This is a genomic window from Streptomyces sp. (assembly GCF_031181555.1).
GTDB classification, from domain to species: Bacteria; Actinomycetota; Actinomycetes; order Streptomycetales; family Streptomycetaceae; genus Streptomyces; species Streptomyces fimbriatus.
Genome location: NZ_JAPSKQ010000031.1, coordinates 1 through 50919, shown reverse-complemented (window position 1 = coordinate 50919; position 50919 = coordinate 1). Strand labels below are relative to the sequence as shown.

Annotated in this window: 49 protein-coding genes and 4 pseudogenes; 25 read left to right on the top strand and 28 right to left on the bottom strand. The window is 73.7% G+C overall.

The window, feature by feature from the left end; genetic code table 11:
* Both RIM90_RS09680 and RIM90_RS09675 read right to left on the bottom strand, forming a co-directional pair.
* On the bottom strand, nt 1-783 hold a 783-nt coding region (locus RIM90_RS09680), incomplete at its 3' end, for a lytic polysaccharide monooxygenase (RefSeq protein ID WP_309060191.1).
* 232 nt (nt 784-1015) lie between these two features.
* Nucleotides 1016-1150 (bottom strand): hypothetical protein, encoded by a 135-nt coding sequence (locus RIM90_RS09675; protein ID WP_309060190.1) that lies wholly within the window; start codon nt 1148-1150, stop codon nt 1016-1018.
* 138 nt (nt 1151-1288) lie between these two features.
* Here RIM90_RS09675 and RIM90_RS09670 point away from each other — a divergent pair, with 138 nt between their 5' ends.
* Nucleotides 1289-1906 carry a class I SAM-dependent methyltransferase gene (locus RIM90_RS09670; protein ID WP_309060189.1) on the top strand — a complete coding sequence of 206 codons (618 nt, stop codon included), beginning with the start codon at nt 1289-1291 and terminating at the stop codon, nt 1904-1906.
* 10 nt (nt 1907-1916) lie between these two features.
* Here RIM90_RS09670 and RIM90_RS09665 read toward each other — a convergent pair whose 3' ends face one another.
* Nucleotides 1917-2417 (bottom strand): DUF402 domain-containing protein, encoded by a 501-nt coding sequence (locus RIM90_RS09665; protein WP_309060188.1) that lies wholly within the window; start codon nt 2415-2417, stop codon nt 1917-1919.
* Complete coding sequence (locus RIM90_RS09660) at nt 2398-3327, bottom strand: GNAT family N-acetyltransferase (RefSeq protein ID WP_309060187.1); 930 nt, start codon at nt 3325-3327, stop codon at nt 2398-2400. Before RIM90_RS09660 ends, RIM90_RS09665 begins: the two co-directional genes overlap by 20 nt.
* Before the next feature lie 71 nt (nt 3328-3398).
* On the opposite strand from RIM90_RS09660, the gene RIM90_RS09655 reads away from it, so the two are divergent.
* Nucleotides 3399-3767, top strand: a complete 369-nt coding sequence (locus RIM90_RS09655) for a GntR family transcriptional regulator (RefSeq protein WP_309060186.1) — start codon at nt 3399-3401, stop codon at nt 3765-3767.
* A 20-nt stretch (nt 3768-3787) separates the two neighbouring features.
* Here RIM90_RS09655 and RIM90_RS09650 read toward each other — a convergent pair whose 3' ends face one another.
* The 5 genes from RIM90_RS09650 to RIM90_RS09630 form a co-directional block, all read right to left on the bottom strand.
* Nucleotides 3788-4558 carry a DUF72 domain-containing protein gene (locus tag RIM90_RS09650; protein WP_309060185.1) on the bottom strand — a complete coding sequence of 257 codons (771 nt, stop codon included), beginning with the start codon at nt 4556-4558 and terminating at the stop codon, nt 3788-3790.
* Nucleotides 4559-4634: 76 nt separating this feature from the next.
* Complete coding sequence (locus RIM90_RS09645; protein ID WP_309060184.1) at nt 4635-5729, bottom strand: DUF5925 domain-containing protein; 1095 nt, start codon at nt 5727-5729, stop codon at nt 4635-4637.
* Nucleotides 5730-5820: 91 nt separating this feature from the next.
* Nucleotides 5821-6621: a polysaccharide deacetylase family protein gene (locus RIM90_RS09640; protein WP_309060183.1), complete on the bottom strand. Its 801-nt coding sequence runs from the start codon at nt 6619-6621 to the stop codon at nt 5821-5823.
* Complete coding sequence (locus RIM90_RS09635; RefSeq protein WP_309060182.1) at nt 6614-7639, bottom strand: glycosyltransferase family 2 protein; 1026 nt, start codon at nt 7637-7639, stop codon at nt 6614-6616. Before RIM90_RS09635 ends, RIM90_RS09640 begins: the two co-directional genes overlap by 8 nt.
* Nucleotides 7636-8466, bottom strand: a complete 831-nt coding sequence (locus RIM90_RS09630) for a glycosyltransferase family 2 protein (RefSeq protein WP_309060181.1) — start codon at nt 8464-8466, stop codon at nt 7636-7638. Before RIM90_RS09630 ends, RIM90_RS09635 begins: the two co-directional genes overlap by 4 nt.
* 663 nt (nt 8467-9129) lie before the next feature.
* On the opposite strand from RIM90_RS09630, the gene RIM90_RS09625 reads away from it, so the two are divergent.
* The gene (locus RIM90_RS09625) at nt 9130-9936 is read left to right on the top strand and encodes an SGNH/GDSL hydrolase family protein (protein ID WP_309060180.1); all 807 of its coding nucleotides are present in this window, start codon (nt 9130-9132) and stop codon (nt 9934-9936) included.
* Between the two features lie 4 nt (nt 9937-9940).
* Here RIM90_RS09625 and RIM90_RS09620 read toward each other — a convergent pair whose 3' ends face one another.
* The 3 genes and pseudogenes from RIM90_RS09620 to RIM90_RS09610 form a co-directional block, all read right to left on the bottom strand.
* Complete coding sequence (locus RIM90_RS09620; protein WP_309060179.1) at nt 9941-11611, bottom strand: serine/threonine-protein kinase; 1671 nt, start codon at nt 11609-11611, stop codon at nt 9941-9943.
* 210 nt (nt 11612-11821) lie between these two features.
* A pseudogene (locus RIM90_RS09615) lies at nt 11822-12032 on the bottom strand (nickel transporter); the annotation flags it as partial.
* Nucleotides 12029-12371 (bottom strand): annotated as a pseudogene (locus RIM90_RS09610) (hypothetical protein); the annotation flags it as partial. The pseudogenes RIM90_RS09615 and RIM90_RS09610, both read right to left, overlap by 4 nt.
* Before the next feature lie 356 nt (nt 12372-12727).
* Between RIM90_RS09610 and RIM90_RS09605 the strand changes: the two are divergent.
* From RIM90_RS09605 to RIM90_RS09595, 3 genes are all read left to right on the top strand, one after another.
* On the top strand, nt 12728-13270 hold the full coding sequence (locus tag RIM90_RS09605; protein ID WP_309060178.1) for a sigma-70 family RNA polymerase sigma factor: 543 nt from the start codon (nt 12728-12730) through the stop codon (nt 13268-13270).
* Entirely contained in the window at nt 13267-14085 is an 819-nt protein-coding gene (locus RIM90_RS09600; protein WP_309060177.1) for an anti-sigma factor, read from the top strand. The genes RIM90_RS09605 and RIM90_RS09600 overlap by 4 nt, the downstream gene beginning before the upstream one ends.
* A gap of 126 nt (nt 14086-14211) precedes the next feature.
* A complete protein-coding gene (locus RIM90_RS09595) occupies nt 14212-14487 on the top strand; it encodes a hypothetical protein (RefSeq protein ID WP_016826944.1) in 276 nt (91 codons plus the stop codon).
* Between the two features lie 512 nt (nt 14488-14999).
* Here RIM90_RS09595 and RIM90_RS09590 read toward each other — a convergent pair.
* Genes RIM90_RS09590 through hmgA form a run of 3 tightly spaced genes read right to left on the bottom strand, consistent with a single transcriptional unit; the run spans nt 15000 to nt 18317 of the window.
* On the bottom strand, nt 15000-16184 hold the full coding sequence (locus RIM90_RS09590) for a type ISP restriction/modification enzyme (protein WP_309060176.1): 1185 nt from the start codon (nt 16182-16184) through the stop codon (nt 15000-15002).
* A gap of 40 nt (nt 16185-16224) precedes the next feature.
* Complete coding sequence (locus tag RIM90_RS09585) at nt 16225-16974, bottom strand: GntR family transcriptional regulator (protein WP_309060175.1); 750 nt, start codon at nt 16972-16974, stop codon at nt 16225-16227.
* Between the two features lie 26 nt (nt 16975-17000).
* Nucleotides 17001-18317, bottom strand: coding sequence for a homogentisate 1,2-dioxygenase (gene hmgA, locus RIM90_RS09580; protein WP_309060174.1), 1317 nt, complete (start codon nt 18315-18317; stop codon nt 17001-17003).
* A 211-nt stretch (nt 18318-18528) separates the two neighbouring features.
* Between hmgA and RIM90_RS09575 the strand changes: the two genes are divergently transcribed.
* From RIM90_RS09575 to RIM90_RS09540, 8 genes are all read left to right on the top strand, one after another.
* Nucleotides 18529-19134, top strand: a complete 606-nt coding sequence (locus RIM90_RS09575; protein ID WP_309060173.1) for a hypothetical protein — start codon at nt 18529-18531, stop codon at nt 19132-19134.
* On the top strand, nt 19131-19748 hold the full coding sequence (locus RIM90_RS09570) for a TetR/AcrR family transcriptional regulator (protein WP_309060172.1): 618 nt from the start codon (nt 19131-19133) through the stop codon (nt 19746-19748). Before RIM90_RS09575 ends, RIM90_RS09570 begins: the two co-directional genes overlap by 4 nt.
* Nucleotides 19749-19902: 154 nt before the next feature.
* Nucleotides 19903-22140 (top strand): molybdopterin-dependent oxidoreductase, encoded by a 2238-nt coding sequence (locus RIM90_RS09565; protein WP_309060171.1) that lies wholly within the window; start codon nt 19903-19905, stop codon nt 22138-22140.
* Between the two features lie 139 nt (nt 22141-22279).
* Nucleotides 22280-23680 carry a citrate:proton symporter gene (locus RIM90_RS09560; RefSeq protein ID WP_309060170.1) on the top strand — a complete coding sequence of 467 codons (1401 nt, stop codon included), beginning with the start codon at nt 22280-22282 and terminating at the stop codon, nt 23678-23680.
* A gap of 58 nt (nt 23681-23738) precedes the next feature.
* Nucleotides 23739-25016: an MFS transporter gene (locus tag RIM90_RS09555; protein WP_309060169.1), complete on the top strand. Its 1278-nt coding sequence runs from the start codon at nt 23739-23741 to the stop codon at nt 25014-25016.
* A 172-nt stretch (nt 25017-25188) separates the two neighbouring features.
* Nucleotides 25189-26532: an ABC transporter ATP-binding protein gene (locus RIM90_RS09550; protein WP_309060168.1), complete on the top strand. Its 1344-nt coding sequence runs from the start codon at nt 25189-25191 to the stop codon at nt 26530-26532.
* Between the two features lie 118 nt (nt 26533-26650).
* A complete protein-coding gene (locus RIM90_RS09545; RefSeq protein WP_309060167.1) occupies nt 26651-28039 on the top strand; it encodes an aldehyde dehydrogenase family protein in 1389 nt (462 codons plus the stop codon).
* A 16-nt stretch (nt 28040-28055) separates the two neighbouring features.
* Entirely contained in the window at nt 28056-29141 is a 1086-nt protein-coding gene (locus RIM90_RS09540) for a Zn-dependent alcohol dehydrogenase (protein ID WP_309060166.1), read from the top strand.
* Nucleotides 29142-29187: 46 nt separating this feature from the next.
* Here RIM90_RS09540 and RIM90_RS09535 read toward each other — a convergent pair whose 3' ends face one another.
* From RIM90_RS09535 to RIM90_RS09525, 3 genes are all read right to left on the bottom strand, one after another.
* Complete coding sequence (locus tag RIM90_RS09535; protein ID WP_309060192.1) at nt 29188-30168, bottom strand: DMT family transporter; 981 nt, start codon at nt 30166-30168, stop codon at nt 29188-29190.
* A gap of 146 nt (nt 30169-30314) precedes the next feature.
* Complete coding sequence (locus RIM90_RS09530) at nt 30315-31040, bottom strand: ArsR/SmtB family transcription factor (RefSeq protein ID WP_375165417.1); 726 nt, start codon at nt 31038-31040, stop codon at nt 30315-30317.
* A gap of 64 nt (nt 31041-31104) precedes the next feature.
* Entirely contained in the window at nt 31105-31758 is a 654-nt protein-coding gene (locus RIM90_RS09525; RefSeq protein WP_309060164.1) for a TetR/AcrR family transcriptional regulator, read from the bottom strand.
* A gap of 79 nt (nt 31759-31837) precedes the next feature.
* Here RIM90_RS09525 and RIM90_RS09520 point away from each other — a divergent pair, with 79 nt between their 5' ends.
* The 3 genes from RIM90_RS09520 to RIM90_RS09510 all read left to right on the top strand — a co-directional run bounded on the left by RIM90_RS09520 (nt 31838) and on the right by RIM90_RS09510 (nt 34053).
* Nucleotides 31838-32989 (top strand): acyl-CoA dehydrogenase family protein, encoded by a 1152-nt coding sequence (locus RIM90_RS09520; RefSeq protein WP_309060163.1) that lies wholly within the window; start codon nt 31838-31840, stop codon nt 32987-32989.
* Between the two features lie 60 nt (nt 32990-33049).
* Nucleotides 33050-33337 carry a YiaA/YiaB family inner membrane protein gene (locus RIM90_RS09515; RefSeq protein WP_309060162.1) on the top strand — a complete coding sequence of 96 codons (288 nt, stop codon included), beginning with the start codon at nt 33050-33052 and terminating at the stop codon, nt 33335-33337.
* Between the two features lie 71 nt (nt 33338-33408).
* Nucleotides 33409-34053 (top strand): TetR/AcrR family transcriptional regulator, encoded by a 645-nt coding sequence (locus RIM90_RS09510; RefSeq protein WP_309060161.1) that lies wholly within the window; start codon nt 33409-33411, stop codon nt 34051-34053.
* Here RIM90_RS09510 and RIM90_RS09505 read toward each other — a convergent pair.
* Entirely contained in the window at nt 34044-34505 is a 462-nt protein-coding gene (locus tag RIM90_RS09505) for a MaoC family dehydratase (protein WP_309060160.1), read from the bottom strand. The genes RIM90_RS09510 and RIM90_RS09505 overlap by 10 nt on opposite strands.
* Nucleotides 34506-34636: 131 nt before the next feature.
* Here RIM90_RS09505 and soxR point away from each other — a divergent pair, with 131 nt between their 5' ends.
* Nucleotides 34637-35146 (top strand): redox-sensitive transcriptional activator SoxR, encoded by a 510-nt coding sequence (gene soxR / locus RIM90_RS09500; protein WP_309060159.1) that lies wholly within the window; start codon nt 34637-34639, stop codon nt 35144-35146.
* 226 nt (nt 35147-35372) lie between these two features.
* On the opposite strand, the gene RIM90_RS09495 is transcribed toward soxR, so the two are convergent.
* From RIM90_RS09495 to RIM90_RS09480, 4 genes are all read right to left on the bottom strand, one after another.
* Nucleotides 35373-36440, bottom strand: coding sequence for an RNA ligase (ATP) (locus RIM90_RS09495; protein ID WP_309060158.1), 1068 nt, complete (start codon nt 36438-36440; stop codon nt 35373-35375).
* 77 nt (nt 36441-36517) lie between these two features.
* Complete coding sequence (locus RIM90_RS09490; RefSeq protein WP_309060157.1) at nt 36518-37357, bottom strand: 3-keto-5-aminohexanoate cleavage protein; 840 nt, start codon at nt 37355-37357, stop codon at nt 36518-36520.
* A gap of 122 nt (nt 37358-37479) precedes the next feature.
* A complete protein-coding gene (locus tag RIM90_RS09485; protein ID WP_309060156.1) occupies nt 37480-38082 on the bottom strand; it encodes a hypothetical protein in 603 nt (200 codons plus the stop codon).
* A 582-nt stretch (nt 38083-38664) separates the two neighbouring features.
* Nucleotides 38665-39915 (bottom strand): DUF1343 domain-containing protein, encoded by a 1251-nt coding sequence (locus tag RIM90_RS09480; protein WP_309060155.1) that lies wholly within the window; start codon nt 39913-39915, stop codon nt 38665-38667.
* A 228-nt stretch (nt 39916-40143) separates the two neighbouring features.
* Between RIM90_RS09480 and RIM90_RS09475 the strand changes: the two genes are divergently transcribed.
* The 3 genes and pseudogenes from RIM90_RS09475 (at nt 40144) to RIM90_RS09465 (ending at nt 41744) form a co-directional block, all read left to right on the top strand.
* Nucleotides 40144-40917 (top strand): SDR family oxidoreductase, encoded by a 774-nt coding sequence (locus RIM90_RS09475; protein ID WP_309060154.1) that lies wholly within the window; start codon nt 40144-40146, stop codon nt 40915-40917.
* A gap of 58 nt (nt 40918-40975) precedes the next feature.
* A pseudogene (locus tag RIM90_RS09470) lies at nt 40976-41173 on the top strand (hypothetical protein); the annotation flags it as partial.
* Entirely contained in the window at nt 41151-41744 is a 594-nt protein-coding gene (locus RIM90_RS09465; RefSeq protein WP_016826963.1) for a TetR/AcrR family transcriptional regulator, read from the top strand. The pseudogene RIM90_RS09470 and the gene RIM90_RS09465, both read left to right, overlap by 23 nt.
* Nucleotides 41745-42141: 397 nt before the next feature.
* On the opposite strand, the gene RIM90_RS09460 is transcribed toward RIM90_RS09465, so the two are convergent.
* Together RIM90_RS09460 and RIM90_RS09455 are read right to left on the bottom strand one after the other, a co-directional pair.
* Nucleotides 42142-43356 carry an acyl-CoA dehydrogenase gene (locus RIM90_RS09460; protein WP_309060153.1) on the bottom strand — a complete coding sequence of 405 codons (1215 nt, stop codon included), beginning with the start codon at nt 43354-43356 and terminating at the stop codon, nt 42142-42144.
* 5 nt (nt 43357-43361) lie between these two features.
* Nucleotides 43362-44396 (bottom strand): phosphotransferase family protein, encoded by a 1035-nt coding sequence (locus tag RIM90_RS09455; protein WP_309060152.1) that lies wholly within the window; start codon nt 44394-44396, stop codon nt 43362-43364.
* A gap of 194 nt (nt 44397-44590) precedes the next feature.
* Here RIM90_RS09455 and RIM90_RS09450 point away from each other — a divergent pair, with 194 nt between their 5' ends.
* Nucleotides 44591-45532 (top strand): NADP-dependent oxidoreductase, encoded by a 942-nt coding sequence (locus tag RIM90_RS09450; protein ID WP_309060151.1) that lies wholly within the window; start codon nt 44591-44593, stop codon nt 45530-45532.
* 55 nt (nt 45533-45587) lie between these two features.
* Here the strand turns inward: RIM90_RS09450 and RIM90_RS09445 are convergent, their stop codons facing one another.
* The 3 genes from RIM90_RS09445 to RIM90_RS09435 form a co-directional block, all read right to left on the bottom strand.
* A complete protein-coding gene (locus tag RIM90_RS09445) occupies nt 45588-45911 on the bottom strand; it encodes a DUF202 domain-containing protein (protein WP_309060150.1) in 324 nt (107 codons plus the stop codon).
* Nucleotides 45908-46300 carry a DUF202 domain-containing protein gene (locus RIM90_RS09440; RefSeq protein WP_309060149.1) on the bottom strand — a complete coding sequence of 131 codons (393 nt, stop codon included), beginning with the start codon at nt 46298-46300 and terminating at the stop codon, nt 45908-45910. Before RIM90_RS09440 ends, RIM90_RS09445 begins: the two co-directional genes overlap by 4 nt.
* A gap of 269 nt (nt 46301-46569) precedes the next feature.
* Nucleotides 46570-47106 (bottom strand): NUDIX domain-containing protein, encoded by a 537-nt coding sequence (locus tag RIM90_RS09435; RefSeq protein WP_309060148.1) that lies wholly within the window; start codon nt 47104-47106, stop codon nt 46570-46572.
* A gap of 249 nt (nt 47107-47355) precedes the next feature.
* On the opposite strand from RIM90_RS09435, the gene RIM90_RS09430 reads away from it, so the two are divergent.
* From RIM90_RS09430 to RIM90_RS09420, 3 genes and pseudogenes are all read left to right on the top strand, one after another.
* On the top strand, nt 47356-48306 hold the full coding sequence (locus RIM90_RS09430; protein ID WP_309060147.1) for a hypothetical protein: 951 nt from the start codon (nt 47356-47358) through the stop codon (nt 48304-48306).
* 72 nt (nt 48307-48378) lie between these two features.
* Nucleotides 48379-49920, top strand: a complete 1542-nt coding sequence (locus tag RIM90_RS09425) for an APC family permease (protein WP_309060146.1) — start codon at nt 48379-48381, stop codon at nt 49918-49920.
* A gap of 75 nt (nt 49921-49995) precedes the next feature.
* Nucleotides 49996-50768: pseudogene (locus RIM90_RS09420) on the top strand (molybdopterin-dependent oxidoreductase).
* Nucleotides 50769-50919 lie beyond the last annotated feature (151 nt).

Genomic DNA, 50919 nt, shown 5'->3' with positions numbered 1-50919 from the left:
GTGCCCGTGGTTCTCGATGGTCGACTTCTCGGCAGCGGCCTCGATCTGCTCCTCGGACGGGGCGGAGGCGGTCGGCGCCGGAGCGGCCTCCTCCTCGGCCGTGTCACCACCGCCGGCCGCGCCCCCGGTGCCGACCGCGCCCCCGCCGCTGCCGCCGAACGTGACGTCCGAGCAGGAGTAGAACGCCTCCGGGCTGTCCGAGCGCTGCCAGACCGCGTACAGCAGCTGCTTGCCGGAGCGCTCGGGGAGGGTGCCGGTGAAGGTGTAGAAGCCGCCCGAGGCGGCCGGGTCGGTGGCCGTCGCCACCGGGTTCGCCAGGTCCAGGTCGCCCCAGGCCAGCGGCTCGGCCGGGTCGTAACCGGGCTTGGTGATGTACACCTTGAAGGTGCCCTTGTGCGGGGCGGTCACACGGTACTTGAAGGTGTGCGACCCGCTGCTCACGCTCGTCGCCGGCCAGTCCGCGCGGGCCAGGTCGAGCCCCTTGAACTGCTCGTTGTTCGCGCTGCACAGCTTGCCGTCGGGGATGAGCTCCTGGTGGCGTCCGCCCGCGTCACCGATGCGGATGCCGTTCCAGTCGTAGAGCGCCTGGGTCCCGCCGGCCGCGACCGCCGCCTTGCACGCCGCCGACCTCGGGCTCTCCGGGCCCTCGGCGTAGCACTGGGCGACCCGGCTGACCGGGTCGCCCATCGAACCGTGCGCGGACGCCGGTGCGGCGGACAGCCCGGTGAGGGCGAGCGGAACGAGACCGACGACGGCGACAGCGGCTTTGCGACGTGCGGGCATGGGGCGGCAACTCCTCGGCAACGATCATCCGGACTCGGGTGGATCCCGTGGGGGTGATGCAGAAGCTAGCCCCCGGAAACCGTGAAATCGCCCGGCGGAGGCCGTGGAGGGAGATCCTTATGGTCGCGTTAAGGGAGTGCTCAGGCTGGGATCAGGTACGTGCCGCGCGCGGTGGGACGGCGGCGGGACGCAGGGACCGCGAGACCTCTCGTGCCCGGGGCGGCCGGCCGGCTCAGCCGTCGGGCCACCAGGTGCGGGCGACGTCCCCGCGGACCTCCGGACGTCCCGCGGGGCGCTCGTCGGCCTCGTCACGGACCCGACGGGCGTCCGTCCTCTTCAGGGGCTTCTGCACGGTGACACGGCGCATGGCTGCCTCCTTCGGGGTCCACCGGGTTCCGTGTTCTCACAGAGGCGGACCTTTCGGGGGAGAGTTCCTCATCGGTCCCGGTCTGTCTGTGGCCGCTGTCACGAATCGATTGTCAGTGGTGGGTGCCACTCTTGGTCCATGAGCGACGACGGTGAGCGGGCGAGCACGGACGGTGTCGACTGGGACGCGCGGGCCGCCGCCTTCGACGACGAGCCGGACCACGGACTGCGCGACCCGTCCGTGCGCGCCGCCTGGGCCGGCCGGCTGCGCGCCTGGCTGCCCGGACGGGCGGGCGACGTCCTCGACCTCGGCTGCGGCACCGGCAGCCTGTCGCTCCTCGCCGCCGACCAGGGACACCGGGTCACCGGGATCGACCGCTCCCCGGCCATGGTGGCGCTCGCCCGGGAGAAGCTCGCCGGGCGCGACGCGGTGTTCCTGGTCGGTGACGCGGCAACGCCGCCGGTCGGCGAGCGGCGCTACGACGCCGTCCTGGTACGGCACGTGCTGTGGGCGCTGCCCGGCCCCGGCCGCGTCCTGCGGCACTGGCGCGGGCTGCTGCGCCCGGGAGGCCGGCTGGTGCTGGTCGAGGGGGTGTGGGGGACGGTGAGCCCGGTCGGCATACCGGCGGACCGGCTCACCGCCCTCCTCGCCCCGCTCGCCGGGCGGCTGCGCGTGGAGTCGCTGTCACAGGAGGCGGCGCTGTGGGGCCGGGAGGTCGACGACGAGCGGTACGCGGTGGTCGCGGTGCCGGACTGATCCGGCCGTCTCACGCGAGCAGCGCGCCGAAGCCGTCCCCGCGTGCCAGGGCCTCCAGTTCGTCGAGCGCGGCCACGGCGGCCGCCGCCGCCCGCGGATCCGCAGCCGCCAGCCCGCTCGCCGCGAACTCGTCCTCGTCCAGCCGCCGTACGTCCGTGCCGTCCGCGCAGACCCACAGGTCCAGGTCGAGGTCCTCGACGACCAGCCGGGTGCCGGAGAGCTCGGCCGGGCGGGTGACGTCGCAGTAGTGGCCCTTGAGGGTGCCGTCGGCGGCGCGGACCTCCTTCACGGAGTACCACCGGTCGCGCCAGTAGTGCTCGGTGAAGACGTCACCGGGCTCGAAGCGCACGAAGCCGAAGTCGCGCACGCCGTCACCCGCCCAGGGGGCGCGCACGGTGACGCGGGTGCCGTCGTCGGCGAGCAGCTCGGCGGGGTAACGGATCTTCTCGCGGCCCGCCTTGACGAGGACGACGTCCAGGAGGGCCGGGCGGTCAGCCGAGTTCGCGGACATGGCGCACCTCCGTGGCGCAGACCTCGTAGCCGAACCACTTGTTGATCGCGATCATCGGTCCGTTCCCGGTGTCGTTCCCCGTGAACGCCTCCGTGTACCCGGCGGCGCGTGCGCGGTGCAGGGAGTCGTTCTTGGCGAGCTTGGCCAGGCCCCGGCCGCGGTGGGCGCGGGCGGTGCCGGTCATGACCGTGCCGTACCGGGTGCCGCCGTCCGTGCGGGCCGCGGAGAAGGCGGCGGGACGGCCGTCGACCAGCGCCACCGATGTCAGCTCGGGGCTGAACAGCGGGTGCCGCCAGGTTTCCTCCAGCCAGGCCTCGTAGTCGGTGAACTCCGTGTCCACATCGCTCGGTTCGTCCGCCGTCGTCTCCGCGTCCAGCTCGAACAGCGGGCGCGGGTCCCCGGCGAAGTCCGCACCCGTGCGCAGCTCCACACCGGGCGGCGGGTCCTGGAGCGGGGGGAGGGTGCCGTTCGCCAGGTCCAGGCGGAGGAAGTGGGCGGAGCGGCTCGCCCGGTAGGCGTGCCGCTCGGCGAAGGCGCGGTTGCCCGGCTCGTCCAGCACCCAGGCGAACAGCCTGGTGGCCCCGTGCGCGGCCAGGTGCTCCTCGGCTGCGCGCACGAGCAGCGTCCCGGCGCCCCGGCGCGTGTGCCCGGGATGCACGTACACGTTGACGTTGCCCTGGCCCGGCTCGGGGCTCTCGTGGGTCAGGTGCACCTGCGCCGTGCCGATCACCTCGCCGTCGGCCACGGCGACGAGGGGACGGTAGTGCGCGTCGGGGTGCATGCGGGTGAGGTCGTGGACGAGGGAGTCCGGGGTGAGGAGGATGAACGGCAGCGCGGCCTGCCGGACGCGGGCGAAGCCCTCGAGATCGGCGCGGGCGTCGGGACGGAGATCGCGGACGGTCACGGTCATGGAAGCGCACGCTACGGGGGGACGCGTCCGGGGTGCCTCTCATTTTCCGCCGGGTGCGGGACAATCGGGCCGTGACCTTGAGGATCCATATCGACGACGGCGCGCCGCCGTACGAGCAGGTGCGGGCGCAGATCTCCGAGCAGGCCCGGTCGGGAGCGCTGCCGGTGGGGTACCGGCTGCCGACGGTGCGGGGGCTGGCCGGGACGCTCGGCCTCGCCGCGAACACGGTGGCCAAGGCCTACCGGGCGCTGGAGGCCGACGGAGTGATCGAGACCCGGGGCCGCAACGGCACGGTGATCGCCGCCGCGGGCTCGGCGGCGCAGAAGGAGACGGCGTCGGCGGCACGGACGTACGCGGAGCGGGTCCGGCGGCTGGGGCTGACCGAGGACGAGGCGCTGGCCGCCGTACGGGACGCCCTGCGGGCGGCCTACGGGGAGTAGGCCGTGGGCGAGGACGTGGTTCACGCGTGCGTCAGGCGCTCCGGGGCCCGTGCGACGTCCAGGCCCGCCGACCTCGCCGTCCGTGCGAACCGCACCGCGTCCGTCACCGCCGCCGCGCCCGGGTCGTTGTTGAAGTACGCGTAGACGTCCTCCCCGGCGGACCAGGTGGCCGCGATGCGGTGGACCCAGGACCGCAGGGACTGCCGGCCGTAGTGCGGCCGGAGCCGGGCCCGGCCCTGGTGGAAGCGGACGTAGCCCCAGCCGGTGGTGCGCCACAGCGGGGTCGTGGGGCGGGCCAGGACGTCGGCCCAGCACAGGGCCGCGCCCCGGGACTCGAGGACACGGCGTACCTCCGGCGTCCACCAGGACGCGTGCCGCGGTTCGACCGCGACCCGGGCCGACGAGGGGAATCGGCGCAGACAGGCGTCCAGCAGACCCGGATCGGCGCGGAGGGTGGGCGGGAGCTGGAGGAGGACCGGGCCGAGCCGGTCGCCCAGGCCGGCGGCGCGGCTCATCAGGCGCTCCACCGGCTCCTCGGGTTCCCGCAGCCGCTTGATGTGCGTGAGGTAGCGGCTCGCCTTGACCGCGACGACGAAGTCCGGCGGGGTGCGCTCCCGCCAGGCCTCGAAGGTCTCCCGGGAGGGCAGCCGGTAGAAGGCGTTGTTGACCTCGACGGTCGCGAACCGCGCCGCGTACTCCTCCAGCCAGAGCCGCACCGGCAGCCCGGACGGGTACAGCACCCCGCACCAGTCCCGGTACTGCCAGCCCGACGTCCCGACGAACAGGGTCATACGCCCATCAGAACACCGGACCGCGGCGGCGGCCCGCCGCTCCGTGTCCCCGTGCCGGCGGCCACGGGGTCCGCGCCTACAGGTACAGCCCCGCGTCCGCCTCCCCGCGCGGTTCCGGCAGCGCGGTCGGGGAGGTGCCCCGGCGCAGGGCGTACAGCTCGGCCAGGGTCGCGCCCTCGCGGCCGATGCCGTCCTCGCGGCCCAGCCAGTTCACCGCCTCCGTGCGGGTCAGCGGCCCGACCTCGATGCGGGCCAGGCACCGGCCGGGGCGGACCACGGCCGGGTGCAGGCGCTCCAGGTCCTCGTTGGTGGTGACGCCGACCAGGACGTTGCGGCCCTGGCCGAGCAGACCGTCCGTGAGGTTCAGCAGCCGGGACAGCGCCTGCCCGGCCGTCTGCTTGGCCTCGCCGCGGATCAGCTCGTCGCAGTCCTCGAGGAGCAGCAGCCGCCAGCGGCCCTTGCCCGCCGCGTCCTCCTCGCCGATCGCGATGTCCATCAGGTAGCCGACATCGCCGAACAGCCGCTCCGGGTCCAGGACGCAGTCCACCTGGCACCAGTCCCGCCAGGACCGGGCCAGCGTGCGCAGCGCGGAGGTCTTGCCGGTGCCCGGCGGACCGTGCAGCAGGAGCAGCCGGCCCGAGATGTCCTCGGGAGTGGTCTTCATCAGGCGGTCCATCGCGTCCGCCACCGGCGCCGTGTAGTTGGGCCGGACCTCGTCCCAGGTGCCCGCCGAGATCTGCCGGGTGGTGCGGTGCGGGCCGCGGCGCGGGGAGACGTACCAGAACCCCATGGTGACGTTCTCCGGCTGCGGTTCGGGCTCGTCCGCCGCGCCGTTTGTGGCCTCGTCCAGGATCTTCGCCGCGAGGTCGGCGCTGGTCGCGGTGACCGTGACGTCGGCGCCCCGGCTCCAGCGGGAGACCAGCAGCGTCCAGCCGTCGCCCTCGGCCAGGGTGGCGCTGCGGTCGTCGTCCCGGGCCGCGCGCAGCACGCGGGCGTCCGCGGGCAGCAGGGTCGCGCCGGAGCGTACGCGGTCGATGTTGACGGCGTGCGAGTACGGCTGCTCGCCCCTCGCGAAGCGGCCGAGGAACAGCGCGTCGACGACGTCGGACGGGGAGTCGCTGTCGTCGACGTTGAGCCGGATCGGCAGTGCGTCGTGTGGCTGCGCGGACATGTCCGCCATGATCGGGCACGCGGGCGCCGCGCGCACCCGGTTTCCGGAGTGCGCGCGGACATGTCGCCCGTGTGCGGCTCGTCCCCCGCGTTCAGTCCCGCGGCCGGCGGACCAGCCGCCGCGCCTGCCGGGCCCGGCGGACCACCGCGTACCCCTTGGTCAGGGCACGGTCCCGCGCGAAGGTGCGCGCGACGGCCCGCCCCTGGACCAGCCGCTCGAACTCGGCGGTGTCCGTCGACCGCCGCACGGTGACCCGCCGCAGGGCGTACGGTCCCTGGGCGCGGCGGGCGAGGCCGTTGCCGACGGCGAGCGCCTGGGCGTATCCCGTCTCCCGCACCGCCTCGCGCACCCGGCGGCTGGAGTGGCCGTAGGGGTACGCGAACGAGGCGGGGGCGGAGCCCAGTTGGTCCGAGACGATCTCCCTGCACAGGATCAGCTCGGAGCGCAGCCGGCGGTCGTCGAGCTGGTCCAGCTGCGGATGGCTGTGACTGTGCCCGCCGACCTCCACGCCCGCGTCGGCCAGTTCGCGCACCTGGTCCCAGTCCAGCATGGTGTCCAGCCCGCCGCCGGTGTCGTACGGCCCCCGCAGCCAGCCCGTGGAGACGAACAGGGTGGCCGGGAAGCCGTGCTCGGCGAGCACGGGCAGCGCGTGCCGGTGCACGCCCTCGTAGCCGTCGTCGAACGTGACGAGGACCGGGCGCGCGGGCAGCGGGCGTCCCGAGCGCCAACGGGCCGCCAGGTCGGCGGTGGTGACGGGGGTGAGCCCCCGGTCCGCGATCACCGCCATCTGCTCGGCGAACGCCTCCGGGGTCACGGAGAGGGCGCGGGTCGCGGCGCTGGGATCGGCGGCGACCGAGTGGTACATGAGGATCGGCACGCGTGCGTCAGCCACCGGCACCTCCTCGGCCCCCGTCGCGGGGGACGCCGCCTCCGACGTCCACCACGGAGAACGTCACCCCGCCCCGCCGGGCCCGCACGCTCCCCACCACGTAACCGCCGGCCGCCGTGAGCACCCCGGCGACGATCGCCCCCGCGCGCCTCGCACCGCCCGGCCGGGCCAGCAGGGCGTCGCGCAGGCCCCGCAGCACCCCGCCCGGCAGGACACGCGTGGTGTACCGGCGTTCGGACTCCAGTCCCTTCTCCGTGCCGACGCTGCGGGCGACCAGCGCCTTGGACAGGCCCTCGGCGTACGTCCGCGCCCGGAAGTAGCGGAAGCGCTCGCGGGCCTCGGGCACCCGGTGGTGGATCACCGCGCGGTCGTCGATCAGCAGGACCGCGTCCGGACGTGCGCGGCCGAGGCGGATGCACAGCTCCGTCTCCTCCCCGCCCAAAGGGTGTCTGCCGCCGTCGCGTCCGATACCGGTGGCGAAACCGCCCGCCGCGTCGAAGGCGCCGCGCCGGAAGGAGGCGTTGCCGCCGAGGACGTTGCGCACCCGCACCCGCCCGCGCGGCAGGCCCCGGTAGGTGCAGCCCACCACCCAGTCGAACTCCTCGGGGAACCAGACGGGGCGCCGGCCCGACGCCCAGACCGGCTCGGTGCGCCCGCCGACCGCCATCACGCGCGGATCGGCGTACGCCTCGGCGAAGTGCTTCAGCCAGTCGCGTTCGGCCACGGCGTCGTCGTCGAGGAAGGCGACGATCTCGCCGCGCGAGGCGGCGATCCCGGTGTTGCGGCCGGCGGACAGGCCGCGGGGGCCCGCGTTGGCGAGCACCCGCACGTCCTCGGCCTCCTTGTACTCCTTGCCCAGACGGTCCAGGAGAGCCCGGTTGTGGTCCACGACCAGCAGGGTCTCCAGGGCCGGCCGTGACTGGGCCCGCACCGAGGCGACCGCCGCGAGGACGTCCTCCCAGCGGTCCTCGGTGTAGGCGCAGATCACGACCGAGACGCCGGGGGTGCCGGGCTCGCTCAAGACACCTTCCCCCGGCCCGTGCCGAGCAGCGGCGAGTGGTGGGCGCGTCTGCGCAGCGCACGCCGGTTGGACCGCTCCTTGAGGATCACCCTCAGCACGCGCAGCCCGTCGCGCACGGCCCGCAGGTTGCTGGTGCCGTGGATGCGCAGGTACTCGTGGCTGGGGATCTCCTGCACCTTGAGGCCGGCCTTGACGACCCGGATGTTCATCAGGGTCTCGACCTCGAAGCCGGTGCAGTCGAGGTCGATCTTGTCCAGGCAGTGCCGCCAGAAGGCGTTGTACCCGTAGCAGAGGTCGGTGTAGCGGGCGCCGAACTTGCGGTTGACGACGGCGCACAGCACCCGGTTGCCGAGCTTGCGGACGAGGGTCATGTCGTCGGTGCCGCCGCCGTTGGCGAAGCGGGACCCCTTGGCGAAGTCCGCGCCGGAGACCAGGGCGGAGACGTAGCTGACGATCTCGTTGCCGTCCGCCGAACCGTCCGCGTCGACCATCACGATGATGTCGCCGGTGCAGGCCTCGAACCCGGCGCGCAGGGCGTCCCCCTTGCCCTTGCCGCGCTGTCCGACGACCTTGACGTCCGCCCACAGTTCGCGGGCCACTTCGACGGTGTTGTCGGTGGAGTTGCCGTCGACCAGGACCACTTCGTGGATCCAGTCGGGAAGCGTCTTGAAGACGTACGGCAGGTTCTCCGCCTCGTTCATGGCCGGTATCACCACGCTCACCGGCGGCGCGATGGCCAGGTGCGAGGAGACGGGCCGGTACTTGCCGGCGGTCGGCGGATCCTGGTCGTCCTGATCCGCGGCCGCCGGTTGAAGAACGGAGCTCATGAGTCTGGTCCCTCTCGTCCGGTGGACCGCCCGCCCCCGGGCGGCCCGGCTGTTCGTCCGGTTCGAAAGGGGGGTCCTCACCCCACGGCACGACGGATGGAGCTCCGTGCACGCCGGGCGAGCTGGCAAAGCTGGCCGGCCGCGGAAAACGGCAGCCGACCGCGCGGCCCGGCCCGGTCACCGTTGCGGTCACCGAGCACGGCACCCCCCTACCGCGCCCCGCGCCGGTTCGTCGCGGTCCTGAGCCCTCCCCTGGAGCCGCGTGTCGACGGACCGATGCGGGTGAGATGTATGACGGTATTGACGATTGAACCCGTACGGCAAGACCTGGAATGGCATCTCACGTTTTTGCCGGTTTGGCCGCTGCGCGTGGTTCTTGCCCGGATGTGCGTGTTCGCATGGCCGACTTTGCCCCCCGAAGCGTCCAATGCCGGGCTTCAATGTGACGCACCCCGTAGGGGGCGTCAAGGGCCGAAAGTCCCTGCGGCCGAATTTTGTCCAGAGTTGAACAGCCGTTCTGCGGAGCGCTTCGTGTGAAGAACTTCGTGTGAAGAAATGGGGTGGTTTCCGAGGAGGGTCGAAAAGTATTGGCATGGACACTTCCAGTCAACACGCGTAGTTGCTACGACAGTTGACGCAGAGATCCTGCTAAAGGGAGGTTCCATGAGACGTTCCCGACTTGTCCTCCTACTGGGCTCACTCCTCCTCGCCGTCACCACCGCCCTCACCGGCGCCGCAACGGCTCAGGCGTCCCAACAGGCCGCCAGCGGCGGCTACGTGGCGCTCGGAGACTCCTACTCCTCCGGCGTCGGAGCCGGCAGCTACATCTCCTCCAGCGGCGACTGCAAGCGCAGCACGAAGGCCTATCCGTACCTCTGGGCGGCCGCCAACTCACCCTCGTCCTTCGACTTCACCGCCTGTTCGGGCGCCCGTACGGGTGATGTTCTCTCCGGGCAGCTCGGCCCGCTCAGCTCCGCCACCGGCCTCGTCTCCGTCAGCGTCGGCGGCAACGACGCCGGATTCGCCGACGTCATGACGACCTGTGTGCTCCAGTCCGACAGCACCTGTCTCTCACGGATCGCCACCGCCCGGGCCTACGTCGACTCGACGCTGCCCGGCAGGCTCGACAGCGTCTACAGCGCCATCCGCACCCGGGCCCCCAACGCCCATGTCGTCGTGCTCGGCTACCCCCGCTTCTACCGGCTCGGCACCTCCTGCCTCGGCCTCTCCGAGACCAAGCGGAAGGCGATCAACGACGCCGCGGACCACCTCGACAACGCCATCGCCCAGCGCGCCCGCGCCCACGGCTTCACCTTCGGCGACGTACGCACCACCTTCGCCGGCCACGAGATCTGCTCCGGCAACTCCTGGCTGCACAGCGTGAACTGGCTCAACATCGGCGAGTCGTACCACCCGAAGGCGGCCGGCCAGTCCGGCGGCTACCTGCCGGTGCTGAACAGCGCGGCCTGATCCGTCAGGGCGCGGTCACCGAACCGGAAGGAGAAGGGGAGACCCCGTCCGGCGGGGTCTCCGGCTCACACGTCACCGAGAACGGCACCGGGTCCGACGCCGTCCCCACCGGCTCCCGGACCTCCACACCGATCCTGCCCGCGAGCGTGCCGCTCCCCGAGTGCGTCGTCACGACCACCGTGTCCTGCCGCGTACGCCCGCCGCCCTCCGGGAACGACAGCGTCCGCCACCCCGGATCGGCCACCGGACCGTCCTCGGCCACCCAGCGGTAGGAGACCTCGGCCGGCAGCCGCCCCACCGTGAACGTCGCCGTGAACGCGGGCGCCTCGTCCTCGGGCGGCGGACAGCCGCCGGAGTACTCCGTGCGCGCGCCGGCCACCGTCACCGACACCGTCTGGGGCGGGGGCGTGCTCTCCCGCGTACCGCTCGTGCCGGGGGAGGGCGTCGGCCCGCCCGTCTCCGGCGTCCCGCCGTCGTCCTCGTCCTCGTCCCCGCCGGTCGGCGCGGGCGAACTCACCCGCGTGCCCCGGTCCTGGGCACCGGAGCCACCGTCCTCACCGCCGTCCCCCCGGTTCAGCAGCGCATACGTCGGCCCGGCCAGCGCCAGGGCCAGTACGGCCACGACCGCGACCAGGGCGACGACGGCGCGGCGGCCGCGCTCGGGCGGGGCGACCGCGGTGGTTCCGGCCGGTGCTCCCGCGACCGGCGCCGGGGGCGTGGGCGTGGGCGAGGGCCGGGGGTGGTGCGTCCGCGGGTGCGGATGCGCGGCCGCGGTCGGGGCGGACACGGCCGCACCCGCCGTGTCCGCCCGGGAGGTGCCTCCCCCGGAGGGGGTTCCGCCGGCGTCGATGACCCGCAGGTCCTGCTGCACCCGCTCCGCCGGGAGCCGCTGGGCCGGATCCTTGCGCAACAGGCCCTCGATGACCGGAGTGAGCGGACCGGCCCGGCGCGGCGGCGGCAGCTCCTCGTCGACGATCGCCCGCAGGGTGCTCAGCGGGGTGTCCTGCCGGAAGGGCGAGGCGCCCTCGACCGCCGCGTACAGCAGCACGCCGAGCGACCACAGGTCCGACTCGGGTCCGGGCGTGCGGCCCAGCGCCCGCTCCGGGGCGAGGAACTCGGGCGATCCGACGACCTCCCCGGTCATGGTCAGCGCGGAGCTGCCCTCGACCATGGCGATCCCGAAGTCGGTGAGCACGATCCGCCCGTCGTTCGCGATCAGGACGTTGGCGGGCTTCACGTCCCGGTGCAGCACCCCGGCCCCGTGCGCGGCCCGCAGGGCGGCCAGCACCTCCGCGCCGATGTGCGCGGCCCGCTGCGGCGGCAGCGGGCCCTCGGCGTCCAGCACCTCGGCCAGCGACAGGCCGCGGACCAGCTCCATGACGATCCACGGCCGCCCGTCCTCGGTCGCCACGTCGTACACCGTCACCACGTTGCGGTCGGTGATCCGGGCCGCCGCCCAGGCCTCCCGCTCCAGACGGGCGTACATCCGCTCCACGTCGGAGGCCGGCAGCCCGGCCGGGGCGCGGACCTCCTTGACGGCGACCTCGCGGTGCAGCACCTCGTCACGGGCCCGCCACACGGTGCCCATGCCACCCTCGCCCAGCGGCGACAGCAGCCGGTAGCGGCCCGCGATCACCCGCTCACCGCCCGGTTCCTCGGACACGGCGCCCCCCATTCGCAGCCGGGCGAATTCTCCCTTTCCCCACGAAAGTAGCTCAGCCGAGTGCGGATGCCGCCCCCCTGAACACCAATCCGGCCCCCAGGACGACGACGAACGCCGATCCCCGGGGCGCGCTCCGGCGCACCAGCGCCGCCCACGGGGCCGTTGTCCGGCGGGGGCGCCGGGCCAGGAGCCGGTTCACCCCGCTGCCCGCCCTGACGACCGCGCCCGGCCCGGCCTGCGTGGCCGGGATCTCCGCGAGGTCCTCGACGTGGCGGACGCGGAGTGCGCCGGGCGCGGCGACCAGCCCGTCGTAGCGGTGGACGGTGAAGTCGCCGAGCGGGCGCGCGCTCGCCGCCGTGGCCGGCACCGGGACGAGCGCGCACGCGGCGGTGAGGACGACGGCTGCGGCGGTGACGCAGCGGCGGGGGATCACCGCGCCCCCGCCAGGTCCTTCAGCGCGGCGCGGGCCGCACGGGCGCCGAGGGGGGAGAAGCCGGGGTTCAGCTCCGGGGCCGCCGTGAGGGAGGCGCGGGCGGCGCGGTCGTGCCCGGTGGCGCGTTCGATCATGCCGCGGTGGTGGAGGAAGGAGGCGTTGCGGTACCCGGTGGCCGTGGCCCGGCGGGCGTACGGCAGGGCCTCCTCGTCGCGGCCGGCCGCGTGCAGCGCCCAGGCGAGGGCGTCCGCCGTGTGCACACCGCGCCGGCGGTCCCGCGGCGCGGGCCGCGCGCAGGGCCTCCCCGGGGTCACCGTGGCCGGCGGCGGCGAGCGCGGTTCCAGCGCGGTCGTGCCGGCGGCTGCGAGCCCCCCCCGGCGGCCGGCGCGCCACAGATCAGGGTCGCGGGACTCCTGCGCCCCGCACCGGCCTTGGAGTGAGGTGTCATGCCGTCCGTCCTCAGTGCCGACTTGCCTGACGCACCGGGATTCGGAACGGGCGGCGGGCCGGAGGGGTCGGACTTTCGACGACCCCTCGACGGGCCGTCGCCTCCGTGGCCGTCCGCCCGTGGCATTTCCTTCCGCCGGACCCGCGTTTTCGGCCCGCTGATCCGTAATTCCCCTCCGGAGGCGCGCTCACCGCGCGCGCCTCCGTGATCGGGCGGCCCGGCGGGGCCCGGAGGGGGAGGACGCGCGTTGCAGGCGGACGAGCTCCTGGTGCTGGTGGCCGGGGGCGATCACCAGGCATTCGAGGAGTTGTACGGACTGGTCTCCGGGCCGGTGTACGGACTGGTGCGGCGGGTGGTGCGCGATCCCGCCCAGTCCGAGGAGGTGGCCCAGGAGGTGCTGCTCGAACTCTGGCGCTCGGCCGCGCGGTTCGACCCCGGCCGGGGCAGCGCGCTGTCCTGGGTCCTCACCCTCGCCCACCGCCGTGCCGTCGACCGGGTGCGCAGCGCCCGCGCGGCCGGCGAGCGCGAGCAGCGCGAGGCCCGGCGCGCCGACGGCCCCGCCTTCGACCAGGTCGCCGAGGAAGTCGAGGCCGGACTCGAACGCGAGTGGGTCCGCCGCTGTCTGGACCGCCTCACCGCACTGCAGCGCCAGTCGGTCACCCTCGCCTACTACGACGGCTACACCTACCGGGAGGTGGCCGAGCGGCTGTCGCTGCCGCTCGGTACGGTCAAGACCCGTATGCGTGACGGCCTGACCCGGCTGCGCGACTGCCTGGGAGGTGCGGCATGAGCCTGCCGGCCCGACTGGTGCGCCGCGGGGATCTGCACTCGCTCGCCGCCCCCTACGCGCTCGACGCGCTCGACCCCGCCGAACGCGTCCGCTTCGAGAAGCATCTGGGGTCCTGCCGCCGCTGTGCCGCCGAGGTGCGTGCCCTCGCCGAGGACGCCGTGCGGCTCGCCTGGTCCACGGCCGCTCCCGCGCCCGCCGTCCTGCGCGACCGCGTCCTGGCCGCCGTACGGGCCACCCCGCAGGATCCCGCGCCCCGGGAGACGGTCCGCGCGCGTGCCGCGCCACTGCCGCCGCACGTGCGGGGCGCCGCCCCGTTGCCGCGTGCCCGTGAGCGGCGCAGGGCGCCGCTGTTCGTGCCGTTCGCGACGGCCACCGCCGCCGCGGCGCTCGTCGTCGCCTCGCTGTTCGCCGTCCAGGCGGACCGGACCCAGGACCGGCTGGACGCCGAACGCGACCGGTCACGTGAGATCGCCCACGTTCTCGCCGCTCCGGACGCCCGTGCGAGCAGCGGCCGGGACGCGCGCGGCCGCACGATCGGAGTGATCGCCTCCGCATCGGAGGGGAGCGCGATCGTCACCCTCGGCGGATACGACGACCCTCCGAACGGACGTGTGCGCCAGTTGTGGCTGATGCGCCCGGGCGCCGGGCCGCGCTCCCTGGGGCTTTTCGAGAGCGACACGCCCCTGGTCGCCTCCGGCCTCGAGGAGTCCGCGACGTCACTCGCGGTGACCGTCGAACCTGACGGGGGATCACCGCGGCCCACCGGTCGCCCCGTCGTCCAACTCGCCCTGAAAACGGTCGGATTCGGAGAGTAATCGTCGGGTGTTCGTCAACCCCCTTATAGGGAAGGTGAATCCTGTGACCTCGATACACGTGTGCCCGGACGGGGCGATAGGGTTACCCTGCCCGGGCCGGGTGGACTCGTACGGGTGGGGAGTGACATGGAACAGATAACAGTGCGCAGCAGGGCCAGGGTCCCTGCGATCACCTGCGGGAGCAGCGCGACCAGCTCGCGACTCGACCGCCACCTCTCGGTGCTGGCGGGACCCGCCGTCCCGCAGCGGGAGACGGCCGAGGCGACGTCGCTGATGCGCGAGCTCATCGCGCGTGACACCGCGCACGACCGCGGCGCCAGGAGCGCGCGGGCACGGGCGAGCCGCGTCTCGCTCTTCGCCCCGCTGCGCCGGCTGCGCCGCTCCCTGTTCGGCAGCCGGTAGCGCCCGCGCCCGGACGGTCCCGCCGTCCCGGCGCAGCGCCCCGCCCGCGTCCGTCATCCCCGCGGTACGCAGCGGCACCCCGGTGCGCTCCGAGCACGAGCACGTCCCCCGGCCGGCGCCCCCGATCCCACCCGGCGGCGAGCCGGGGCCCGTCGGCCTCTCCTCTCCCGGCCGTGAACCTCACCGCCTCCCGTGCGCGTACCGCCGCGCCGCGAGCGGCCCGCACACCACCGGCGGCACCGCGCACCGGCCCCGCGACCCCGTGACGGGACGCGCCACCGGACCGGGCCGCCCCCTCGGGCGCGGGAGCGTCGCCGAACCGTCCCGGTGGGGTTCGACCCGGCCGGTCCGCCCCGGGCCGCCGGCAACCGGTGCCGGCGTCCGGCGCGTAGCCGCGGACGCCGGCGGCCTTCGCGCAGGACCCCGGGTGATCGACCCGGAGGCGGTGTCCGAGCGGGCGCCGGGCCGCGTGCTCGACGGCTTCGCGCCGCGGCGGTGCGCGGGCCCCGGCGTCAGATCAGCGCCAGCTGGCCCTCGGGTCCCTCCTCGTACGCGTCCAGCACCGAGGCGGGCCGGCGCGCGGGAGACGGTACCGGCAGGACGCCCGCCTCGCGCAGCTCGGCCGGCGTGACCGGGTCGGGCGCCGCCGGGTCCGCCAACGCGGCCTGGAGCGGGCGCAGTTCGGCGAGCAGGGCGAGGACCGTGATCAGCTCCAGCAGCTCCGAGGTCCAGGCCTGCGGCCAGGCGGCCGGCCGGATCGCGGCCAGGGTGCCCGGCTCGCCATCCTCCACGCGGACCGCGAGCCACCGCTCCAGCACCCGCACCCCGCCCGCCTCGAAGTCCCAGGCCTCGGGCGGCACCGGGGAGACGCGGCCCCCGTCGAGTGACAACGCCTCCTCGTCGCGGTCGTAGCGCACCGTCGACGGCCGGGAGGGCAGCGGGGCACGGACGTAGGGGCGGCGTCCGCCGGGGAGTTTGGGGCGTTCCCCGTCGCGCCGCATCAGCCACAGCATCCGGCGGCCCACCTCCACGCCCCGCTCCCACGTGCCGACGTCCCCGGTGAGCGGGACCACCGGCCCGCCGGGCGCGGCGCGCACCACGGCCATCGTCCAGGCGAGGACGTCGAACGGGGGCACCCGGCGGCCGAGCCGGGCCGTCAGGTGCTCGCACAGGCCGGGGGCCAGATTCGGTTCCGCGCCCCCGGGACGGCGGTACAGCGGGCGGACCCGGCCGGGGCGGAGCAGCGGGAGCAGGGACGTGGCGAGCAGCGGGGGACCGGGGGAGCCGGAGGACCCGGGGACCTCGACGACGAAGACCTGCCGCTCGTCCGCCACCCGCCACAGCTCCGGGCGGGCCGCGTCGATCAGCCGCTGGTCGGGGATCAGCCACTGTTCGTCGAACGGGGCGTGCAGCACCCGGACGGGCTCCGGGCACGGGCCCGGGGCGCGGGCCAGCCGCTCGGTGCCGCCGCTTTGCCCCGGCAACTGCCCGACCGCCGTGTGCGGGGTCCGGGCGCGCGTCGGCTGGAACAGCGCATCGAGGTCCGGCCCCTCGGCCTTCACCAGGGCGTCCCAACGCGCCTTCAGGGACGCCGCGTCGGGGGCCGCCGGCCACCCCCGGCCGAGCCGCGGCGGTGCGACGGACCACGGCATGAGGTCCGCCAGCGGCGGAGCGTCGTCGTGCGTCACGCCGGGCATCGTACGGCCTTTGTCCGGCAGGCGGTCGGGGACGGGCGGATCAGGTGGCGTCCAGGGTCACCGTGAAGGAGAAACGGTCGCCCCGGTAGTGGATGACGGCCACGTCCAGGGGGCGGCCGTCGGTGTCGTACGTGACACCCGTGTAGTGCAGGATCGGACTGAGCAGCGGCACTCGGAGCAGGCGGGCCGTCTCCGGGTCGGCGAGCCGGGCCTCCACCGTGTCCGTGATGCGGCCGATGTCCGCCCCGACGACATCGCGCAGCACCTTGGTCATCGGCCAGCGCACGAGGTCGTCCAGGTCGATCCGGGCGGCCAGCTCGGGGCGGACGTAGTTGCGGGCGTGGTTGGTCGGTTCGCCCGTCTTCTCGTCGCTGCGCAGCCGGTGGTAGGCCGCCGCCTCGGACAGGTCCGGGAAGTACTCGGCGACTTCGGCCGGTACCGGTGCCGGCCCGTGCTCCAGCAGTTCGGTGGTCATCCCGGACTGCTGGGCCACGATCGCGTCCACCGAGCCCAGCAGCCGGACCGGGGCACCCCGTCTGGCACCGGGTTCGATGAACGTGCCGCGCCGGCGGTGACGGGTGATCAGCCCTTCCTCCTCCAGCTCCTTCAGCGCCTGCCGCATGGTCAGCACGCTCACCCCGTAGTGCCCGGCCAGTTGTTCCTCGGTGGGCAGGCGCAGCGGGTCCTGCGGTGAGCGGCCGAGGATCGAGGCGCGCAGCGACTGCGACACCTGGTACCAGAGCGGCAACTTGCGGTTCAGGACGATCGAGTCCGGAGCGAAGGAGGTCACGGGCTATCCGTACCGGTCGGGAATGCTCAGTGCAACGGGCGGAAGTGACGCTCGAGACCCTGCCACACGTCGTCGTAGCCCTGCTGCAGGTGCTCCGCCCGTGCCGCCTGGGGTGTCAGGGACACCGGCCAGCGGGTCTCGAACATGAAGGCGAGGCCGTTGTCGATCTTCTGCGGGCGCAGTTCCGCGGCGCTCGCCTTCTCGAAGGTCTCCCGGTCGGGGCCGTGCGCCGACATCATGTTGTGCAGCGAGCCCCCGCCCGGCACGAAGCCCTCCGCCTTCGCGTCGTAGGCGCCCTCGATCAGGCCCATGTACTCGCTCATCACGTTCCGGTGGAAGTACGGCGGCCGGAAGGTGTCCTCACCCACCAGCCAGCGCGGGGCGAAGACCACGAAGTCCACCCCGGCAAGGCCGGGGGTGTCGCTGGGAGACGTCAGCACCGTGAAGATCGACGGATCCGGGTGGTCGTAGGAGATGGTGCCCATCACATTGAAACGGCGCAGATCGTAGACGTACGGCACGTGGTTGCCGTGCCAGGCGACGACGTCGAGCGGGGAGTGGCCGTAGGTGGCCGACCAGAGGTTGCCGCAGAACTTGTTCACCACCTCCACCGGCTCCTCGACGTCCTCGTACGCGGCGACGGGCGCGCGGAAGTCCCGGGCGTTGGCCAGCCCGTTGGCGCCGATCGGGCCGAGGTCGGGGAGCCGGAAGGGGGTGCCGTAGTTCTCGCACACGTAACCGCGGGCGGTTTCCCCCAGGAGCTCCACACGGAAGCGCACCCCGCGGGGGATCAGCGCGATGTGTCCCGGTTCCGCGTGCAGCAGCCCGAACTCGGTGCGCAGCAGCAGTCCGCCGCGCTCCGGGACGATCAGCAGCTCACCGTCCGCGTCACTGAAGACGCGGTCCATCGAGGAGGTGGCGTGGTACAGGTGCACGGCCATGCCGGTGCGCTGGGTGACGTCGCCGTTGCCGCCCAGGGTCCACAGGCCGGCCAGGAAGTCGGTGCCCTCGGCGGGCTCCGGCAGCGGGTTCCAGCGCAGGCGGTTGGGGTCGGGCACCGTCTGGGTGAAGGGCGCGGTGCGGATGGCGCCGTTGGCCGTGCGGGTGAACGCCGGGTGGGCGGCCGACGGGCGGATCCGGTACAGCCAGGAGCGGCGGTTGTGCGCCCGCGGCTCGGTGAACGCCGTACCGCTCAACTGCTCCGCGTACAGCCCGAGCGGTGCGCGCTGCGGCGAGTTGCGGCCCTCGGGCAGGGCGCCCGGGATCGCCTCGGAGCTGTGCTCGTTGCCGAAGCCGGAGAGGTATTCCAGTCCTTCGGCGGTCTTGCGCGCGTCCCCGCTCATGTTCGCTGCTCCCTTGCGATGCGATTCCTATGCGACACCGTAGGATTGCGTTTTCCCCGGCGCAAGAGGAGCGCGTGATCCCGGGCCGGGTGTTTCCGTCGCCGTCGTCCTTCCGCGGCGTCCTCCCGGGCCGCCCTCCTCTCGGCGGAGGACGCGGAACCCGACTTCAGGGGGATCCGGGAGATCGCACCGGTGTTCTACGCTCCCCGGCATGTCGTGGACGCGGAGTCTGAGCACCGCGCTCGCGGTCTGTGTCGTGCTGGCCGGATCCGTGGGCTGCGGGTCCCGTGACGCCCAGGAGCGGGACGGGGTGTCGCCCTCGCCCGTCGGCGTGCTCCTGGACGAGCGGGACGAGGAGGGCCGGCCCTACCGGGAGGTGGACGGCGAGGGCGCACCCGAGGTCGGCGTCGAGGTCACGCCCGACACCGACGGCGGCTGGGGCGTACGGCTGACCGTGCGCAACTTCCGTTTCTCGCCCGAGGGGACGGGCGGGCGGGCGGTGGCCGGCCGCGGTCTGGCCCGCCTCTACGTGAACGGCAGCCTCGTCACGGCGCTGCGCACCCCCGAGTACCACCTCCCCGCCCACCTCGTCCCGCGCGGCACGCACCAGGTCACCGTCCGCCTGTGCGCCGACGACGGTTCGGTGTGGACCGTGGACGGAGAGCCCGTGGAGAGCACGGCCGACATCACGGTGTCGGAGCAGGACCCGGGCACGGGACCGGCCGCCACGGCGTCCGCGTCCGTGTCCGCGTCCGCGGACGGTCGGGGCCGTGGCGGAGGGCGCGGTTCGCCGGAGGATGCCGAAGGGGCATCATGAGTTCCGTGCCCCACGCGACATCGCTCCGCCGAGCGCCCGTGCAGCGGCGCAGCGCCGAACGGCTGGCCAGGATCCTCGACGCCTGCGCCGAACTCCTCGACGAGGTCGGCTACGACGGCCTGAGCACCCGTGCCGTCGCGCAGCGCGCCGGTGTGCCCATCGGCTCCGTGTACCGCTTCTTCGGCAACAAGCGCCAGATGGCCGACGCGCTGGCCCAGCGCAACCTGGAGCGCTTCTCGGAACGGGTCACCGAACGCCTCGGGCACATCGGTGACCGGGGCTGGCGGCACGCCATGAATGCCGTGATCGACGAGTACCTGGACATGAAGCGCACCGCGCCCGGCTTCTCCCTCGTCGACTTCGGCAACCAGATCCCGGTCGGCACCCGCTGGGCCGAACCCAACCACCGCGTCGCCGACCGCCTCACCGGCCTGCTCTCCGGCCACCTGGGCCGCGAAGCCGACGAGGACCTGCGCCGCACCTTCCTCATCGCCGTCGAGACCGCCGACGCCCTGGTCCACCTGGCGTTCCGGGTGGCGCCCGAGGGGGACGGGAAGGTCATCGCGGAACTGCGGGAGATGCTGGGCGCCTATCTGGCGCGCGTGCTGGACTGAGGGTCCCGCGGCCGGTCCGGCACCTCGTCCGTGACGACCCCTCCCCTCCGTGCATACCGGTCGGTATGCTCGGCTCGTCCGTGCTTCCCCGGGCTCTCGACCGCGCTCGAGCGGGAGAGGCCCCGCCCCGCAGCCGTCGTACCCGGGAGGACCCGTGTCCCGCACCGCCCTTCGTATCTGCCCCTTGTGCGAGGCCACCTGCGGCCTGACCCTCACCATCGACGACGGCAGGGTCACCGGCGCCCGCGGCGACCGTGACGACGTCTTCAGCAAGGGGTTCATCTGCCCCAAGGGCGCCGCCTTCGGAGCCGTGGACTCCGACCCCGACCGGCTGCGCACCCCGCTCGTCCGGGTGGACGGCGAACTGCGCGAGGCCACCTGGGAAGAGGCGTTCGACGCCGTGGCCGCCGGGATCCGGACCGTCGCCGAGCGGTACGGCCCGGACTCCGTCGGTGTCGTCCTCGGCAACCCCAACGTGCACACCGTGGCCGGCGCGCTCTATCCGCCCGTGCTGCTCGCCGGGCTCGGCACCCGCAGCCTGTTCACCGCCTCCACGGTCGACCAGATGCCCAAGCACGTCTCCAGCGGACTGCTCTTCGGCGACGCGAACGCGATCCCGGTGCCCGACCTGGACCGGACCGACCACCTGCTGCTGATCGGCGCCAACCCCCTGGAATCCAACGGCAGCCTGTGCACCGCCCCGGACTTCCCCGGCCGGCTCAGGGCGCTGAAGGCCCGCGGCGGCACCCTCACCGTCATCGACCCGCGCCGCACCCGCACCGCCCGCCTCGCCGACCGGCACGTCGCCGTCCGCCCCGGCACCGACGCCCTGCTGCTCGCGGCGATGGCGCACGTCCTGTTCGACGAGGGCCTCACCGGTCCGGGAGACCTGGCGCCGCACCTCGACGGGCTCGGCGAACTCCCGGCGGCGCTCGCCGACTTCACGCCCGAAGCGGTCGCCGACGCCTGCGACGTCGACGCGGCCGTCATCCGCACCCTCGCCCGGGAACTCGCCGCCGCCCCCACCGCCGCCGTCTACGGCCGCATCGGCAGCTGCACGGTCCCGCACGGCACCCTCGCCAGCTGGCTCGTGGACGTCCTCAACATCCTCACCGGCAACCTCGACCGGCCCGGTGGCGCCCTCTTCCCGCAGGCCGCCACCGACAAGACCCCGCGCCCCGCCGGACCCGGCCGCGGCTTCGCCCTCGGACGCTGGCACTCCCGGGTGCGCCGGCACCCCGAGGCCAAGGGCGAACTGCCGATCTCCGCACTCGCCGAGGAGATCGACACCGCCACCGACGAGGGCGCGCCGATCCGCGCCGTCATCGCCGTCGCCGCCAACCCGGTGCTGTCCGCCCCGGACGGCGACCGGCTCGACAGGGCCCTCGGCTCCCTCGACTTCATGGTCAGCGTCGACCCGTACCTCAACGAGACCTCACGGCACGCCCATGTCGTCCTGCCGCCGCCCCCGCCCGCGCAGAGCCCGCACCACGACTTCGCCTTCAACACCCTCGCCGTACGCAACCAGGTCCGCTACACCCGCCCCGCCGTCCCGCTGGAGCCCGGCCGCATGGCCGAGACGGAGATCCTGGCGCGGCTCGTCCTCGCCGCGACGGGCATGCACGGCGCCGATCCCGCCGCCGTGGACGCCATGGTGATCGACCGGACCCTCGGCAAGGCGGTCGAGGACCCCCACTCCCCGGTGCACGGCCGCGACCCGAAGGACCTCGCGGGCCTGCTGACCGGTGAGAACGGCCCCGAACGGCGGCTGGACATGATGCTGCGCCTCGGCCCGTACGGCGACGGATTCGGCGCCGACCCGGACGGGCTCACCCTGGAGAAGCTGCTCGCCCACCCGCACGGCATCGACCTCGGACCGCTGCGCCCGAGGCTGCCCCAGCGGCTGCGGACCCGCAGCGGAAAGGTGGAGCTGCTGCCGGAACCGATCGCCGCCGACCTCCCGCGGCTGCGCGCCGCCCTGGACGAGCGCCCCGGCGGGCTCGTCCTCGTCGGCCGCCGCCATCTGCGCTCCAACAACAGCTGGCTGCACAACGTGCCCGCCCTCACCGGCGGCTCCAACCGCTGCACCCTGCACCTCCACCCCGAGGACGCCGAACGCCTCGGCGTGCGGGACGGGGAACCGGTGCGCGTCAAGGGCGCCGGGGGAGAGGTGACCGCGCCGGCCGAGGTCACCGACGCGGTGCGCCGGGGTGTGGTGAGCCTGCCGCACGGCTGGGGACACGACCGGCCCGGTACGCGCATGCGGCACGCCGCGGCGGACCCCGGGGTCAACGTCAACCAGCTCCTCGACGGCGGCCTCCTCGACCCGCTGTCGGGCAACGCCGTCCTCAACGGAGTCCCGGTCGAGGTGGCCCCGCTGACCGCCCCCTGACCTGAGCAAAGCTGTGACCTGGGGTTTTGCGCTTATTGCTCGCGCGTCAACGTCTTGTTAACGCTGCTTTGCGGCACCTAACGTCGTCGCACCGCCGTCCCTGGTGGGATGTTCAAGGGCGAACGTTAGGTATCCACTCATGCTGACCCTCCTCGGCTTCGCCATGATCGCGACCTTCCTGGTCCTGATCATGATGAAGAAGATGTCGCCGATCGCGGCGCTCGTGCTGATTCCCGCGCTCTTCTGCGTGTTCGTCGGCAAGGGCGCCCACCTCGGCGACTACGTCATCGACGGCGTGTCCAGCCTCGCCCCCACCGCGGCGATGCTCATGTTCGCGATCGTCTACTTCGGCGTGATGATCGACGTCGGTCTCTTCGACCCGATCGTCCGCGGGATCCTCAGGTTCTGCAAGGCGGACCCGATGCGGATCGTCGTCGGCACCGCGCTGCTCGCCGCGATCGTGTCGCTGGACGGCGACGGGTCCACCACCTTCATGATCACCGTCTCGGCGATGTACCCGCTGTACAAGCGACTGAAGATGAGCCTGGTCGTGATGACCGGCGTCGCCGCCATGGCCAACGGCGTGATGAACACCCTTCCCTGGGGCGGCCCGACGGCCCGTGCCGCCACCGCCCTGAAGCTCGACGCCAGCGACGTCTTCGTCCCGATGATCCCGGCCCTGCTGGTCGGCCTGCTGGGCGTGGTCCTCCTGGCGTACGTGCTCGGCCTGCGGGAGCGCAGGCGGCTGGGCGTGCTGACGCTGGACGAGGCACTGGTCGAGGAGAAGGCGGAGCAGACCGAGACGGTCCTCGTCGGCGCGGGCGGCGGTGCCGGCAGGAGCACCACGGCGACCGGCGGCTCCGGCGCCGGCGCGGACGGAGGCGCGGAGGACGACGACTTCCAGGGCCTCGACCCGGACCGCCCCACCCTGCGCCCCAAGCTGTACTGGTTCAACGCGCTGCTCACGGTCGTCCTGCTCACCGCGATGATCATGGAGTGGCTGCCGATCCCGGTGCTGTTCCTGCTCGGCGCCGCGCTCGCGCTCACCGTCAACTTCCCGCACATCCCCGACCAGAAGGCCCGGATCGCGGCCCACGCCGACAACGTCCTGAACGTCTCCGGCATGGTCTTCGCCGCCGCCGTCTTCACCGGCGTCCTCCAGGGCACCGGCATGGTCGACAGCATGGCCACGTGGCTGGTGGACATCATCCCCGACGCCATGGGCCCGCACATGGCCCTGGTCACCGGTGTGCTGAGCCTGCCGCTGACGTACTTCATGTCCAACGACGGCTTCTACTTCGGTGTCCTGCCGGTGCTCGCCGAGGCCGGCGCGGCGCACGGCGTCTCCCCGCTGGAGATGGCCCGCGCCTCCCTGGTGGGCCAGCCGCTGCACATGTCCAGCCCGCTCGTCCCCGCGGTGTACGTCCTGGTCGGCATGGCCAAGGTCGAGTTCGGCGACCACACGCGGTTCGTGGTGAAGTGGGCGGTCCTGATCTGCCTGCTGATCCTCGCGGCCGGAATCCTGTTCGGCATCATCTGACCCCGGCTCACCTCAGGACACCCCAGGACACTTCAGGGCACATCAGGGAGGACCGACCATGGCGCCCGGTGGGAACCGCGGCTGGCTGCTCCGCCTCGTCATCGCCTTCGGCTTCGCGCAGGGGGCGGTGTCGATGGCCCGGCCCGCCGTCTCCTACCGGGCGCTCGCGCTGGGGGCGGACGAGCGGGCGGTCGGGGTGATCGCGGGCGCGTACGCGCTGCTGCCGCTGTTCGCCGCCGTACCGCTCGGCCGGCGCACCGACCGCGGCCGCTGCGCACCCCTGCTGCCGGCCGGCGTGGTCCTCATAGCCGGTGGCTGCGCGCTGAGCGGGCTCGCGGACTCCCTGTGGGCGATGGGCCTGTGGAGCGGGGTGATGGGCCTCGGCCACCTCTGCTTCGTCATCGGCGCGCAGTCGCTCGTCGCCCGCCAGTCGGCGCCGCACGAACAGGACCGCAACTTCGGCCACTTCACCATCGGCGCCTCCCTCGGCCAGCTGATCGGTCCGATCGCGGCGGGCGCACTGATCGGCGGCTCCGACATGGCCGGCACCAGCGCGCTCGCCCTGCTGGTGGCGGGCGCGGGCGCGGCGGTCGCCTGCACCTCGCTGTGGCGCGTCGAGCACCCGGCGCCGGTCGCCTCCCGCGCGGCACCGGGCGAGCGCGTCCCGGTCGGGCGCATCCTGCGGGCCCGGGGTGTTCCGGCGGGCATCCTCATCAGCCTGGCCGTGCTGTCCGCGACCGACATCCTCACCGCCTACCTCCCCGTGGTCGGCGAACACCGGGGCATCGCCCCGTCGGTCATCGGCCTGCTGCTCAGCCTGCGGGCCGCGGCCACCATCGCCTGCCGGCTGGTCCTCACCCCGCTGCTGCGGCTGCTCGGCCGCACCGTGCTGCTGACGGTGACGTGTCTGCTGGCCGCGGTGCTCTGCGCGGGCATCGCGGTGCCGGTCCCGGTGTGGGCCCTGGCCCTGATGCTCGCGGTGCTCGGCTTCTGCCTGGGGGTCGGCCAGCCGCTGTCGATGACCACGGTGGTCCGGGCCGCCCCCGCCGACGCCCGCTCCACGGCCCTCGCGCTGCGCCTGACCGGCAACCGCCTGGGCCAGGTCGCCGCGCCCGTGGTGGCGGGCCTGGTCGCGGGAGCGGCGGGCGTGGCAGCCCCCTTCGTGATGCTGGGCGCCCTGTTGTTCCTGTCCGCGGGCGTCGCCCTGCGCACACCGTCCCGGCCGGGGGACGAAGGGGAGCCCGCCGAGGAAGCGGCCGCTTCGGGCCGTGGAGCCGGCGGAGAGGGGAACGGTTCCCGGCGGCCCGGGGAGGCATCTGTCCCCAAATCCCCCTGAACGGATCCGTCCGCTTTCTCACTTCCTGGACCGGAGCACCCGATCCCGCCCCGTGTCTTCCCCCGGCCGCCTACTTTCCGTTAGCTTCCGTGACTCACACGCCCCGTACGGCCCGTACGAGGCGTCCGACCGCGGAGCACCAGCGCCCTGATGAGCCCCCGGGGGCACCCTCATGACACGCGCCATCTCCCTGCACGACGTGAGCAAGGCCTACGCACGAGGCGTCCGCGTGGTGGACCGGTTGTCGCTGGACATCGCGCCGGGCGAGTTCCTCGTCCTGCTCGGCCCGTCCGGCTGCGGAAAGTCCACCGTGCTCAGGATGATCGCCGGTCTGGAGGACATCGACGAGGGACAGCTCTTCCTCGACGGGGAGTACGGCAACGACCTGCCGCCCTCCGACCGGGACATGGCGATGGTGTTCCAGAACTTCGCCCTGTACCCGAGCATGACCAGCCGCGACAACATCGGCTTCCCGCTGCGCATCGAGGCGCCGGGCGTCGACCCGGCCCCGCGCGTGGACGCCACCGCCCGCATGCTGGGCATCGAGGACCTGCTCGACCGCTTCCCCGCCCAGCTCTCCGGCGGCGAACGCCAGCGTGTCGCCATGGGCCGGGCCATCGCCCGCCACCCCTCCGCCTTCCTGATGGACGAGCCGCTGTCCAACCTGGATGCCAAGCTCCGCAACCACCTGCGCGCCGAGATCTCCCAGCTCACCCGGGAACTGGGCGTCACCACCGTCTACGTCACCCACGACCAGTCCGAGGCGATGTCGCTCGGGGATCGCGTCGCCGTGCTGCGCGGCGGAGTCCTCCAGCAGGTCGGCACCCCGCGCACGGTGTACTCGCTGCCGAGCAACGTCTTCGTCGCCGCGTTCATCGGCACCCCGCGCATCAACCTGCTGCGCGGCCTGGTCCGCGCCCCGCTGGACGGGGCGATGACCATCAGCCTGGGCAAGCAGTTCCTGCGGCTGCCCGAACCCCTGTCCCTGGACCACCAGTTGCTGCGCGTGCAGCAGGGCCGCGAGGTCATCGTGGGGCTGCGCTCCGAGGCCGTCCGCATCGCCAAGCCCGCCGCCGCCCGTCCCGGCGAGGTGGTGCTCACCGGCCTGGTGGAGCACGTGGAGTTCCAGGGCCACGAGGTCCTCGTCCACTTCAACACCGGCTCCCGTCCCGCCGTCGTCCCCGAACTGGAGGCGCCGCGCCCCCGCCCCGACCGCACGCCCCGGCGCCGCCGCCGCGAGGGCACGGTCCTGGAGCGCCTGCGGGAACGGACCGGCGCGCTGCGCGCGGGGACCGTGGCGACGCTGGACCGGCCCGAGCGGGCGGAACGGCCGGCCCCCGCCTCCGCCGAGCCGCGCGTGCCGGGTGACCTCATCGTCCGCACCACCCCCGACATCCGCCTCCGGCACGGCATGCAGGTGCCGCTCCTGGTCGATCTCGCCCACCTGTTCGTCTTCGACCAGCACGGCGAACGCATCTGCCCGAACCCGGAGCGCCTGCCCGACCTGGAGGAGTGAGACCGCGCGGTCCGATCACGGGTCGGCCGCCCGCTCCCGCGGGCCCCTCTGGCGCGGGAAAACTAACGCCGCTAGTTTATGTGCCGGACGACGACGCCCCGCCACCGGAGGAAGCACGATGAAGGCATACGACGGCATGTACATCGGCGGCTCATGGCGCCCCGCCGCCGGCCCCGACGTGATCGAGGTCGTGGACCCGGCCGACGAGCAGGTGATCGCCACGGTCCCCGCGGGCACCGTGGAGGACGTCGACGCCGCCGTACGCGCCGCCCGCGCCGCCCTCCCGGCCTGGTCCGCCACCCCGCCCGCCGAGCGCGCCGCCCGCCTGACCGCCCTCCGGGACGCGCTCGTGGCCCGCCAGGACGAGATCGCCCGGACGGTGACCGCCGAACTCGGCGCGCCCCCGAAGCTCGCGCAGGCCGTCCACGTCGGCATGCCGGTCATGGTGGCGGGTTCGTACGCCGAGCTGGCGGCCACGTACGCCTTCGAGGAGAAGACGGGCAACTCCACGGTCCTCCACGAGCCGGTCGGCGTGGTCGGCGCGATCACCCCCTGGAACTACCCGCTCCACCAGATCGTCGCCAAGGTCGCCCCCGCCCTCGCCGCCGGCTGCACCATCGTCGTCAAGCCCGCCGAGGACACCCCGCTGACCGCCCGGCTCTTCGCCGAGGCGGTGCACGAGGCCGGGGTCCCGGCGGGCGTGTTCAACCTCGTCACCGGCCTCGGCCCGGTGGCCGGCCAGGCCCTCGCCGAGCACCCGGACGTCGACCTGGTGTCCTTCACCGGCTCCACCGCCGTCGGCCGCCGCATCGGCGCGATCGCCTCGGGCATGGTCAAGAGGGTCGCCCTCGAACTCGGCGGCAAGTCCGCCAACGTCATCCTGCCGAGCGCCGACCTGGCCCGCGCGGTCAACGTCGGCGTCGCCAACGTCATGTCCAACTCCGGCCAGACGTGCAGCGCCTGGACCCGCATGCTGGTCCACCGGGACAGCTACGACGAGGCGGTGGAGCTCGCCGCGGCCGCCGCCGCGAAGTACGGCGACCGCATCGGCCCGCTCGTCAACGCGCGGCAGCAGGAGCGCGTGCGCGGTTACATCGAGAAGGGCGTGGCCGAGGGCGCCCGCCTGGTCGCCGGCGGTCCCGAGGCGCCGCGCGAGAAGGGCTGCTTCGTCAGCCCGACCGTCCTCGCCGACGTCACCCCGGAGATGACCGTCGCCCAGGAGGAGATCTTCGGCCCGGTCCTGTGCGTCCTGCGCTACGACGACGAGGAGGACGCCCTGCGCATCGCCAACGGCACCGTCTACGGCCTCTCCGGCGCCGTCTGGGCCGGTGACGAGGCGGAGGCGGTGGCCTTCGCCCGCCGGATGGACACCGGCCAGGTCGACATCAACGGCGGGAGCTTCAACCCGCTCGCGCCCTTCGGCGGTTACAAGCAGTCGGGCGTGGGCCGGGAACTCGGCGTGCACGGCCTGACCGAGTACCTCCAGACCAAGTCCCTCCAGTTCTAGGGGAGTCGTATCCGTCATGGCTGTCCGCGCCGCCGTTCTGCCCGCCGTCGACGCCCCGCTGGAGATCACCGGGATCGACCTGCCCGAACCCGGCCCCGGCCGGGTCCGCGTCCGGCTCGCCGCCGCCGGGGTCTGCCACTCCGACCTGTCCCTGGCCAACGGCACCATGCGCCTGCCGGTCCCGGCCGTCCTCGGCCACGAGGGCGCGGGCAGGGTCGTCGCCGTCGGCGAGGGCGTCACCCACCTCGCGCCCGGTGACGGAGTCGTCCTCAACTGGGCGCCCTCCTGCGGAGCCTGCCCCGCCTGCGGGCGCGGTGAGGTCTGGCTGTGCGCCAACGCCCTCAACGGCGCCGCCGAGGTCCACGCCCGCCGCACCGACGACGGCACCGAGCTGTACCCCGGCCTGAACGTCGCCGCGTTCGCCGAGGAGACGGTGGTGCCCGCGTCCTGCGTCCTGCCCGCCCCGGACGGTGTCCCGCTCACCGACGCCGCCCTGCTGGGCTGCGCCGTGCTCACCGGCTACGGCGCGGTCCACCACTCCGCCAGGGTCCTGCCGGGCGAGACGGTCGCCGTCTTCGGCGTCGGGGGAGTGGGTCTCGCCGCGCTCCAGTCGGCCCGCATCGCGGGCGCGTCGACGATCGTCGCGGTCGACGTCTCCCCGGAGAAGGAGGAGCTGGCCCGGTCCGCGGGCGCCACCGACTACCTCGTCGCCTCGGACACCACCGCCCGCGAGATCCGCGCCCGCACCGGGAAGCAGGGCGTGGACGCGGCCGTCGAGTGCGTCGGCCGGGCGAGCACCATCCGCACGGCCTGGGACTCCACCCGGCGCGGTGGGCGCACCACGGTCGTCGGCATCGGCGGCAAGGACCAGCGGGTCACCTTCAACGCCCTGGAGATCTTCCACTGGGGCAGGACCCTGTCCGGCTGCGTCTACGGCGACTCCGATCCCGTCCGGGACCTCCCGGTCCTCGCCGAGCACATCAGGGCGGGCCGCCTCGACCCGGGTGCCCTGGTGACCGAACGGATCACCCTGGACGGCATCCCGGCCGCCTTCGACACCATGCTCGCCGGCAAGGGCGGACGCGCCCTGGTGGTCTTCTAGACCCCGGACCCCCGAACCCCGGAGCCCGGACGCCCGGTCGGCCGCGTCACGTCGGTCCGGACGTCCGGCCGGCCCGCGGCTGTCCGGCCTCCTGCCGGGAGGCCGGCACCGCGGCCGCCCGGGCCGCCGCCCCCGGCCGGGAACGGGACCGCGACACCGCCACGCCCGCGAGACACAGGACACCGCCCGCGAGCGTGAGCGGCCCCGGCACCTCGCCCAGCGCCAGCCACGACATCAGCACCACCAGGGCGGGTACCGCGTACGTGGTCGCCCCCATCCGGCTCGCGGTGGTCCGGGCCAGCGCGTAGGCCCAGGTGGTGAAGGCCAGGGCGGTCGGGAAGACGCCCAGGTAGACCATGTTGAGCGTGGCGGGGACGGGCGCGTCGGCGGCCTCCCGCACGAGCTGACCGGCGAACGGCAGACACGCCACCGCCCCGACCAGACACCCGTACGTCGTCACCTGCAGGGGGCTCGCCGCACCCAGCGCCGGCTTCTGCGCGACCACACCGGCCGCGTACGCCACGGCCGCCAGCAGGCACAGGGCCACCCCGAGCACCGAGGCCCCGCCCTCGCCGGACATCGACAGCCCCACCGTCACCGCGCCGGCGAACGACACGGCCATCCCCGCCAGCAGCCTCGGCGGCATCGGGTCCCCGAGCAGCCGGGCACCGAGCAGGGCGATGAGGATCGGCCCGACGTTCACCACCAGGGCGGCGGTGCCGGCGTCGACCTGCTGTTCGCCCCAGTTGAGGGCCACCATGTAGAACCCGAACCAGAGCAGCCCCGATATCAGGATCCCCCGCCACGCAGCCCGGGGCGGCATCCCCTCGCGCCGCAGCAGACAGATCGCTCCCAGCGCCAGGGCACCGGCCAGCAACCGCCCGAGGGCGAGCGCCCCCGGCGAGTACGCGGCGCCCGCGCTGCGGATCGACACGAAGGCGGAGGCCCACAGCACGACGGTGACACCGGCCGCACCGGCGGCGAGCACCTCCGTACGGCGGGCGGGACGCGAGGGGGAGTCGTTCATCATGCTCCTGACGCTAGGAGGGGAGGGGGCGGAGGGCTCGCGGATTTCGGACGCGGGGCCGGCCGAGGACGGTCGGGGCGGTGGGGCCGGCGGGGCCGGCGGGGAGTCGGCGGGGCCGGCGGGGCCGGCCGGGAGGGGACCGCCGGTCAGCGCAGGACCCCCGCCTCGATCCCCAGCAGCTCGGACAGCGCGCGCTCCCCCGTGTCCGTCACCTTCACCGCGCGCTCGGAGCCGATGCGGACGCACCACCGCGCCTGAAGGGCGTGCCGGCACAGGGCCGCGCCTGCGGCCCCGGCGAGGTGGGGTCGGCGTTCCGTCCAGTCCAGGCAGGCGCGGGCCAGCGGGCGCCGGCCGCGGCGGTCGAGGGCGATGCCGGCCGTGTCGAACCACCGCAGACCGGCGTCGGTGAGCGCGAAGCCGGTGTCCCGGCGCAGCAGACCGCGCGCGGTGAAGGCGTCCGTGACGACGATGCCGAGCCGGCCGGCGAGATGGTCGTAGCAGGTGCGGCCCCGGGCCATCGCCGATCCGGCGGTCGACTCGCGCAGGGTGCGCGGGCGCCGGACGGCGGTGCCCGGCGCGACCCGCGCGGCCAGGTCCTCCACCAGCTGGGCGGCCGTCGCGTCGGCCAGCCGTACGTACCGGTGCCGCCCCTGCCGCTCCTCGGCCAGCAGCCCGCCCGTGACGAGCTTGCCCAGGTGCTCGCTCAGCGTCGACGCGGCGACACCCGCGTGCCGCGCCAGCTCGCCCGCCGTCCAGGCGCGCCCGTCCAGCAGCGCCAGCAGACACGCGGCCCGGGTCTCGTCGGCGATCAGTCCGGTGAGCCGCGCCAGTCCGGCGGCCCGGGGGTCCCTCGTGGTCATGCCCTCCAGCATGGGGCACGGACACTTCGGCACCCGCCGAAGTCTCGCGCCGCCGCCGGACCGCCCGCGGCCCCGCCTACGCGGTGCCCCGCACCACCTGCTCGTACTGGAGCGCCAGTCCGTCCAGCAGCGCCGTCAGCCCCGTCTCGAAGGCCCGCTCGTCGATCTTCTCCTGCTGCTCGGCGAGCAGATGGGCCTGCCCGAGGTGGGGGTAGTCGGCGGGGTCGTAGGCGCTCGCGTCGTCCACGAAACCGCCCGCGAAGGAGCCGAGCGCGGAGCCCATGATGAAGTACCGCATCAGCGCGCCGATGGAGGTGGCCTGCGCGGGCGGCCACCCCGCCTCGACCATCGCGCCGTAGACCGCGTCGGCGAGCCGCAGCGCCGCCGGACGGCGGCCGGGACCGCGGGCGAGGACCGGCACGATGTTGGGGTGGTCGCGCAGCGCGGCCCGGTAGGAGACCGCCCAGTCGTGCAGCGCGGTCCGCCAGTCCCGGCCGTCCTCGAACATCGACAGGTCGACCAGCGCGCTCACCGAGTCGGCCACCGCCTCCAGGATCTCGTCCTTGGTGCGGAAGTGGTTGTAGAGCGAGGGCCCGCTCACTCCCAGCTCCGCGGCGAGCCGGCGCGTGGAGACGGCCGCCAGGCCCTCCGCGTCCACGAGCGCACGGGCCGTCTCGACGATCCGGTCGGTGCTGAGCAGGGGCTTGCGCGGTCGGGCCATGGCGCACATAGTAGGGCTGCAACCAGAAACTAGCAGTGCTAATTTAAATGTACGGATTTCAAATGGCTTTCCCCTGGGGTGACTCGGCATGAATCTGGAGCTCAGCGAGGAACAGGAGGCCGTCAGGCGGCTGGCCCGCGACTTCGTGGAGCGCGAGGTCGTCCCCCACGCCGCCGCCTGGGACCGCGCCGAGGAGGTCGACCGCGGCATCGTCGGGAAGCTCGGCGAGGTCGGGTTCCTCGGGCTCACGATCGACGAGGAGTACGGCGGCTCGGGCGGCGACCACCTCGCGTACTGCCTGGTCACCGAGGAGCTCGGGCGCGGCGACTCCTCGGTGCGCGGCATCGTCTCCGTGTCCCTCGGCCTGGTCGCCAAGACCGTCGCCTCCTGGGGGACCGAGGAGCAGAAGCGGACCTGGCTGCCGGGGCTCACCTCCGGCGCGTACGTCGGCTGCTTCGGCCTCACCGAGCCGGGCACCGGTTCCGACGCCGGCAACCTCTCCACGCGCGCGGTGCGCGACGGCGGCGACTACGTCCTCAACGGCGCCAAGATGTTCATCACCAACGGCACCTGGGCCGACGTCGTCCTGCTCTTCGCCCGCTCCACCGACGCCCCCGGCCACAAGGGCGTCTCCGCCTTCCTCGTCCCCGCCGACGCCCCCGGCCTGACCCGCCGCGCCGTCCACGGCAAGCTCGGTCTGCGCGGCCAGGCCACCGCCGAGCTGGTCCTTCAGGACGTGCGCGTCCCCGCCTCCGCGATGCTCGGCCCCGAGGGCAAGGGATTCGCGGTCGCCATGTCCGCCCTCGCCAAGGGCCGCATGTCGGTCGCGGCGGGCTGCGTCGGCATAGCCCAGGCCGCCCTGGACGCCGCCGTGCGCTACGCCGGCGAGCGCGAGCAGTTCGGGAAGGCCATCGCCCGCCACCAGCTCGTCCAGGAGCTGATCAGCGACATCGCCGTGGACGTCGACGCGGCCCGGCTGCTGACCTGGCGGGTCGCCGACCTGATCGACCGGGGGCAGCCGTTCGCCGTCGAGTCCTCCAAGGCCAAGCTCTTCGCCTCGGAGGCGGCCGTCCGCGCCGCCAACAACGCCCTGCAGGTCTTCGGCGGCTACGGCTACATCGACGAGTACCCGGCCGGCAAACTCCTGCGCGACGCCCGGGTGATGACCCTCTACGAGGGCACCAGCCAGATTCAGAAACTGGTCATCGGCCGCGCCCTCACCGGGGTTTCGGCGTTCTGAGTACGCATCTGAGTACCTGAGCGGATGTGGCCGGGGCCACGTCCGCCGACCCTGGTCCCCATGAGTGACACACCGGTCAAGCAGCAGAGCACGGCCGCCTTCTACGGTCAGGCCGTCGCGTCCTTCGCGGTCGCCCTGGGCGCCACCGCGATCGGTATCTTCAACCTCCAGGCCGACGCCTGGGTCCGTGCCTTCCTGGGCATCGCGGTCCTGTACCTCGTCACCTCCGCCTTCACCCTGGCCAAGGTCATCCGCGACCGCCAGGAGGCCGGGCAGATCGTGAACCGGGTCGACCAGGCGCGCCTGGAGAAGCTGCTCGCCGAGCACGACCCCCTGCAGAAACTGTGACGACGGGCTCGCTAAGCGCCCGCTCACCCTCAGCGGTATGGTGTTACCCCTGCCAGTGAATGGGGTGAGCGATGAGTACGGCGGAGGAGACGGCCGGCGGTGAGGCGCAGCCGTGGGGTGAGGTCACACCCGATGCGGCCCGACGGCTGCTGCTCGCCGCCGTCGAGGCGTTCGCGGAGCGCGGCTACCACGCCACGACGACCCGTGACATCGCGAGCCGCGCCGGGATGAGCCCGGCCGCGCTCTACATCCACTACAAGACCAAGGAAGAGCTGCTCCACCGCATCAGCAGGATCGGCCACGAGAAGGCCCTGGAGATCCTGCGCACGGCGTCCCGCGCCGAGGGCAGCGCGACCGAGCGGCTCGCCGACGCCGTCAGCTCCTTCGTCCGCTGGCACGCGGGCGGCCGCACCACCGCCCGGGTCGTGCAGTACGAGCTCGACTCGCTCGGCCCCGACGCCCGCGCCGAGATCCTCGGGCTGCGCCGGAAGGTCGACGCCGAGGTGCGCGGGATCATCGAGGAGGGGGTGCGTTCCGGCGAGTTCGACGTCGTCGACGTGCACGGCACCACCCTCGCCGTGCTCTCCCTCTGCATCGACGTGGCCCGCTGGTTCAACGTCGACGGTCCCCGCACCCCCGAGGAGGTCGGCGCGCTCTACGCCGACCTCGTGCTGCGGATGGTCGGGGCCGGGGGTCCCGGCGCCGCTCAGAGGTAGTAGCGGGCCACCGACTCGGCCACGCACACCGGCTTGTCGCCGCCCTCCCGCTCCACGGTGAAGGCGGTGGCCACCTGGACGCCGCCCGGCACCTCGTCGACGGCGGTGATCGTCGCGGTGGCGCGCAGCCGCGAGCCGACCGGGACGGGGGCCGGGAAGCGCACCTTGTTGGTGCCGTAGTTGACGCCCATCTTCACGCCCTCGACGGAGATCAGCTGCGGGCCGAAGAGCGGCAGCAGCGACAGCGTCAGGTACCCGTGCGCGATGGTCGTCCCGAACGGCCCCGCGGCGGCCTTCTCCGGGTCGACGTGGATCCACTGGTGGTCCCCGGTGGCCTCGGCGAACAGGTCGATCCGCTTCTGGTCGACCTCCAGCCAGTCCGTGTACCCCAGCTGCTCGCCCACCGCCGCCTTCAGGTCGTCGGCGGACGTGAAGATCCTCGGCTCTGCCATGTCCCGGCCTCCCGCGTCACGTAGTCGCACGCGCGTCGCTGCGCGCATGCCTAAGCAACTGCTTAGCATGGTCGGCGGCGCAGTCCCTGTCAACGGACCGGGCGCCGCACGGGGTCGGTAGGGTTCGAGAGGTGCCCCAGATTCCAGAGAAGATCCACGAGCTCACGGTCGGCCAGCTCTCCGCCCGCAGCGGTGCCGCCGTCTCCGCCCTGCACTTCTACGAGTCCAAAGGCCTGATCAGCAGCCGCCGCACCGCGGGCAACCAGCGCCGCTACAGCCGTGACACCCTGCGCCGGGTCGCCTTCATCCGTGCCGCCCAGCGCGTCGGCATCCCGCTCGCCACGATCCGCGAGGCGCTCGCCGAACTCCCCGAGGAGCGCACGCCCACCCGGGAGGACTGGGCCCGCCTCTCCGAGGCCTGGCGTTCGGAGCTGGAGGAGCGCATCAAGCAGCTCAACCGCCTGCGCGACCACCTCACCGACTGCATCGGCTGCGGCTGCCTCTCCCTGGACGGCTGCGTCCTGTCCAACCCGGACGACGTCTTCGGCGAACGCCTGACGGGTTCCCGCCTGATGGCCGAGAACGGCAACGGAAGACAACGCCGCGCACGCCGGGAACGCGCACCGGAGGAAACCCGCTGACCGCCGGCGCCGGCGCGGCGACGGGCTCCCAGGGTCCGCGGTGAGGCCGTTGGCAGCCGCGGCCCGACGGCGCGGCGGCCCGGGGCGTGCGTCCGCGGGCCGCCGGGCCGCCGGAGAGCACGCCCCGGCCCGCTCGGCAGCCGTGGAAGCGGGCGGTGCGGGAGACGGCCGCCGGTGCCGGACACCCGGGGCGACCCGTGGCGCCCGGCGCCGTGCGCCGCCCCGCTCACTCGTACTCCGTGGCGCCCTTCCGGGTCAGATACGCCGGGCTGACCGCCTTCGCGATGGCGCGGCCGCCGGTCACCGCGCTGTACCGCTCGACGGCCGGGCGGATCACCACGCCCTCCCGCAGGTGCAGCTCCCGCCCGGACACCGTCTCGCGGCCGGTGGCGATCTCCAGCACCCGCTCGCTGTCGTACGGGCCCTCGAACAGCCGTGGCACCAACGGCAGCCGCCCCTGGAGCAGTTCCGCCGCGTCCAGCCAGCGTACCCGGCCGTCGATCTCCGCGGACACGTCGAACACGGCGTACCCGAGGGTGTCGCGCCGCCCGTCCGCGCCGTACGTCAGGTCCTGCACCCCCGCGCCGTACACCTCGCCGAAGACGCCGACGCGCCGTGCCCCCAGCCGCTCGGCGAGCTCCGCCGCGACCTCGGCGACGCCGTGCCCGCGCACCGCACGCCAGTACAGGTTGCGGGGGTCCTCCTTCAGCGCCAGTGACCGGGAGCCGAATCCCTTGGAGGAGACGTGCACCCGCCCCTCGTCGGCGACGTACGTCAGCAGGCAGGCCGAGCCGTGCAGCTTCTCGGTGAGCACCACGGGCTCGCCGGGGGTGAACACCTCCGGGTAGCGCTGGACGTTCTCGATGTCGACCCACGGCAGCAGCTCGGGCGCGGACTCCACCTCGCCGCTCATGGCGGGCGGTACGGGCGGTACCCACTTGGTGATGCCGAGCAGCTCCGCGAAGTCGGTGCCGTCCCCGGCCGCCTTGACCAGATCGACGCCCGCGAGTGCCCTCGGCCGGCACACGATGCCCTGCGACAGCTCACCGCGCAGCCGGACCGCCTTGACCCGGTCGTGGTTGCCGCCCGCCAGACGGCCGGTCAGACCCAGTTCCTCGATCAGGCCGGCCGGCAGCACGGCCTGCTCGGGGATGTAGACCGCGGCGTCTCCCGTGCGGTAGGCGCCCTTGGCGACGACGGCCCGGTACAGGCCCACCTGGGCCAGTTCGAGGGCGTCGGCGCCCGGATGCTCATGGACGGTCAGGACTTCGGCGGTGACGCGCAGCGTCGACATCGGGACGGCTCCTAGGCTTCGCAGGTGCGTTTCATCACCTCCGACTGTCCGCAGGAGAAAGGTGTGGAGCGACCGGTTTACCCGCTGCTACGGTCGGGACGCCGACGCCCGCGCAGGGCGCGCCGTCGGCTGTCCGCAGCCGTCGGCCGCGCGCCGTGCGGCGCGATCCGCCCGCTTTGGTCCTGAGCCACCCGCCGGGCCCGTCCGTGGATCCTCACCGCCTCCGCCACCAGCTGGGCGTTGGACCCCGCCGCCCGGCCGTCCGGCAGGAACAGCGTGTCCTCCAGACCGACGCGGGTCGCGAGTCCCAGCCGGCCCGCGAGGCGCAGCACCGGCCAGGCGCCGCCCTCCTCGCCGTGCAGCAGGACCGGACGGCCGTGCGCGGAGCCCAGTTCGGACAGCAGGGCGAGTGCGGACCGCTGCGCGCTCGCCGGCTCCGGGTCCGTCACCTCGGCCAGCACCCGGAACACCCCGGGCGCGAGCGCCGAGGCGGAGAACCGCGCCGCCCCGTCCGTGCCGGTCCAGACGCCGGCCTCGACGCGGACGCCCATCTCCATGAGCGCGGCGGCGACATCCTCGGCCCCCGGCTCGTGCCAGTTGACCGAGGCGTGGTCGGGCGGCTCGGGCAGACCGGCCCAGCTCCGCACCCGCTCCAGCCGGACCGCGGGATCGGGTTCCGCCCAGGCGCCCGTCGTCACACCGACCGGCACCGGGACCCGCGCCCGTATCGCCTCCAGCGTCCGGGCGAGCACCCGCGGCGACAACGTGTCCCGTCCGCACGGCGTCTTCGGATGGACGTGGAGGTCCGTCGCCCCGGCCGCGACCGCTTCCGCCGCCGACTCGGCCATCGCCTCCGGCGACAACGGGATCCCCGCCCCATCGGCGGCGCTCCGGGTCCCGTTCAGACACACCTGCACTCCACCGTCTCCTCGTTCCGGACCCTGCTCGGTCTCCTCGGTCCCCGGAGGAAGACAGCGGGGGTGCGGCATCCCCGGCGCACCCCCACGCTCTCCGGCGCTCCCGGCTCCCCGGGCGTTCCTCAGGCCGACACCAGCAGCCTCGCCCGCCTGGCGTCCGCCAGGGCCTCGGGGGTGAGCACGGGGCGCGGCACGAGGATTCCGCAGTCCGTGCAGACCGGGCCCGCCGACGGCTCGTGGTCCAGGCCGTACCGCCACACGAGCCGTTCCCCCCGGCACACGGGGCAGGCCGAACCCGGCTCGCGCTCCAGCGCGGCGATCAGCCGCCGCAGCACCTCGGCCAGCGGCTCCCGCGGATGCACCCGCGGATCGTCGCACCAGGCCACGCCGAAACCGCCCCAGGTCAGCCGGTGCCAGTCGTCCACACTGCCCGGCCTGCGCAGCCCGTCGTGCTTCTCCTTCCTGCGGCGCTCGGCGAACTCGACCTCGTAGGCCAGCCAGACCGCCCGTGCCTCCTCCAACTCCTCCAGTGCGGCCACGAGCCGCGCCGGGTCGACGGAGCGGTCCTCGGGATCGAACCCGGCCCGCGAGCACAGATGGTCCCAGGTCGCCCTGTGCCCGTAAGGAGCGAACCGCTCAAGGCACTTGCGCAGCGAATAACGCCGCAGTGCCGGGTCGCACCGCGGATCTCGGACCTGTCTCGCCAGACTCCGGAAACCGGCCATCGTCCTGCACCTCCGTCACACCTGCACCTGTAGTCCGTCACTTCGGCGTCGTCGCACGGACGTCGCCGAATAGACGTATCGACACGCGAATCGGCTCCATCCTTTTCCGATGGCCCCCATCGGTCGGCCGCGGGGACGCACATGCCAACTCCCGTGGCGCGCGCTTCAGTTGTGGTCGTCCGCGGTTGTCCGCAGTCGTCCGTGACCGTCCATGGGAACGTCCCGCCCCGCCCTCGTCGGGAGGAGGGACCCCATGCCACGGCGCGCGCCCCGCGCACCGTTCCCGGCAGACTGAGAACTCCCCGCGGCTGCCACGGGTTCCTGAAGACCACGTCGATATGCGTGCCGGTCGCCGGTCTTTTCGCCCCGGGGCCCCGGGCGACCGCGGCCGGACCCGCGACGTCCCAGGTCACGGCGGTGAACAGGCGCGGCGGCGACAGGTGCCGACCGCCGGCGGATCGTGAGCTCCACCTCGCACGGGTGACGCGGAGCGCAGGTGGTACGGAGTGCAGGTGGCACGGAAGCACAGGTGGCACGGAACGGCGGCGGTCCGGTCCCTCCCGGCCCGCCGCCGAAGCCCGCTCAGCGGTACAGCAGGTACTCCCGGCGCGTCCTGCGGAACGCCGCCAGCTCCTCCTGCCAGCCGGCCACCACCTCGTCCGTGTCCGCCCCCGCGTCGATCATCGTGCGCACCCGCGTGGAGCCGGTGAGCCTGTCGATCCAGTTGTCCGGGCGCCAGGCGAACCCGCTCCACACCCGCTTGGCCGTGACCAGCAGCCCGATCCCCGTGCGCACGGGATCGAACGCCTCCCGGTCGTGCACGTGGAGCTGCACGCCCCCGACGGTCCTGCCCTGGAACTTGGAGAACGCGGGCGCGAAGTACGCCTCGCGGAATCGCACGCCCGCCAGCCCCAGCCCGTTCGCCTCGGCCGCCCAGCGGCCGTCGATCCCCTCGGCGCCCAACAGCTCGAACGGCCGGGTCGTCCCGCGCCCCTCGGACAGGTTGGTGCCCTCGAACAGGCACGTCCCCGAGTACACCAGAGCCGTCTCCGGCGTCGGCATGTTCGGGCTCGGCGGCACCCAGGGCAGTCCGGAGGCGTCGTAGAAGTCCGACCGCTTCCAGCCCGACATGCGCACGGTCTCCAGCGGCACCGGCGCCCGGAGGAACTCGCCGTTGAACAGCAGCGCCAGCTCCGCCACCGTCATCCCGTGCGCCTGCGAGATCGGCTGCCGCCCGACGAAGGTCGCGAACTCCTTGTGCAGCACCGGGCCCAGTGCCGCCCGCCCCGTCACCGGGTTCGGCCGGTCGAGGACGACGAACCGCTTGCCCGCGAGCCGCGCCGCCTCCATGCAGTCGAACAGGGTCCAGATGTACGTGTAGAAGCGCGCGCCCACGTCCTGGATGTCGAAGACGACCGTGTCCACGCCGGAGGCGGTGAAGACGTCGGCGAGCGGCTGACCGCTCTTCAGGTAGGTGTCGTACACGGGCAGGCCGGTCGCCGGGTCGTCGTGGCGGCCCTCGGAGCCGCCCGCCTGCGCGGTGCCCCGGAAGCCGTGCTCGGGGCCGAAGACGGCGATCAGGTCCACGCGGTCGTCGTCGTGCATGACGTCCACGATGTGCCGTACGTCCCGGGCGATGCCCGTCGGGTTGGTGACGACGCCGACCCGCTGCCCGTCGAGCGGCGCGTAGCCGTCCGCGGCGAGCCGCTCGAACCCGGTGCGCAGCCTGCGGCCTCCGGCCGGGGCCCGCCCGGTGGCCGCGTGCGCCGGGGCGGCGGACGCGGCCACCGCGGCCGTGGTGGTGGCGAGCAGGCTCCGTCTGGACAGCTTCATGCGGTGACCTCCGTGATCGCGGCGGGTGTCATGAGCACGCACGCTAGCGCGCGTGACGGCCCCGGGGAACGAACCGGACCGCCCCCGTTCGGGTCACCTCTTCCACCGTGCATACCGACCGGTTAGTCTGACGCGACGAACCTCATCGCCGCAGCCGCCGCACGGCCGGAGCCGACCTGCGCGCGGCGACCCCGCGGCGGTGCGAGGAAGCCGCGTCGAAGGAGACCGATGGTGGAAGCCGTGCAGGGTGCGAAGGTGGTCGTCACGGGGGCCGGGGGCGGCATCGGGGCGGCACTCGCCCGGCGCTTCGCCGGACAGGGGGCCCAGGTCGTCGTCAACGACCTGGACGCCGACCGCGCGAAGGCGGTCGCCGAGGAGATCGGCGGCATCGCCGTCCCGGGCGACGCCTCCGCGACCGTCACCGAGGCCCGCGACGCGCTCGGCGGCACGGTCGACGTCTACTGCGCCAACGCCGGCATCGGCCGGAACGGCGGAGAGCCCGGCGCCCCCCTCGACGAGCGGGGCTGGGCGCTCTCCTGGGACGTCAACGTCATGGCGCACGTCCGCGCGGCGCACGTGCTGCTCCCGGACTGGCTGGAGCGCGGCAGCGGACGCTTCGTCTCCACCGTCTCCGCCGCCGGACTGCTCACCATGATCGGCACCGCCCCCTACAGCGTCACCAAGCACGGCGCGTACGCCTTCGCCGAGTGGCTGTCGCTGACGTACCGCCACCGCGGTGTGAAGGTCCACGCGATCTGCCCGCAGGGCGTGCGCACCGACATGCTCGACGCCAGCGGCAGCGCGGGCGACCTGGTGCTCAAGCCGACCGCGATCGAGCCGGAGGACGTGGCCGACGCCCTCTTCCGGGGCATCGAGGAGGACCGCTTCCTGATCCTGCCGCATCCCGAGGTCGCCGAGTACTACCAGGCCCGTGCCACCGACCCCGACCGCTGGCTCTCCGGCATGAACCGCGTCCAGCAGCACTGGGAGGCGACCCGGTGACCGAGTGACGTACCAGTGCCCCGCGCCTCCCTCCCGCCGCGCCCGAAGGCTCCGGTGGAACCCGGACGCGCCCGCCGCGTACGGCAAGGAGAGACCGGCCGTCCGCACGTACCCGCGCCGGGTGGAGATCCTGCCCGACTTGCCGAGAACGGCCAGTGAGAAGATCCTCCGTCGGGAACCGCGTTCCCCGACGCACGACAACGAGCAGCGACACGGAAAGGCGGGTGGCGGCAGTGCCCAGGACGACGGACGGTGACGGGACCCCCGTACCGCAGCGGCTTCTGGCCGCCGCCACCCGGCTCTTCGCCGAGCAGGGGTACGACCGCACCTCCGTGCAGGAGATCGTCGAGGCGGCCGGCGTCACCAAGGGGGCGCTCTACCACTACTTCGGTTCCAAGGACGACCTGCTGCACGAGGTGTACGCACGCGTGCTGCGCGTCCAGCAGGAGCGCCTGGACGCCTTCGCGGACGCCGACGAGCCGATCGAGAAGCGTCTGCGCGGCGCGGCGGCCGACGTCGTCGTCACGACGATCGAGAACCTCGACGACGCGTCGATCTTCTTCCGCTCCATGCACCACCTGAGCCCGGAGAAGAACAAGCAGGTGCGCGCCGAGCGCCGCCGCTACCACGAACGCTTCCGTGCGCTGATCGAGGAGGGCCAGGAGGCGGGCGTCTTCTCCAGGGCCACCCCGGCCGACCTGGTGGTCGACTACCACTTCGGCTCCGTGCACCACCTGTCGACCTGGTACCGCCCCGACGGCCCGCTCAGCCCGCAGCAGGTCGCCGACCACCTCGCGGACCTGCTGCTGCGGGCGCTGCGTCCATGAGGCCGTCGTCGTCCATGAGGTGATGGAGCAGGGCCGCCGCCGCGGGGTCGCGCGGCCTCGGACCGCGCCCGGCCGGCACCACCGTGCGCCCCGGATCCGGCTGCCGGACCTCCGGGCACGGCAGCCCCGCCCGCTCACCGACCGGCCGGGGGCGAACGCCACCCCGATCCCGGCCCGCACCGGATCCACCGGCGGACCCGCCCGGGTCACGTCGCAGGGGGTACGGCGCCGCAGACCGGTGGGGGCGCCTCCCCGATCGAGCGGAGCCGAGGGCTCGGAGGAGGGCCGCCGGCCGACGGGCGCCGCCTCGTGGCCCGCCGGCTCCTGCGCCTGCGCGACTTCCTGCGCGCGCCGGCGCCGGCGGACCACACTCCGTCCGGCGGTCACTGGAGAGCGCCTACAGGTACTTCTTCAGCTCCCGCCGCGCCAGCGACCTCTGGTGCACCTCGTCCGGGCCGTCGGCGATCATCAGCGTGCGCGCCCCGGCGTACAGCTCGGCCAGCGGGAAGTCCTGGCTGACCCCGCCCGCGCCGTACAGCTGGATCGCCCGGTCGAGGATGCCGACGACCGTGCGCGGGGTGGCGATCTTGATGGCCTGGATCTCCGTGTGGGCGCCCTTGTTGCCGACCGTGTCCATCATCCAGGCCGTCTTCAGCACCAGCAGCCGCAGCTGCTCGACCGCGACGCGCGCGTCGGCGATCCAGTTCTGCACCACGCCCTGCTGCGCCAGCGCCTTGCCGAAGGCGTCCCGGGACACGGCCCGGCGGCACATCAGCTCGATCGCCCGCTCGGCCATGCCGATCAGCCGCATGCAGTGGTGGATCCGGCCGGGTCCGAGCCGGGCCTGGGCGATGGCGAAACCGCCGCCCTCCTCGCCGATCAGGTTCGACACCGGCACGCGCGCGTGGTCGAAGACCACCTCGGCGTGGCCGCCGTGGTAGTGGTCCTCGTAACCGAACACCTGCATCGCGCGCGTGATCGTGACGCCGGGGGTGTCGCGCGGGACGAGGACCATGGACTGCTGGCGCCGGATGTCCGCCCCGTCCGGGTCGGTCTTGCCCATCACGATGAAGATCCTGCAGTCCGGGTGCATCGCCCCGGAGATGTACCACTTGCGGCCGGTGATGACGTACTCGTCACCGTCCCGCTCGATGTGCGTGGTGATGTTGGTGGCGTCGGAGGAGGCCACCTCCGGCTCGGTCATCGCGAACGCCGAGCGGATCTCACCGGCGAGCAGCGGCTCGAGCCACTGCTTCTTCTGCCGCTCGTCGCCGAACTGCGCCAGCACCTCCATGTTCCCGGTGTCCGGTGCCGCGCAGTTGGTGACCGTGGGCGCCAGCTGCGGGGAGCGGCCCATGATCTCGGCGAGCGGGGCGTACTGGAGGTTGGTGAGCCCGGCGCCGTACTCGGAGTCGGGCAGGAACAGGTTCCACAGCCCCTGCCTGCGCGCCTCGGCCTTCAGCTCCTCCACGACGGGGACGTTCTCCCACGGCGAGTCCAGCCCGGCGCGCTGTTCGTGCACCACCTGCTCGGCGGGATGGACGTACTCGTCCATGAAGGCGAGGAGCTTGGCGCGCAGCTCCTCGGTGCGCGCGTCGAACGCGAAGTCCATGGCGATCAGCCCTCCTGGAGGCCCTCGTGCAGCGTGGTCAGACCGTGCTCGATGAAGACGGGGACCAGCTCGCCGATGCGGTCGAAACCGCGCCCGACCGTCTGGCCCAGCGTGTAGCGGTAGTGGATGCCCTCGAGGATCACGGCGAGCTTGAACCAGGCGAACGCCGTGTACCAGGAGACCGCGGAGACGTCGCGCCCCGAGCGCGCGGCGTACCGCTCGATCAGCTCCGCCGGCGCCGGGTGCCCGGCGGCCTCGGCGGTCGTGGAGACGGGGGAGTCCGGCGTGCCCAGCGGCGTGCTGTACATCACCAGCAGGCCCAGGTCGGTCAGCGGGTCGCCGAGGGTGGACATCTCCCAGTCGAGGATCGCCCTGATCCGGTCGTCCTCACCGATCAGGACGTTGTCGAGGCGGTAGTCGCCGTGCACCACGGCCGGCGCGGGGGAGCGGGGCAGGTCGCGTCCGAGCGCGGCGTGCAGCTCGTCGATCCCGGCCAGCTCCCGGTTGCGTGAGGCGTCCAGCTGCTTGCCCCAGCGGCGCAGCTGCCGGTCCAGGAAGCCCTCGGGCCGGCCGAAGTCCGCCAGGCCCGCCTCGCCCGGGTCCACGGCGTGCAGCTCGACCAGCGTGTCCACCAGGTTCAGCACGGCGCCCCGGGTGCGCTCGGGGCCGAGCGGGGCGAGCTGGGCGGCCGTGCGGTAGGGAGTCCCCTCGACGAACTCCATGACGTAGAAGGGCGCCCCCAGCACCTCCTCGTCCTCGCACAGCAGCACCGGAGCCGGCACCGGCACGGCGGTCGGGTGCAGCGCGCTGATGACACGGTGCTCGCGCTTCATGTCGTGCGCGGTGGCCAGGACGTGGCCGAGCGGCGGCCGGCGTACGACCCACCGCGCGGTGCCGTCGGAGACCGCGTACGTGAGGTTCGACCTGCCGCCCTCGATCAGCCGGCCGGAGAGCGGGCCGTTCACCAGGCCGGGCCGCTCCCGGTCGAGCAGGCCGCGCAGCCGGTCGAGATCGAGTCCGGGCGGGTGGTCGGGGCTCATCGTCGCTCCTCAGACAGGTGAACGGTACCGCCTCATGATGCCGACCGGTCGGTATGGAGTCCAGAGCGAGGGCGAAACGTGATCGGGGCCACGATAGGGCTCCCGGTGACCGGCGTCCGCCCGGCGTCACGCGAACGGCGCACATCGGGCCGTTCGGCTTGCGCGGCGCGGGGCGACCCCGGAGGGTCGGACGCATGAAGGCGATCAGGTACTCACGGTACGGCGGCCCCGAGGTGCTCGGACTGGAGGAGGCGGACGAGCCCAGGGTCGGACCCGACTCGGTGCTCGTGAAGGTCCGGGCCGCGGCCGTCAACCCGGTCGACTGGAAGTGCCGCGAGGGCTACCTCGATCCGGTCCTCCAGGCCGTCTTCCCGGTGATCCCGGGCTGGGACGTCTCGGGCGTGGTCGTCCGTCCCGGAGTCGCCGTCCCGGAGTTCGCCGCCGGCGACGAGGTCATCGGCTACGTGCGCGAGGACTTCCTCTCCCGGGGCACCTTCGCCGAGTACGTGGCCGCCCCGGTGCGCACCCTGGCGCCCAAGCCGCGCAACCTGACCTTCGAGGAGGCGGCCGGTCTGCCCCTCGCGGGCCTCACCGCCTACCAGGTCCTGCACAAGGTCCTCGAGGCCAAGCGCGGCGAGACCGTCCTGGTGCACGCCGCGGCCGGCGGTGTCGGCTCCCTCGCCGTCCAGCTCGCCGCCCACCTCGGCGCCCGGGTCATCGGTACGGCGAGCGAGCACAACCACGACTTCGTCCGCCGGCTGGGCGGGGAGCCGGTGAGCTACGGCGAGGGCCTGGCCGAACGGGTGCGCGGGCTGGCCCCCGAGGGCGTGGACGCGGTGTTCGACACGGTCGGCGGCGACGCCCTGAAGGTCTCCGCGAACCTGCTCGCCCCCGAGGGCCGCCTGGCGTCGATCACCGACAACGAGGTGGTGAACTACGGCGGCCGGTACCACTTCGTCCGCCCCGACCCCCAGGACCTGCGGCGCCTGTCCGAACTGGCGGAACAGGGCGTGGTGAGCGTGCACGTCTCGGAGACGTTCCCGCTGGAGCGCGCGGCGGACGCCCACCGGCTGAGCCAGGAGGGCCGGACCTGGGGCAAGATCGTGGTGACGGTGGCCGGGGAGACGCAGGGGTAGGCCGGGAAGGGACCGTCGGCCCGGACGGCCGACGACCGGACCCGGGGAGGGCCCGTCAGCCCCGGACGACGAGGGCCGTCCCGCATACGGCCAGCGCCACGGTGCAGAACACCGCCGCGGACGCGTACCGGGGAGCGAGCGCCCCCGGCGCGCTCGCGGCCGCGAGCGCGCGGATACGGCGGTGGGCGAGGCCCAGGAGCCCCAGCCAGCAGACACAGCACAGGGCGCACGCGACGAGCCCGGCCGCGGACACTCCGCCGGTCAGCGCGGTCTTCCCGGCGAGCACGGCCACGACGGCGCCCGAAAGAGTCGTACGCCGCCACGCCAGCCGGGTCCGCTCGGGCTGCAGCCCGGGGTCCCGGACCCGTGCCCCCGTCACCCCTCCCACCCCACGAGCACGACGACGACCATCGCCACCGCCACGACCGCGACGACGAGGCCCAGCAGCGCAGGGAACCGCGACACCGGCAGGTCCTCGCCGCGGCGCATGGCCCGCTCGCAGCGCACCCAGTGGTTGACCGCGCGCAGCGCGCACAGCACGCCCGCGGCGAGCAGCGCGAGCGCCAGCCCGACCCGCCAGCCCCAGCGCAGATCCGGCAGGAACTGGTCCACGGCGAAGCCGCCGCCGATCAGCGCCAGGGCGGTCCGCAGCCAGGCCAGGAAGGTCCGCTCGTTCGCCAGCGAGAACCGGTAGTCGGGCGTCGCGCCCTCCTGCCGCACGTCCTCGGGCACGAACCACAACCGGACGTTCCGTACGAACTCGATCACGCCGGCGACCCTACCGGGGCACGCGTCCGGGGGCGCCGCCGGTGCGGCCCGCCACCTTCCGGACAGGAAGGTGCCGCGCCGCGCACCGGGTGCGCGGCGCCCGGTCACGGCGTCGCCGCCGCCGGGCACCTGCCCGACCTGCCCGGTCTCCCCCGGCCCGGCCCGGGACGAGCCCGCGCACGGGCCGGTGCGGTCCGGCGCCGGTACGGCCGGCGCCGACGCGGCCACCGAGGCCCTCCGCGACGCGACCGGGACGCGGCCCGTCCACCTCAGTCTCCCGTGGACCGGCCCGGCGGACCCGACCGGTACGCCCTGAGCCGCTCGTACGCCGCCAGTCCGTCCGGGACCCACTCCCACTCACCCAGGCGCCGCTCCAGTTCGGTCTCCGGCAGGAAGTCGTGCCAGGCCACCTCCTCGGCCTGCGGCCGCACGGGCAGGCCGCAGCGGACCTCGTACACCGCCGACCACCAGGTCCGGCCGGCGCCGTCGTCGTACAGGAACCGGAAGAGGTGCTCGGGGCGCGGCAGGCCGGTGACGCCCAGCTCCTCCTCGGCCTCCCGCAGGGCCGCCTCGTCGTAGCCCTCGCCCGCACCGACGACCCCGCCGACGAACATGTCGTACAGGGAGGGGAAGACCAGCTTGGCCGGGGTGCGCCGGTGGACGAAGACCCGGTCCTCGGCGTCCCGGGCCAGGACGAAGACGCAGCGGTGGCGCAGCCCCCGCGCGTAGGCCTCGCCGCGCGGGGACCGCCCGATCACCCGGTCGTCCTCGTCGACGATGTCGATGATCTCGTCAGCGGCACTCATGGGCCCATCCAAGCAGGCGCGCACGCCCCCGCTCCGCGCGGGCGTGCCGGGCCTTTCGGTCTGCACACCACAAGTCGTCCCCGAGTCACAGCAGTTGACGCGTGTAACGCCTCGGGTGCCCTTGACGTCATCCGTGGGCTGACGGTTTGCTGTGAGTGATCAGTTCATGGCAATCGGCAGCCGACCACTGCCGTACCGACCGCCCGCCGTGAACCGAGCCACAAGAAGAGCGCGTGAGGAAGTTCCGCGGTGCCCCCACCCCCGCCGCCCCTCGGCCGTGCCCGCAGACGCGCGGCGCAGGCCTTCGACGAGGCACTCGACGACACCGAGCTCGTCACCGCGCGTGCCGCACTGGCGCAGGGCCGCTGGCAGAACGCCCGCTCACTGCTGGTCCACACGGGGGACGACTGGGACCGGCGCGGCCACCGGATCACGGTGCTCGCCCGGGAGTCCTACTGTGCCGCCTGGGCCCGCGAGTGGCTGCTCGCCGAGCCCGAGTCCGGTGACGCGTCCGTGCTGCTGGCCATGGCCCGGGTCCGGCGCGCCCTGCGCGGCAAGGACAAACCGGCCCACGCCCGCGAGGCCTGCCGGAAGGCCGCCGGGCTCGTGCCCGCCGACCCCACCCCGTGGCTCGGCCTGCTCCTGCTGGAGTGCGCCCAGGGCGCCGAGGGGGACGTGGTCCGGCTCTTCGAGCAGATCCGCGCCCGGTACGCGGACCACCACCACGCCCACCACCTGGTGGTCGCCTGGCTCGCCGAGCGCCGTGTGGACGCGGGCCCGGACCCGCTGCACGAGGTGTACGACTTCGCCAACTGGGCCGCCGAACAGGCACCCGCCGACTCACCGCTGGCGATCCTGCCGGTCATCGCGCACGCCGAGCGCTACCGCGCGCTGGCCGCCGCCGGGCACGAACCCCCCGACCCGGCCGCCTCCGGACACTGGGTCGGCCGCCGCGCCCGGCAGGTGATGAAGGCCGCCTTCGACTGGTGGCTGGAGTGGGAGCAGGAAGGCCACCCGCGCCGCCTGGTCGACCTGAACTTCCTCGCCCACGCCAAGGTCTGCGAGGGCCGGGGCGCCGAGGCGGCCGCCCTGTTCCACCGCATCGGCGACCACGCCACCCCGTCCCCCTGGTCGTACCCCGAACGCGACCCCCTCACCGCCTTCCGCACCGCCCGCGCCGCCGCCCTGGGCACGGTCTGACCCCAGCCCCGCACCCCCGCACCATCCCGACCCAGCCGCCGCAACCACACCCGACCCAAGGACGGTCTCCCGATGACGACGGACAGTTCGAGCACGAGCAGATCCGCGGCCGAGAGCATCAGCACCTTCAAGGGGCAGGAGCGCGCCCTGCGCGCGGACCGCCTCGGCACGGGGGGCCTGCTGCTCTCGGTCCTCGCCGCGACCGCGCCCCTCATGGTGGTCGCCGGTGTCATGCCCACCACGTTCGCGGTGATGGGCATCGTCGGCCAGCCGCTGCTCTTCGTGGTCCTCGGCATCGTGCTGGTGCTGTTCAGCCTCGGATACGCCGAGATGAGCCGGCACGTCCACAACGCCGGTGCCTTCTACGCCTACATCTCCCGCGGACTCGGCGGCACCGCCGGAGCGGGCGCGGCCCTGGTCGCGCTCGTCGCCTACAACGCCCTCCAGATCGGCATCTACGGCATCCTCGGCTTCGAGGTCTCCGGTCTCTTCGCCACCTACGCCGACATCGAGGTCGCCTGGTGGATACCGGCACTCGTGGCCGTGGCCGCCGTCGGCGCGCTCGGCTGGCTGAAGATCGACGTCAACGCGCGCGTGCTCGGCGTCCTGCTCCTCATCGAGGTGCTGCTCGTCGTCGTCTTCGACATCGCGGCCATCGCCGACCCCGGCACGGAGGGCCTGTCGCTGCACGCCTTCAACCCGGACACGCTCGCCGGCGCCGGCGTGGGCACCGCCCTGTGCTTCTGCGTCGCGGCCTTCCTCGGCTTCGAGCAGGCCCCCGTGTACGCGGAGGAGACCAGCAGGCCGCACGTCCTGGTGCCGCGCGTGATGTTCCTCGCGGTCACCGGCGTCGCCGTCTTCTTCGCCATCAGCAGCTGGGCGCTCACCGTCGCCACCGGCCCGTCCGGGATCGTCGGCACCGCGCAGGAGCAGAGCGCGGGACTGCTGTTCTTCCTCACCGAGTCCCGGCTCGGCGGCACCTTCACCGACGTCCTGCACGTCCTCTTCGTGACCGGCATGTTCGCGGCGCTGCTCAGCTTCCACAACGTCGTCGCCCGCTACGCCTTCGCCATGGGACGCGAAGGCCTGCTGCCCGCCGCCTTCGGCCGCACCACCGGCACCAGCGGCGCCCCCGGCACCGGCTCCCTGCTCCAGACCGTCATCGCCGTCGTGCTCGTCCTCGCCTTCGCGCTCACCGACGACAAGCCGACCGGTGACCCGACCGCGCCCGTCCTGCACCTGTTCACCTGGTTCGGCAACATCGGCGCGCTCGGTGTGATCGTGCTGATGGCGATCGCCTCCCTGTCCGTCGTCGTCTTCTTCGTCCGGCGCGGCGCCGCGGGCGCCCAGGCGTGGCGGCTGGTCACCTCCTCGCTGGCGGGCATCGCCCTCGTCGTGATCGCCTGCTACACGGTCAGGGACTTCGACGTCCTGGTCGGCGCGGGCCCCGGCTCCTCCCTGAGCTGGATCCTGCCCGGCGTCATCGGCCTCGCCCTCGTCGTCGGCCTGGTCCACGGCGCGGTCCTGCGCGCCCGAGCCCCCGAGACGCACGCCCGCATCGGACTCGGCAACGAGGCGTTCCAGCTGGAGAAGGAAGCCGGGCGCACCTCGTAGGGCGGCGCGGTGACGGAAGTCTGACGGCACCCGCGATCCCTGGTCCCAAGGGGTCGCGGGTGCTCGAATGAAGGGGTGGACTCCGAACAGCCGGAAGAACCGGAGCACCGCGAAGAGCCGGGGGAGCGGGAAGGCCGCGAAGACCGGGAGGACCGCGAAGACCGGGGCGGCCCCGTCGGGCGCCGTGTCCTCCTCGGCGCCCTCGGCGTGGCCACCGCGCCCACGCTCCAGCGCGGCCTGGAGTCCTTCCTCGCCGCCGCCTCCGGCAAGGACCCCACCGGCCTGACCGGACTGCTCCCGAACGGCGGCGGCTTCCGCTCCTACTCGGTCACCTCCTCCGTACCGTGCAGGAACGCCGAGACCTGTCGCCTGCCCGTCGACGGCCTCGTGGAGCGCCCCACCGCCCACACCCTGGCCGGGCTGAGGGCCCTGTCGCAGACCCGCCTGGTCCGCGACGTCCAGTGCGTCACCGGCTGGCGGGTGCCGAGGACGCCGTTCGAGGGGGTGCGCCCGTCCCGGCTCCCGGACGCCGCGGGAGTGCGCCCGGCGGCCGGGGCGGTGCGCTTGACCCGCTTCGACGGCGCGTACTCCGAGAGCCTCGCCCCCGACCAGGCGCGCCGCGCCGACGTCCTGGTCGCACTGCGCGTGCGGGACGAGGACCTCGGTCACGCCCACGGCGGCCCGGTCCGCCTCTACGTGGCCCCGATGTACTTCTGCCAGTCGCCAAGTGGCTCCCCGGCATCACCGTCACCGAGGACGCCGAGCCCGGCTACCGGGAGGAGCGCGGCTACGACACCGACGCCCGGGTCGGCCGTTCGAACGGGCGCGACGATGCCCCCACGAGCTGACGCCCCGCCCACCCCGGCCGGCAGGTTCAACGCCGGCCAGAAGATCTACGCGGCCTGGATCGCCGGTGCCACGCTCGTCATGCCGGGCACCGGCCTGATGATGTGGTTCACCCACCTCACCCCGTTGGTGTGGCGCACCGGCGCGACCTTC

What these genes read in the sequence shown, in the direction of transcription:
- RIM90_RS09675 (WP_309060190.1), bottom strand. Translation starts at nt 1,150, where the DNA reads ATGCGCCGTGTCACCGTGCAGAAGCCCCTGAAGAGGACGGACGCCCGT.
- RIM90_RS09670 (WP_309060189.1), top strand. Translation starts at nt 1,289, where the DNA reads ATGAGCGACGACGGTGAGCGGGCGAGCACGGACGGTGTCGACTGGGAC.
- RIM90_RS09665 (WP_309060188.1), bottom strand. Translation starts at nt 2,417, where the DNA reads ATGTCCGCGAACTCGGCTGACCGCCCGGCCCTCCTGGACGTCGTCCTC.
- RIM90_RS09660 (WP_309060187.1), bottom strand. Translation starts at nt 3,327, where the DNA reads ATGACCGTGACCGTCCGCGATCTCCGTCCCGACGCCCGCGCCGATCTC.
- RIM90_RS09650 (WP_309060185.1), bottom strand. Translation starts at nt 4,558, where the DNA reads ATGACCCTGTTCGTCGGGACGTCGGGCTGGCAGTACCGGGACTGGTGC.
- RIM90_RS09645 (WP_309060184.1), bottom strand. Translation starts at nt 5,729, where the DNA reads ATGTCCGCGCAGCCACACGACGCACTGCCGATCCGGCTCAACGTCGAC.
- RIM90_RS09630 (WP_309060181.1), bottom strand. Translation starts at nt 8,466, where the DNA reads ATGAGCTCCGTTCTTCAACCGGCGGCCGCGGATCAGGACGACCAGGAT.
- RIM90_RS09625 (WP_309060180.1), top strand. Translation starts at nt 9,130, where the DNA reads ATGAGACGTTCCCGACTTGTCCTCCTACTGGGCTCACTCCTCCTCGCC.
- RIM90_RS09620 (WP_309060179.1), bottom strand. Translation starts at nt 11,611, where the DNA reads ATGGGGGGCGCCGTGTCCGAGGAACCGGGCGGTGAGCGGGTGATCGCG.
- RIM90_RS09600 (WP_309060177.1), top strand. Translation starts at nt 13,267, where the DNA reads ATGAGCCTGCCGGCCCGACTGGTGCGCCGCGGGGATCTGCACTCGCTC.
- RIM90_RS09595 (WP_016826944.1), top strand. Translation starts at nt 14,212, where the DNA reads ATGGAACAGATAACAGTGCGCAGCAGGGCCAGGGTCCCTGCGATCACC.
- RIM90_RS09590 (WP_309060176.1), bottom strand. Translation starts at nt 16,184, where the DNA reads ATGCCCGGCGTGACGCACGACGACGCTCCGCCGCTGGCGGACCTCATG.
- hmgA (WP_309060174.1), bottom strand. Translation starts at nt 18,317, where the DNA reads ATGAGCGGGGACGCGCGCAAGACCGCCGAAGGACTGGAATACCTCTCC.
- RIM90_RS09575 (WP_309060173.1), top strand. Translation starts at nt 18,529, where the DNA reads ATGTCGTGGACGCGGAGTCTGAGCACCGCGCTCGCGGTCTGTGTCGTG.
- RIM90_RS09570 (WP_309060172.1), top strand. Translation starts at nt 19,131, where the DNA reads ATGAGTTCCGTGCCCCACGCGACATCGCTCCGCCGAGCGCCCGTGCAG.
- RIM90_RS09560 (WP_309060170.1), top strand. Translation starts at nt 22,280, where the DNA reads ATGCTGACCCTCCTCGGCTTCGCCATGATCGCGACCTTCCTGGTCCTG.
- RIM90_RS09555 (WP_309060169.1), top strand. Translation starts at nt 23,739, where the DNA reads ATGGCGCCCGGTGGGAACCGCGGCTGGCTGCTCCGCCTCGTCATCGCC.
- RIM90_RS09550 (WP_309060168.1), top strand. Translation starts at nt 25,189, where the DNA reads ATGACACGCGCCATCTCCCTGCACGACGTGAGCAAGGCCTACGCACGA.
- RIM90_RS09545 (WP_309060167.1), top strand. Translation starts at nt 26,651, where the DNA reads ATGAAGGCATACGACGGCATGTACATCGGCGGCTCATGGCGCCCCGCC.
- RIM90_RS09540 (WP_309060166.1), top strand. Translation starts at nt 28,056, where the DNA reads ATGGCTGTCCGCGCCGCCGTTCTGCCCGCCGTCGACGCCCCGCTGGAG.
- RIM90_RS09535 (WP_309060192.1), bottom strand. Translation starts at nt 30,168, where the DNA reads ATGAACGACTCCCCCTCGCGTCCCGCCCGCCGTACGGAGGTGCTCGCC.
- RIM90_RS09530 (WP_375165417.1), bottom strand. Translation starts at nt 31,040, where the DNA reads ATGCTGGAGGGCATGACCACGAGGGACCCCCGGGCCGCCGGACTGGCG.
- RIM90_RS09525 (WP_309060164.1), bottom strand. Translation starts at nt 31,758, where the DNA reads ATGTGCGCCATGGCCCGACCGCGCAAGCCCCTGCTCAGCACCGACCGG.
- RIM90_RS09520 (WP_309060163.1), top strand. Translation starts at nt 31,838, where the DNA reads ATGAATCTGGAGCTCAGCGAGGAACAGGAGGCCGTCAGGCGGCTGGCC.
- RIM90_RS09515 (WP_309060162.1), top strand. Translation starts at nt 33,050, where the DNA reads ATGAGTGACACACCGGTCAAGCAGCAGAGCACGGCCGCCTTCTACGGT.
- RIM90_RS09510 (WP_309060161.1), top strand. Translation starts at nt 33,409, where the DNA reads ATGAGTACGGCGGAGGAGACGGCCGGCGGTGAGGCGCAGCCGTGGGGT.
- RIM90_RS09505 (WP_309060160.1), bottom strand. Translation starts at nt 34,505, where the DNA reads ATGGCAGAGCCGAGGATCTTCACGTCCGCCGACGACCTGAAGGCGGCG.
- RIM90_RS09495 (WP_309060158.1), bottom strand. Translation starts at nt 36,440, where the DNA reads ATGTCGACGCTGCGCGTCACCGCCGAAGTCCTGACCGTCCATGAGCAT.
- RIM90_RS09485 (WP_309060156.1), bottom strand. Translation starts at nt 38,082, where the DNA reads ATGGCCGGTTTCCGGAGTCTGGCGAGACAGGTCCGAGATCCGCGGTGC.
- RIM90_RS09480 (WP_309060155.1), bottom strand. Translation starts at nt 39,915, where the DNA reads ATGAAGCTGTCCAGACGGAGCCTGCTCGCCACCACCACGGCCGCGGTG.
- RIM90_RS09475 (WP_309060154.1), top strand. Translation starts at nt 40,144, where the DNA reads ATGGTGGAAGCCGTGCAGGGTGCGAAGGTGGTCGTCACGGGGGCCGGG.
- RIM90_RS09460 (WP_309060153.1), bottom strand. Translation starts at nt 43,356, where the DNA reads ATGGACTTCGCGTTCGACGCGCGCACCGAGGAGCTGCGCGCCAAGCTC.
- RIM90_RS09455 (WP_309060152.1), bottom strand. Translation starts at nt 44,396, where the DNA reads ATGAGCCCCGACCACCCGCCCGGACTCGATCTCGACCGGCTGCGCGGC.
- RIM90_RS09450 (WP_309060151.1), top strand. Translation starts at nt 44,591, where the DNA reads ATGAAGGCGATCAGGTACTCACGGTACGGCGGCCCCGAGGTGCTCGGA.
- RIM90_RS09435 (WP_309060148.1), bottom strand. Translation starts at nt 47,106, where the DNA reads ATGAGTGCCGCTGACGAGATCATCGACATCGTCGACGAGGACGACCGG.
- RIM90_RS09425 (WP_309060146.1), top strand. Translation starts at nt 48,379, where the DNA reads ATGACGACGGACAGTTCGAGCACGAGCAGATCCGCGGCCGAGAGCATC.